At 62.9% G+C, this 55,765-nt stretch carries 58 protein-coding genes and 1 pseudogene (1 of these 59 only partly in view); 25 read left to right on the top strand and 34 right to left on the bottom strand.

The annotated features are described in order from the left end of the window. Positions 1-44: 44 nt before the first annotated feature. Positions 45-839 (bottom strand): outer membrane protein, encoded by a 795-nt coding sequence (locus BLS26_RS34365; protein WP_092517023.1) that lies wholly within the window; start codon positions 837-839, stop codon positions 45-47. 291 nt (positions 840-1,130) lie between these two features. Here BLS26_RS34365 and BLS26_RS34360 point away from each other — a divergent pair, with 291 nt between their 5' ends. From BLS26_RS34360 to BLS26_RS34350, 3 genes are all read left to right on the top strand, one after another. Next, positions 1,131-2,165: a PrsW family glutamic-type intramembrane protease gene (locus BLS26_RS34360; RefSeq protein ID WP_092518961.1), complete on the top strand. Its 1,035-nt coding sequence runs from the start codon at positions 1,131-1,133 to the stop codon at positions 2,163-2,165. 188 nt (positions 2,166-2,353) lie between these two features. Next, positions 2,354-2,938: an HdeD family acid-resistance protein gene (locus BLS26_RS34355; RefSeq protein ID WP_092517021.1), complete on the top strand. Its 585-nt coding sequence runs from the start codon at positions 2,354-2,356 to the stop codon at positions 2,936-2,938. Between the two features lie 241 nt (positions 2,939-3,179). Beyond that, the gene (locus BLS26_RS34350) at positions 3,180-4,265 is read left to right on the top strand and encodes a 3-deoxy-7-phosphoheptulonate synthase (protein ID WP_092517019.1); all 1,086 of its coding nucleotides are present in this window, start codon (positions 3,180-3,182) and stop codon (positions 4,263-4,265) included. A gap of 80 nt (positions 4,266-4,345) precedes the next feature. Here BLS26_RS34350 and BLS26_RS34345 read toward each other — a convergent pair whose 3' ends face one another. The 4 genes from BLS26_RS34345 to epmA are packed head-to-tail and all read right to left on the bottom strand — an operon-like array spanning position 4,346 to position 7,012. Beyond that, on the bottom strand, positions 4,346-4,588 hold the full coding sequence (locus BLS26_RS34345; RefSeq protein ID WP_092517017.1) for a hypothetical protein: 243 nt from the start codon (positions 4,586-4,588) through the stop codon (positions 4,346-4,348). A gap of 55 nt (positions 4,589-4,643) precedes the next feature. Next, a complete protein-coding gene (locus BLS26_RS34340) occupies positions 4,644-4,850 on the bottom strand; it encodes a hypothetical protein (RefSeq protein WP_092517015.1) in 207 nt (68 codons plus the stop codon). 9 nt (positions 4,851-4,859) lie between these two features. Further along, positions 4,860-5,951 carry a lysine-2,3-aminomutase-like protein gene (locus BLS26_RS34335; protein ID WP_092517013.1) on the bottom strand — a complete coding sequence of 364 codons (1,092 nt, stop codon included), beginning with the start codon at positions 5,949-5,951 and terminating at the stop codon, positions 4,860-4,862. Between the two features lie 8 nt (positions 5,952-5,959). Continuing rightward, a complete protein-coding gene (gene epmA / locus BLS26_RS34330; protein ID WP_092518959.1) occupies positions 5,960-7,012 on the bottom strand; it encodes an EF-P lysine aminoacylase EpmA in 1,053 nt (350 codons plus the stop codon). Positions 7,013-7,277: 265 nt separating this feature from the next. On the opposite strand from epmA, the gene BLS26_RS34325 reads away from it, so the two are divergent. From BLS26_RS34325 to BLS26_RS34315, 3 genes are all read left to right on the top strand, one after another. After that, complete coding sequence (locus BLS26_RS34325) at positions 7,278-8,012, top strand: hypothetical protein (protein WP_157676669.1); 735 nt, start codon at positions 7,278-7,280, stop codon at positions 8,010-8,012. A gap of 168 nt (positions 8,013-8,180) precedes the next feature. Next, positions 8,181-8,747, top strand: coding sequence for an elongation factor P (efp, locus tag BLS26_RS34320; protein WP_092517009.1), 567 nt, complete (start codon positions 8,181-8,183; stop codon positions 8,745-8,747). Between the two features lie 39 nt (positions 8,748-8,786). Beyond that, positions 8,787-10,388, top strand: a complete 1,602-nt coding sequence (locus BLS26_RS34315; RefSeq protein ID WP_092517007.1) for a M23 family metallopeptidase — start codon at positions 8,787-8,789, stop codon at positions 10,386-10,388. 92 nt (positions 10,389-10,480) lie between these two features. Here BLS26_RS34315 and BLS26_RS34310 read toward each other — a convergent pair whose 3' ends face one another. Beyond that, positions 10,481-10,960 (bottom strand): carboxymuconolactone decarboxylase family protein, encoded by a 480-nt coding sequence (locus BLS26_RS34310; protein WP_092517005.1) that lies wholly within the window; start codon positions 10,958-10,960, stop codon positions 10,481-10,483. Between the two features lie 50 nt (positions 10,961-11,010). Between BLS26_RS34310 and BLS26_RS34305 the strand changes: the two genes are divergently transcribed. After that, positions 11,011-11,565: a MarR family winged helix-turn-helix transcriptional regulator gene (locus BLS26_RS34305; protein ID WP_092517003.1), complete on the top strand. Its 555-nt coding sequence runs from the start codon at positions 11,011-11,013 to the stop codon at positions 11,563-11,565. A 59-nt stretch (positions 11,566-11,624) separates the two neighbouring features. After that, complete coding sequence (locus BLS26_RS34300; RefSeq protein ID WP_092517001.1) at positions 11,625-12,860, top strand: lytic murein transglycosylase; 1,236 nt, start codon at positions 11,625-11,627, stop codon at positions 12,858-12,860. Between the two features lie 134 nt (positions 12,861-12,994). On the opposite strand, the gene BLS26_RS34295 is transcribed toward BLS26_RS34300, so the two are convergent. Then, a complete protein-coding gene (locus BLS26_RS34295; RefSeq protein ID WP_172804753.1) occupies positions 12,995-13,801 on the bottom strand; it encodes a glucose 1-dehydrogenase in 807 nt (268 codons plus the stop codon). A gap of 38 nt (positions 13,802-13,839) precedes the next feature. After that, complete coding sequence (gene recJ / locus BLS26_RS34290) at positions 13,840-15,681, bottom strand: single-stranded-DNA-specific exonuclease RecJ (RefSeq protein WP_092516985.1); 1,842 nt, start codon at positions 15,679-15,681, stop codon at positions 13,840-13,842. 818 nt (positions 15,682-16,499) lie between these two features. Here recJ and BLS26_RS34285 point away from each other — a divergent pair. From BLS26_RS34285 to BLS26_RS36990, 3 genes are read left to right on the top strand one after another with little or no spacing between them, the layout of a single operon-like run. Next, the gene (locus BLS26_RS34285) at positions 16,500-16,727 is read left to right on the top strand and encodes a hypothetical protein (RefSeq protein ID WP_092516984.1); all 228 of its coding nucleotides are present in this window, start codon (positions 16,500-16,502) and stop codon (positions 16,725-16,727) included. Further along, complete coding sequence (locus BLS26_RS36995) at positions 16,724-16,876, top strand: hypothetical protein (protein ID WP_244541783.1); 153 nt, start codon at positions 16,724-16,726, stop codon at positions 16,874-16,876. The genes BLS26_RS34285 and BLS26_RS36995 overlap by 4 nt, the downstream gene beginning before the upstream one ends. A 14-nt stretch (positions 16,877-16,890) precedes the next feature. Further along, positions 16,891-17,016 (top strand): hypothetical protein, encoded by a 126-nt coding sequence (locus BLS26_RS36990; RefSeq protein WP_371361056.1) that lies wholly within the window; start codon positions 16,891-16,893, stop codon positions 17,014-17,016. Between the two features lie 127 nt (positions 17,017-17,143). Here BLS26_RS36990 and BLS26_RS34275 read toward each other — a convergent pair whose 3' ends face one another. The 4 genes from BLS26_RS34275 to BLS26_RS34260 form a co-directional block, all read right to left on the bottom strand. Further along, positions 17,144-17,539, bottom strand: coding sequence for a glycosyltransferase family 9 protein (locus BLS26_RS34275; RefSeq protein ID WP_092516983.1), 396 nt, complete (start codon positions 17,537-17,539; stop codon positions 17,144-17,146). After that, positions 17,536-17,994 (bottom strand): hypothetical protein, encoded by a 459-nt coding sequence (locus BLS26_RS34270; RefSeq protein WP_092516982.1) that lies wholly within the window; start codon positions 17,992-17,994, stop codon positions 17,536-17,538. Before BLS26_RS34270 ends, BLS26_RS34275 begins: the two co-directional genes overlap by 4 nt. Continuing rightward, entirely contained in the window at positions 17,982-19,121 is a 1,140-nt protein-coding gene (locus tag BLS26_RS34265; RefSeq protein ID WP_157676668.1) for a tetratricopeptide repeat protein, read from the bottom strand. The genes BLS26_RS34270 and BLS26_RS34265 overlap by 13 nt, the downstream gene beginning before the upstream one ends. 777 nt (positions 19,122-19,898) lie before the next feature. After that, positions 19,899-21,776, bottom strand: a complete 1,878-nt coding sequence (locus BLS26_RS34260; protein ID WP_092516979.1) for an autotransporter domain-containing protein — start codon at positions 21,774-21,776, stop codon at positions 19,899-19,901. A gap of 380 nt (positions 21,777-22,156) precedes the next feature. Between BLS26_RS34260 and BLS26_RS34255 the strand changes: the two genes are divergently transcribed. Beyond that, positions 22,157-22,720, top strand: coding sequence for a hemerythrin domain-containing protein (locus BLS26_RS34255; protein WP_092518958.1), 564 nt, complete (start codon positions 22,157-22,159; stop codon positions 22,718-22,720). Between the two features lie 50 nt (positions 22,721-22,770). Here the strand turns inward: BLS26_RS34255 and BLS26_RS34250 are convergent, their stop codons facing one another. The 6 genes from BLS26_RS34250 to BLS26_RS34225 form a co-directional block, all read right to left on the bottom strand. Then, the gene (locus BLS26_RS34250) at positions 22,771-23,490 is read right to left on the bottom strand and encodes a haloacid dehalogenase type II (protein ID WP_092516978.1); all 720 of its coding nucleotides are present in this window, start codon (positions 23,488-23,490) and stop codon (positions 22,771-22,773) included. 120 nt (positions 23,491-23,610) lie between these two features. Beyond that, positions 23,611-24,069 carry a GNAT family N-acetyltransferase gene (locus BLS26_RS34245; RefSeq protein ID WP_244541782.1) on the bottom strand — a complete coding sequence of 153 codons (459 nt, stop codon included), beginning with the start codon at positions 24,067-24,069 and terminating at the stop codon, positions 23,611-23,613. A gap of 13 nt (positions 24,070-24,082) precedes the next feature. Continuing rightward, on the bottom strand, positions 24,083-25,081 hold the full coding sequence (gene glpX / locus BLS26_RS34240) for a class II fructose-bisphosphatase (protein WP_092516977.1): 999 nt from the start codon (positions 25,079-25,081) through the stop codon (positions 24,083-24,085). Positions 25,082-25,164: 83 nt separating this feature from the next. Next, on the bottom strand, positions 25,165-26,484 hold the full coding sequence (locus tag BLS26_RS34235) for a homoserine dehydrogenase (protein ID WP_092516976.1): 1,320 nt from the start codon (positions 26,482-26,484) through the stop codon (positions 25,165-25,167). Between the two features lie 24 nt (positions 26,485-26,508). Further along, positions 26,509-27,729: an LL-diaminopimelate aminotransferase gene (locus BLS26_RS34230; RefSeq protein ID WP_092516960.1), complete on the bottom strand. Its 1,221-nt coding sequence runs from the start codon at positions 27,727-27,729 to the stop codon at positions 26,509-26,511. 198 nt (positions 27,730-27,927) lie between these two features. Next, entirely contained in the window at positions 27,928-28,236 is a 309-nt protein-coding gene (locus BLS26_RS34225) for a hypothetical protein (protein WP_092516958.1), read from the bottom strand. 323 nt (positions 28,237-28,559) lie between these two features. Here BLS26_RS34225 and BLS26_RS34220 point away from each other — a divergent pair, with 323 nt between their 5' ends. Together BLS26_RS34220 and BLS26_RS34215 are read left to right on the top strand one after the other, a co-directional pair. Then, positions 28,560-30,365, top strand: coding sequence for an alpha/beta hydrolase (locus tag BLS26_RS34220; protein ID WP_092516956.1), 1,806 nt, complete (start codon positions 28,560-28,562; stop codon positions 30,363-30,365). 71 nt (positions 30,366-30,436) lie between these two features. After that, positions 30,437-30,835, top strand: coding sequence for an MAPEG family protein (locus tag BLS26_RS34215; protein ID WP_092516953.1), 399 nt, complete (start codon positions 30,437-30,439; stop codon positions 30,833-30,835). 12 nt (positions 30,836-30,847) lie between these two features. On the opposite strand, the gene BLS26_RS34210 is transcribed toward BLS26_RS34215, so the two are convergent. The 5 genes from BLS26_RS34210 to BLS26_RS34190 form a co-directional block, all read right to left on the bottom strand. Next, entirely contained in the window at positions 30,848-31,441 is a 594-nt protein-coding gene (locus BLS26_RS34210; RefSeq protein WP_244541781.1) for a bifunctional 2-polyprenyl-6-hydroxyphenol methylase/3-demethylubiquinol 3-O-methyltransferase UbiG, read from the bottom strand. Positions 31,442-31,453: 12 nt separating this feature from the next. Next, positions 31,454-32,443 carry an N-acetyl-gamma-glutamyl-phosphate reductase gene (argC, locus tag BLS26_RS34205; protein WP_092516951.1) on the bottom strand — a complete coding sequence of 330 codons (990 nt, stop codon included), beginning with the start codon at positions 32,441-32,443 and terminating at the stop codon, positions 31,454-31,456. Beyond that, positions 32,440-33,126, bottom strand: a complete 687-nt coding sequence (locus BLS26_RS34200) for an FMN-binding negative transcriptional regulator (RefSeq protein WP_092516949.1) — start codon at positions 33,124-33,126, stop codon at positions 32,440-32,442. The genes argC and BLS26_RS34200 overlap by 4 nt, the downstream gene beginning before the upstream one ends. A 303-nt stretch (positions 33,127-33,429) precedes the next feature. Next, positions 33,430-34,419, bottom strand: a complete 990-nt coding sequence (locus tag BLS26_RS34195) for an MBL fold metallo-hydrolase (RefSeq protein WP_092516947.1) — start codon at positions 34,417-34,419, stop codon at positions 33,430-33,432. Between the two features lie 163 nt (positions 34,420-34,582). Beyond that, entirely contained in the window at positions 34,583-35,113 is a 531-nt protein-coding gene (locus BLS26_RS34190) for a DedA family protein (RefSeq protein WP_092516945.1), read from the bottom strand. A gap of 248 nt (positions 35,114-35,361) precedes the next feature. Here BLS26_RS34190 and BLS26_RS34185 point away from each other — a divergent pair, with 248 nt between their 5' ends. The 5 genes from BLS26_RS34185 (at position 35,362) to BLS26_RS34165 (ending at position 40,388) form a co-directional block, all read left to right on the top strand. Then, a complete protein-coding gene (locus tag BLS26_RS34185; RefSeq protein WP_092516943.1) occupies positions 35,362-35,739 on the top strand; it encodes a hypothetical protein in 378 nt (125 codons plus the stop codon). A 215-nt stretch (positions 35,740-35,954) separates the two neighbouring features. After that, positions 35,955-38,012: a DNA topoisomerase IV subunit B gene (gene parE / locus BLS26_RS34180; protein WP_092516940.1), complete on the top strand. Its 2,058-nt coding sequence runs from the start codon at positions 35,955-35,957 to the stop codon at positions 38,010-38,012. Positions 38,013-38,267: 255 nt separating this feature from the next. Continuing rightward, a complete protein-coding gene (locus BLS26_RS34175; RefSeq protein ID WP_092516938.1) occupies positions 38,268-39,071 on the top strand; it encodes an outer membrane protein in 804 nt (267 codons plus the stop codon). Positions 39,072-39,368: 297 nt separating this feature from the next. Continuing rightward, a complete protein-coding gene (locus BLS26_RS34170) occupies positions 39,369-39,554 on the top strand; it encodes a hypothetical protein (RefSeq protein WP_092516937.1) in 186 nt (61 codons plus the stop codon). 63 nt (positions 39,555-39,617) lie between these two features. After that, positions 39,618-40,388: an SDR family NAD(P)-dependent oxidoreductase gene (locus BLS26_RS34165; protein WP_092516936.1), complete on the top strand. Its 771-nt coding sequence runs from the start codon at positions 39,618-39,620 to the stop codon at positions 40,386-40,388. Between the two features lie 77 nt (positions 40,389-40,465). Here the strand turns inward: BLS26_RS34165 and BLS26_RS34160 are convergent, their stop codons facing one another. The 3 genes from BLS26_RS34160 to BLS26_RS34150 form a co-directional block, all read right to left on the bottom strand. After that, positions 40,466-41,692, bottom strand: a complete 1,227-nt coding sequence (locus tag BLS26_RS34160; RefSeq protein ID WP_092516935.1) for an FAD-dependent oxidoreductase — start codon at positions 41,690-41,692, stop codon at positions 40,466-40,468. Positions 41,693-41,727: 35 nt separating this feature from the next. Next, a complete protein-coding gene (locus BLS26_RS34155; protein ID WP_092518952.1) occupies positions 41,728-42,153 on the bottom strand; it encodes a hypothetical protein in 426 nt (141 codons plus the stop codon). Between the two features lie 166 nt (positions 42,154-42,319). Further along, positions 42,320-43,093 carry an outer membrane protein gene (locus BLS26_RS34150; protein ID WP_092516934.1) on the bottom strand — a complete coding sequence of 258 codons (774 nt, stop codon included), beginning with the start codon at positions 43,091-43,093 and terminating at the stop codon, positions 42,320-42,322. 72 nt (positions 43,094-43,165) lie between these two features. Here BLS26_RS34150 and BLS26_RS34145 point away from each other — a divergent pair, with 72 nt between their 5' ends. From BLS26_RS34145 to BLS26_RS34130, 4 genes are all read left to right on the top strand, one after another. Next, positions 43,166-43,495: a hypothetical protein gene (locus tag BLS26_RS34145; RefSeq protein WP_157676667.1), complete on the top strand. Its 330-nt coding sequence runs from the start codon at positions 43,166-43,168 to the stop codon at positions 43,493-43,495. Positions 43,496-43,589: 94 nt separating this feature from the next. Next, positions 43,590-43,895 carry a hypothetical protein gene (locus tag BLS26_RS34140; RefSeq protein WP_157676666.1) on the top strand — a complete coding sequence of 102 codons (306 nt, stop codon included), beginning with the start codon at positions 43,590-43,592 and terminating at the stop codon, positions 43,893-43,895. Between the two features lie 83 nt (positions 43,896-43,978). Continuing rightward, a complete protein-coding gene (locus tag BLS26_RS34135; protein ID WP_197681298.1) occupies positions 43,979-44,881 on the top strand; it encodes an SDR family NAD(P)-dependent oxidoreductase in 903 nt (300 codons plus the stop codon). After that, complete coding sequence (locus BLS26_RS34130) at positions 44,872-45,381, top strand: MarR family winged helix-turn-helix transcriptional regulator (protein ID WP_092516929.1); 510 nt, start codon at positions 44,872-44,874, stop codon at positions 45,379-45,381. The genes BLS26_RS34135 and BLS26_RS34130 overlap by 10 nt, the downstream gene beginning before the upstream one ends. Positions 45,382-45,565: 184 nt before the next feature. On the opposite strand, the gene BLS26_RS34125 is transcribed toward BLS26_RS34130, so the two are convergent. Continuing rightward, the gene (locus BLS26_RS34125) at positions 45,566-47,071 is read right to left on the bottom strand and encodes a caspase family protein (protein ID WP_092516928.1); all 1,506 of its coding nucleotides are present in this window, start codon (positions 47,069-47,071) and stop codon (positions 45,566-45,568) included. A gap of 411 nt (positions 47,072-47,482) precedes the next feature. Between BLS26_RS34125 and BLS26_RS34120 the strand changes: the two genes are divergently transcribed. Continuing rightward, positions 47,483-49,135 (top strand): DEAD/DEAH box helicase, encoded by a 1,653-nt coding sequence (locus BLS26_RS34120; RefSeq protein WP_092516927.1) that lies wholly within the window; start codon positions 47,483-47,485, stop codon positions 49,133-49,135. Positions 49,136-49,293: 158 nt separating this feature from the next. Beyond that, complete coding sequence (locus tag BLS26_RS34115; protein WP_092516925.1) at positions 49,294-50,361, top strand: GGDEF domain-containing protein; 1,068 nt, start codon at positions 49,294-49,296, stop codon at positions 50,359-50,361. 162 nt (positions 50,362-50,523) lie between these two features. On the opposite strand, the pseudogene BLS26_RS34110 reads toward BLS26_RS34115, so the two are convergent. From BLS26_RS34110 to sufC, 7 genes and pseudogenes are all read right to left on the bottom strand, one after another. Next, positions 50,524-51,384, bottom strand: a pseudogene (locus BLS26_RS34110) (IS30 family transposase); the annotation flags it as partial. A gap of 156 nt (positions 51,385-51,540) precedes the next feature. Further along, positions 51,541-51,966 (bottom strand): TfoX/Sxy family protein, encoded by a 426-nt coding sequence (locus BLS26_RS34105; RefSeq protein ID WP_092516923.1) that lies wholly within the window; start codon positions 51,964-51,966, stop codon positions 51,541-51,543. Between the two features lie 139 nt (positions 51,967-52,105). Beyond that, positions 52,106-52,510 carry an iron-sulfur cluster assembly accessory protein gene (locus BLS26_RS34100; protein WP_092516921.1) on the bottom strand — a complete coding sequence of 135 codons (405 nt, stop codon included), beginning with the start codon at positions 52,508-52,510 and terminating at the stop codon, positions 52,106-52,108. Between the two features lie 68 nt (positions 52,511-52,578). Next, complete coding sequence (locus BLS26_RS34095) at positions 52,579-52,950, bottom strand: SUF system Fe-S cluster assembly protein (protein ID WP_092516919.1); 372 nt, start codon at positions 52,948-52,950, stop codon at positions 52,579-52,581. After that, positions 52,947-54,194, bottom strand: a complete 1,248-nt coding sequence (locus BLS26_RS34090) for a cysteine desulfurase (protein ID WP_092516917.1) — start codon at positions 54,192-54,194, stop codon at positions 52,947-52,949. Before BLS26_RS34090 ends, BLS26_RS34095 begins: the two co-directional genes overlap by 4 nt. Then, on the bottom strand, positions 54,191-55,516 hold the full coding sequence (gene sufD / locus BLS26_RS34085; RefSeq protein WP_092516915.1) for a Fe-S cluster assembly protein SufD: 1,326 nt from the start codon (positions 55,514-55,516) through the stop codon (positions 54,191-54,193). Before sufD ends, BLS26_RS34090 begins: the two co-directional genes overlap by 4 nt. An 8-nt stretch (positions 55,517-55,524) precedes the next feature. Beyond that, positions 55,525-55,765: the final stretch of a Fe-S cluster assembly ATPase SufC gene (gene sufC / locus BLS26_RS34080; RefSeq protein WP_092516912.1), read on the bottom strand. The gene runs 512 nt beyond the window's last position; only the last 241 of its 753 coding nucleotides appear in the window; the start codon falls outside the window, past its right edge — the gene reads right to left on this strand; the stop codon is at positions 55,525-55,527.

Raw genomic sequence — 55,765 nt, 5'->3', positions numbered from 1 at the left:
GGGGCTTTTAACCTGTCTGGAGAGGACCGCAGGTCCGCTCGATCTCAATACTTCGCGACGACCGGCTGAGCGAAGTTGAACTTGTAGTTCACGCCAACCAGCGCGGTCTGGATGTTCAGGCGGGTCGAGACGACCGAGGGGGAACCCACGGTGCCCGGGCCGTTGGTAAAGCTGATGTCCTTGCGGCCGAAGTCGGCATAGTTGTATTCGCCGAACACCGACCAGCCCCTGGCGAACTGGTATTCGAGGCCGCCACCGACGGTGTAACCTTGGCGATCAGCACTGGCCGATTCCGAGAGGAAGGGGAACGGAAGTGTGCCGCGGACTTCGGTGTAGGTGTTGGTCCAGGCGCCGCCGCCCTTCACGTAACCGAGCAACTGCGGCGTGAACAGGTAGCCCACGCGGCCAGTCACGGTGTAGAGATCGCGGGTACGGGTGGTCGTAAAGGGCGTGCCGAGGGCAGCAGTGCGGGCATCGAGGATGTTGTTGCGGCTGTTGGTGTTGCCGAAGTCGAACATGCCCTGGATACCGACGACCCAGTTGCCAGCGAACTGGTAATCGCAACCGACCTGACCGCCGCCGATGAAGTCGCCCTGGCTGTCGGCCGATCCGAGGTCGAGTGGGGGGGTGAAGATGGTACCATCGACCCGACGGGGCGCATTCTGGTTGATGTTGTGCCATGCACCGCCAACGTTGGCGCCGATGTAGCAACCGGTCCAGGTGTAGATCGCGATCGGGGCCGGCGGCGGCGCCTTGGTGTAGCGGGGAGCCATATCGGCCGCGACGGCCGAACCGGTCATGGCGACCGCAGCGAGCATTCCAAGAGCAAATTTCTTCATCGTAATTTTCCCCATTAGCCAATCGAAGTTGCGAATTCCTTGGACTCGGTTGTAGAGGAATCGGACACACAATGCTGTGGCTTGGCGGACACAGTCGCGCAGAAGATTCAGCGCGGCTGTTCATGCAGCAGATCGCCGCAACCCCTGTATCTGCAGGCGCGGGACGCACTTTACCGCCACCAGACGCGGGCCATTGCGGGACCTCCCGGCGACAAGGAGTCACGACGGATTTTGTTGCAAACCGCTGAATTTGCGGCCATTTTCGGTTCATGCAAGGCAAAGTTCGCTGATATGCTGCTGCTTCAGGCCCTCCCCACCTCGATTGGTGCCGCCGCGATCGCGCCGGCATTGCTGGTGCTATGGCTCGTCATTGCCGCCGACGAGCGTCCCGGGCCGCCGGCGCGGGTGTGGCTGGCTTTCGTGCTCGGGGCTGCCAGCATTTCACTGCTGGGAATCGCGCGCGCGCCGTTTGCAGCGATTCTCGCCGTCCCCGGAAATCCCTGGATGACGCAGGCGCTGCGCTCGGTGTTCGGCGTCGCAGCACCTGAAGAAATCGTGAAAGTGCTCGTGATCGTGGTGGTGTCGGCGGTGGCGCGGCGCCGCACCTTCGCCGATCCGATGGACACCGTGGTCTATGGCGCGGCTGCGGGCCTTGGCTTCGCTGCTTACGAAAACCTCGCTTATCTCGTGCAGCATACCGACATGTGGCGATCGCTGGCCGCCTTGCGCAGCGTGCTGACCGTGCCTTTCCACGGCGCGCTCGGCATCATCGCCGGCGCCTATATCGCGATCGCGCGCGCCGGTACCGCGCTCGGCGCTAACAGGCATCATCGCGACTGGGCGCGCATCTCGAGCTGGAGTCTCGTCCTGTTTGCGCCGGTCGCGCTGCATGCGGCGTTCGATTTTCCGCTGCTGACCCTGCAGCGCAATCCGGACCTCGATTCCTCGACCCGGCTGCTGCTGGGGACGGCCAGCGTCATCATCGGGTTCAGTTCGATCGGCTTTGCGGTGCGGCTGGTGCGCCGCGTCGGCCGGCACCACGCGCCGCGCACCGACATCGCGCGCGAACGGCTGAGCCAATTGCGGCGGATGTGGGCGCTGCTGGTCGCAGGCGGCGGCGCGGGCTTTGCCGGCGTGGCCTTCCTGCTCACTTCGATCCATCACTGGTTCGTCAATCCCGAGCGCAACGTGTCGCTGGTGCTGGTCCCGCTTGGCCTCACCTCGATCCTGATCGGCCTCGCGCTGCTGGTGGCCACGACGGCGATCTACATTTTCGGCCGCAACCGGATCCGGACTACGTCGGAAGGCTTTTCGTCTGCGCCCTGAACTCGGCTCATGCGCTACTTTGCATGGGGTTGTTTTCGAGATTTTGGTTGGCGGCGCGGCGTACCGGCCGTCTCACCGGAATTCTGTGTTGATTTCAATCAAGGAGATCAGCGAACAAATTTCACCCGCAAGCTTCGTGCAGGTTATACTGCGCTTCTGTTCCGCGCGGCAGGCATCGGGAGATTCCAATGACCCTTCCTCAGGATTTTGGCAAAGACGTCGAGAAAATGCAGGCCGCGGTGAGCGCCACGGTGAAGTCGCACTGGAAAGCCTTCCTGTTCGAGGGAATCGTGCTCGCGGTTATCGGCCTCGCCGCCATGATCGTGCCGCCGCTGGCGAGCCTCGCCGTCACCATCTTCCTCGGCTGGATGTTCCTGATCAGCGGCGTCGCCGGATTGTTCGTCACGTTCTGGGCGCGGCAGATGCCGGGCTTCTGGTGGTCGCTGTTTTCGGCAGCGCTCGCCGTGCTCGCCGGCCTGATCCTGATCGCGCGGCCGATGCAGGGCGTGCTCACGCTTACCATCGTCGTCGGCGCCTATTTCCTCGCCGAAGGCGTCACCACCATCATGTACGCGCTGGAACACCGCCGCGAATTGTCCGAGCGCTGGTCCTGGCTGCTGGTGGCCGGACTGATGGACATCCTGATCGCATTCCTGATCATCTCAGGCCTCCCCGGCTCGGCCGAATGGGCCATTGGCCTCCTGGTCGGGATCAACCTCGTGATCGGCGGCGCATCGCTGGTCGGCATGGCGCTGGCCGCGCGCAAAAGCTGAACGTAATCAACCTACGCGGCCCGCCCGACGATTTGGGGATGACAACGTGGCGCGCGTGCCCTATATAGCCCGCATGATCAACCTCGCCGCCAACAGCTATTGGTACTTTAGCTACGACAGCTCGCTGGCGGTGGGAGGATCGCGCTCAATCTGACAAATTGCAGCCCAGAAGTCCGAACAGCCGCCAGACCTGGCGGCTTTTTTATTGCCGGCAGGTCTCCACAAAACAGGAGCCACAGCCGTGTTGAGCACCACCGACGATCTTCGAATTAGCGAACTGAAAGAACTGAGTACGCCGCAAGAGGTGATGCGCGAGATCCCGCGTACCCTGACCGCGACGCGCATTGTGATGGCGGCCCGCAACGCCGTGCACGCCATCCTGAACGGGACCGATGACCGCCTGCTGGTCGTCGTCGGCCCCTGCTCCATCCACGATCCCGCGGCAGCCGTTGACTACGCCGAGCGCCTCGCCACCATGCGCGAAAAGCTCGCCGACCGCCTCGAGATCGTGATGCGCGTCTATTTCGAGAAACCGCGCACGACGGTTGGCTGGAAGGGGCTGATCAACGATCCCGACCTCGATGGCAGCTTCAACATCAACCGCGGCCTGGGCCTCGCCCGCAACTTATTGTCGGCGGTGAACAATCTCGGGCTACCGGCCGGCGCGGAATTCCTCGACATGACGACGCCGCAATACATCGCCGACCTGGTGGCGTGGGCGGCGATCGGGGCGCGAACCACCGAGAGCCAGATCCATCGCGAACTCGCTTCCGGACTGTCCTGCCCGGTCGGTTTCAAGAACGGCACCGACGGCAATGTGCGGATCGCCGCCGAAGCGGTGAAGTCGGCGTCGCATCCGCACCATTTCATGGCGGTGACCAAGGGCGGACGCTCGGCGATTGCGGCAACCACCGGCAATGAGGACTGCCACATCATCCTGCGTGGCGGCCACACGCCGAACTACGACCATGCCAGCGTCGATGCCGCGGCGCTCGAACTTGCACGCGCCGGCGTCGCACCACGGATCATGATCGATACCAGCCATGCCAACAGCAGCAAGAAGCCCGAGAACCAGCCGCTGGTGGTGGCCGATATCGCCAAACAGATCGCCGCTGGCGAGCAGCGCGTCATCGGCGCCATGATCGAGAGCAACCTGGTGGCCGGTCGCCAGGATGTCGTGCCCGGGAAGCCGCTGACCTATGGCCAGAGCATCACCGACGGCTGCATCGATTGGGACACGACGGTGTTAGCGCTGAACCTGCTGGCGGAAGCGGTCGAGACACGGCGGAATGCGTCGTCGCGCAAATCTAGGGAACGTTCGGCGTAATCCTTCACGCCGAACCATCGTGAAGCAGGGCACGGCGTCGCCCACCGTGCCCTGCGCCCGATCGGTCGATGACGAGACGCCTAGCAGCCGCGGCAGATGCTCTTGATCTTCTTGTCGAGGGCGGCGTTTTCCTTGCTCAGCGCGTCGTTCGGATCGTTGAGATTCTTCTCGTTCGGGACGTCGCCGACGCGCGGCTGGCGGTGACCGACCGGCGCCTGGATCGTCGACTTGTCCGAGTTCTTCGGAACCGACGAGGATCCTTGCGCGAACGCGCCCGAACCGGTCAGAACCATCAGCGCTATCGACAGGATTATTTTTCGCATCTTGGTTCTCCCGATTGGTTTCTGCCGTGTTCGTTTCAGTCGTCTTCGCTTCTATCTATCGCGCCGGACCGTCGATCGTTGCGCAGTTATGACGCCCCTGGGCGGCGCAATCCTGGACCTTCCGTATATCGGCCATGGTGCCGAGCAGCCAGACTCCGGCCAGCACCAGTACCGCGAAAAATCCGAGCAGCACGGCGTTCTCCCGCGCGCGATTGCCCTCGGCTTCCGGCGGCTCCCGTTTTTCCTCTTCGCTGTCGGCCATCGCTTCAGGTCACGGCGCCGGAGGATAGAGATGAACGTCGCCGCAATAGTCGACGATACGATACCGCTTTTCCGAAGATAGTTCACCACCTGCGGAATTCTCATGCGACAAATAATTCGGGCCGATCGGCGCCTTGCCATGGCCGCCGGGGATATCGAGCACGTAATCCGGCTGGCACAGGCCGGAGACGCGTCCCCGCAGGCTCCGCATCAGTTCCTGCCCCTGCGCGATCGTGGTCCGCAGATGGGCCGTGCCCGGCGCAAGATCGCCGTGGTGCAGGTAATAGGGCTTGATCCGGCATTCGACGAAGGCCCGCATCAGGGCTTCCAGGACAGCGGCCTCGTCGTTGACGCCGCGCAGCAGCACCGACTGGCTCACCAGCGGAATGCCGGCGTCCGCAAGCCGCGCGCAGGCGGCGCGGGCTTCGGTTGAAAGCTCGCGCGGATGGTTGGCGTGAATTGCGATCCAGGTGGTCGCGCCCTCGACCCGGAGCGCGGCGACCATGTCGCGGTCGATCCGATCAGGTGCGGCCACGGGTACGCGGGTGTGGATGCGGATGATCTTGACGTGATCGATCGCCGCCAGCTCCGTCATGATCTCGGCAAGCCGCCGCGGCGACAGCATCAGGGGATCGCCGCCGGTCAGGATCACCTCCCAGATTTCCGGATGCGTGCGGATATAATCGAGTGCATTGCGATAGGCGGTGTCCGACAGCGCGGTCGCCTTGCCCGGCCCCACCATCTCGCGGCGAAAGCAGAACCGGCAATAGACCGCGCAGACATGCACCAGCTTGAACAGCACCCGGTCGGGATAGCGATGCACGATGCCGGCCACCGGCGAATGCGCGTCGTCGCCGATCGGGTCGGCATTTTCACCGGGCGCGCTCATCAGTTCCAGGGGGCTCGGAATGAATTGACGCGCGATCGGATCATCCGGGTCTTCGCTATCGATCAGGGCGGCGATGTCAGGCGTCACCGCGATCGCGTAGCGCGCCGCGACCCGTTCGAGGTCGGCCAGATCGGCCGCCGGCGCGAGCCCGCGTTCGATCAGTTCGGCGGGTTGCCGCAACGTCGCTGCCAACTTCGGATCGATCCTGTTCATGGTCCTGTTTACGTCTCTCCGGCAGGCGGCGTCCATACCACCTGATCGACCCGCAACGCCCCGCCGGCCAGCATGACCAGGCGGTCGAAACCAAGTGCAACGCCAGAGGCTTCCGGCATCGCGGCGACCGCGTCGAGAAACTCCTCGTCGAGCGGATAGCGCTCGCCGTAGCGCCGCGCTTTCTCGTCCATGGCAGATGCAAAGCGGCGGCGCTGCTCGGCCGCATCGGTCAATTCGCCGAACCCGTTGGCGAGTTCGACGCCGCAGGCATAGACCTCGAAGCGCTCGGCGACGCGCGGATCGGAACTCTTCGCGCGCGCCAGCGCCGCTTCCGGTGCCGGATATTCGAACAGGACCGTCAAACGTCCCTGCCCGAGATGCGGTTCGACATGCTCGACCAAGACCTTGCTGAAAATGTCGGACCAGGTGTCGTCATCGGCAATTCGCACCCGCGCGCCGGCGGCGGCGGCGAGAGCCGCCCGATCACCTTCGCCGTCGGCAATCGTGGCCAGCAGGTCGATCCCGGCAAATTGCTGGAACGCGACCGCGACCGTCAGCAGTTCCGGCTCAGCGAAGGGATCGGCGGTCTTGCCGCGAAATGAAAACTTGCCGATGCCCGTCGCCTGCGCCGCATGCGCGATCACGACGATGGTATCGGCCATGATGGCGTCGTAGCCAGTATTGGCGCGGTACCATTCCAGCATGGTGAACTCAGGCAAATGCAGATCGCCACGCTCGCGGTCGCGGAACACGCGGGCGAATTCGAATATTTTGTTCTCGCCGGCGGCGAGCAATTTCTTCGCCGCGAATTCCGGCGAAGTTCGCAGATAGCGTGTCGCGCGCGAACCATCGCTGCGGATCAGCTCGGTGCGCGGCGCATGCAGATGGGTCTCGTTGCCGGGCGAGACTTGCAGAATGCCGGTCTCGACCTCGGCAAAGCCCTGCTCGTCGAACCAGGCGCGGACAGCCTTGGTGATCGCAGCCCGCGCCATCAGGAACGGCTTTCGATCGGCGTGTCGCGACGTCGACCACCAGGGCGACGGCTGATCGGTCCCCGCCATCAGCAAGCGCTCCTGACAGACCGCTTCAGGTCGCCGATCCATGCGCTGAGGAAACTAGAATATACCATTGATAGTATTTGTCTTTCTACAAGATGGAGCGATTGAGAGAGCCAGGAAATGCCGATCTCCGCTGCGCGCTCGGCCTTATCTGTCGAAAGACCGCAGCATTGTCCATTCCACCGAAACACGCTTTCGATCGATCACGCGATGAACCTCAGGAACCCCTCGCCAGTCCAATGACCGAATTTGGCAACAGGATACGGTCATGGCTGCGAGCTGGTTACTGAGAACGGGATTTGTCGTGCTGTTGGGCCTCGCCGCCGTGGCGCCGGCCAGCGCCGCCAACCCTGGCAGCGAAATGACCAAGCTGACGGATGAGGACGACACATTCACCTCACCCGATGGCCAGGTCATCATCGAACAATATTGGAAGGACAAGGGTGAGTACGACCGCGTCTACGAGTACTGGGCCTTCGACGCCAAGCATGAACATGGCGTGCTGCTGAACCGCGATCAATACACCGATGATGCACGCTATCCCGCCGGATTTCGCTTCAGCCCCAACAGCCAGTGGGTGGTGCGTATGCAGAAGCTCGGCTCCGGCACCCACACGCTGTTCCTGTACCGGCGCAACGGGTCCCGGTTCTCGGAGGCGACGCCGAAGCCGCTCGGCGACATGGTCTGGGACTATTTCTACAGTCAGCCGATTTCCCGCCAGATCCATCGGAAATCTGGGGATCGCGACTCGATCGACCACCCTCAGATCCATCTGGTCAAGGGAGCGGACGACAACTACGCCTCGCAGGGAAGGCATTGGCCGGACAGCCGCTACTTGGTGCTGAGTCTGTCCTTTGACGCGCAGGGTGAAGACCATCCGCTGCCCTGGGTCGAGGACTGGCAGTGCGTGTTCGACACCAAGACCGACAAGTTCTCGATTCCCTCCGATTTGGCCAAGAATAACGCCGAGACGATCGACTACCCCGCCCCCAAGCGGAAGTAAGCACCGGCAAATACGGCTGTTTCCGGCGTAATCCGGGCTGCCCAGAATGCCGGTAAAATGCTGGCATCCACGGCCAAAATCAGTATGTTGCAGCCCGAAACCGCCTCCTTGGCCCCACGGACACCACGTCCGGATTGGGCGGAGGCCAGAAATTCGGGAAAAATCGCTTTGAAAGTCATCGCCAGCTCTATCCGCAAGGGCAACATCATCGAGCAGGACGGCAAGCTGTATGTCGTTCTGACCGCCGAAAACATCCATCCCGGCAAGGGAACCCCGGTCAGCCAGATCGAAATGCGCCGGATCGGCGATGGCGTGAAGATTTCGGAACGCTACAAGACCACCGACCAGGTCGAGAAGGCCACCGTCGAGGATCACAACTTCAACTATCTCTATGAAGACGCCGACGGCTTCCACTTCATGAACAACGAGAACTACGATCAGGTTCAGGTCTCGAAGGACATTGTGGGCTCCGCTGCGCCCTACCTGCAGGAAAACATGACCGTGAAGCTATCGCTGCACGATCTCAATCCGGTTTCCATCACGCTGCCGCAGCGCGCGACGCTGGAAGTTGTGGAGACCGAGCCGGTCACCAAGGGCCAGACCGCCTCCTCCTCCTACAAGCCTGCTATTCTCTCCAACGGCGTCCGCACTAACGTGCCGCCGCATATCGGAACGGGAACGCGAATCGTGGTCATGACCGAGGACGGTTCCTACGTCGAGCGCGCCAAGGACTGAGTCCTCGCAGTTGTAACGGGCGCGCCGGGGGGCGATGCATTGAGCACAAAGGCTGTCCGCTTGCTCACGGGTTGGCTGGCAGCCTTTTGTTTGCTTCTCGCCGGGGCGATCGGCGCGTCCGCCGACGAGTTCAGGACCCCTTCGATCTCGGCCGTGCGCGTCGAATGGCGCGCGGTGCTCGATCAGCTCCACTCCGAGATCAACTCCCAACCGGCGATCGCCTCCACGTTCACGTTCTCCGGCCAGCGGCGGGTGCCGGCCTGGGATCCGCGGGCGGCGCCGGCGCTGGTGCAATTGAACGCCCTTACGTCACAGGTCTTCGCCGGAATCGGGCGCAGCTCGGTGCCGGTGTTGCTGCCGTTCGATACCGCCGGCTATCTCGAGGCGCGCGCAAGCGGCGCCGCGGACAGCCCATCGGTGTCGCGCCACCAGGCCGACTTCCGGCCCGTCGATCTGTTTTACGCCGGCCCAGCCGGCTACGACGCCCAGTTTTCGCTCGAGCCGGGCGCGGGCGAAGGCATGCCACAGAGAACCTTTGCGAAGCCGGTCGAGGTGCAGATCACCGGCTCGATCCTCACCTACGATCTGGCCGATCCCCGGGGCGGCAAGGGCGAACCCGTCAAGGCGCTGGCGGCCCAATTCCCCGACCTGCGCCGCTTCATCCGCGAAGGCTATGTGCGTTACGCCTTTACGAAGTTCGGCGTGCCCTATGTGGTGTCGATCCAGTGTCTCGACTCCACGCCGCGTGCGCGGCGACTAGCCTGCCGCGAAGCCTATCCGGTTGCGGAGCGTTTTCTGAAGGCGCTACGCATTACCGGCGGCCTGCCCTCGCGGCCGCGATGGGATATTTCGTCCGACCTCGCCGAGCGGCCGACGGCGGTTTCGCCCGAGTTCACCTACCGTCCGAGCGGCGACATCATCGCCAGCAGCGGCTCCCGCAAGCAGAGCGGCCATGTCGACTGGACCGCCTATTCGCAGATTCGCTTTCCCGTCGAAAAGGCGCCGGCTTTGGTGCGCTCGCAGTCGTTCGCAAGGCGCGCCAAATCGGAGCAGCCTGCCAGCGGCTATCTGTGGCGAGACAATTTCTGCGAGGCGCGCAGCTTCAACGTCGGACAATGCGCCAGCGGTTTCGGGCACCAGGGCGAGGACATTCGTCCGGGCTCCTGCCTGACGCAGACTGAAGGCGCACCGCCGACTTGCGATCGGAAGCAGCAGGGGGTCGTCGCGGTTCGCGATGGCGTCGTGATCCGCTCACTGAAGCAGCAGGCGGCGACGCTGCAGATCAATACCGCCAAGGAACACATCCGCTTCCGCTATATGCACATGAACCCGTCGAGCATGGACGCCGACGGCGTGGTCAACGGACGTCAGGTCGCCGAGGGCGAGAAGATCGGCGTCGTCTCGAACTACCTCGATCGGCCCAACGGCACCTCGCTGCACCTGCATTTCGACGTGCAGGTGTTCACGCGCGACGGCTGGATCTGGGTCAATCCCTACGTCACGCTGATCTCGGCCTATGAGCGGCTGAACCACGCGCGCGGCCGCGAGATCGGCGTCGAGCCCCAGGCTCCCGCCGCGGTGGCGCACGCGTTGCCGGAGGACGTGGTCCGTCACGACCTGCACGAAGGCGGCGAGAACTGATCCTTCATAGCGTTTTCGAGCGAAGCATGCCCTCGGACCTGATCCGGGGGTGGATACCGGTTCGCGTGAAGAAAACGCGTCAAAAAAAGAGTCTACGATGCCGCCGCGCCGACCGCCTTCGGCCGCGCCGGTGCGGTCCAGCGATAGGCGGCGCCGAACCTGTTCCAGACGTTGATCGAGGCGATCGCGGACGTGAGGTAAGTCAGTTCCTTCTCCGAGAATTCAGCGCCCGCCAGCGCATAGACCTCGTCGCTGACGCCGCCGGGAAGCAAGGTCAGCGCCTCGGTCCAGGCCAGTGCGGCACGTTCGCGTTCCGAGAATTGCGACGCCTCGCGCCACACCACCACCAGGTTGAGCTTGTCCGCGGGCACGCCGAGGCTCTCGCCCTGCAGGATGTGGTACTGCACGCAGAAAGCGCAGCCGTTGATCTGCGAGGCGCGCAGCTTGACCAGTTCGAGCAATTGCTTGTCGATACCGGCTGCTGCCGCGATCTTGCCGAGCGCCAGCACGGCTTCGTAGGCATCCGGGGCCAGCTTCATGAAATCCTTGTATTCCTTGCGGGCGTGTGACATCGGCTCTGCCTCATGTTATCAGTGCTCTGATTTATTATAAGAGCCCTGATATGATCCGCAAGATCACCGCCTCGTCGAAATCCACCGCGCGCGGGCGGCGAAAAACGTCGGCCAAAAATCCGAAAAAATCCCGCACGGCGGCGACCGCGATGACCCGCCCGCCGCCCCCCGGCGAAGGCAAGCGCGGCGAACAGGGCTACCTCGCCTACCTCCTGCGACAGGCCCAGGCCGCGACCCGGCTGACGATGGAACGGTTGCTCGCCGACCTCGGCGTCACCACGCCGCAATTCGTGGTGCTGACCATGCTGAAGGCCTATCCGGGGCTGTCGGGCGCGGATCTCGCGCGCGTGGCGCTGCTGACACCGCAGACCGTCGGCGTCATCATCCGCAACCTCGAACGCGACGGCGCCATCAAGAAGGCCCCGCACCCCGTCCATGGCCGGGTGCTGCAATGGACGCTGACACCGCGCGGAACTTCGCTGCTCGCCAAATGCCGGCGTCATGCAAAGGCCGTCGAGCGGCGGCTCGCGGCAGGGCTCTCGGCCCAGGCGCAGGTCACGGTGCGGCGCTGGCTCGCCAAAATCGCCACAGATCTGGCGCAATAGCTGATCTCTGCGGCGTCTTGGCTTTTGGTGCGCGCCGTCGGCGTCGGTAGACTGAGCACATGAAACAGCCTGATTCTCGGAACTCCCCTTCCCGGCGCACGGTGTTGCAGACCGGCCTTGGCGTGACCGCCCTGCTCGCCACGCCGCTCGCGGGCTTCGCCGCCGCACCGCCCGGCTTCGACGCCTGGCGCGACCATTTTCGTGCGCGTGCGCTCGCCAAGGGCATTTCGGAAGCGACCTGGAACCGGGTGATGGGCCACCTCGAGCCTGACATGTCCGTGTTCAAGCAGATGCAGAAACAGCCGGAGTTTCACGAGGAGATCTGGCAGTACATCAATCGCCGCGTCTCGGACTGGCGCATCATCAACGGCCGCGCGGCCTTGAAAAAAAACGAGGCGCTGTTCGCACGGATCGAACAGGACTTTGGCGTCGAGCGCGGCACGCTGCTGGCGCTGTGGGGCGTCGAATCCGCCTATGGCGATCCGCTGGTGCAGCAGAACCACATGACGCCGGTGTTTCCATCGCTGGCGGCGCTGGCCTGGAAGGAGCCGCGGCGTCGCGCCTATTGGGAAACCGAACTGATCAATGCGCTGAAGATCGTCGACCGCGGCTGGGGAACGCCGGAGCAGATGCGCGGCTCCTGGGCCGGCGCCATGGGGCATACGCAGTGGATGCCCGAAGTCTGGCTCAATGTCGGAATGGATTACGACGGCGACGGCCGCGTCTCGCCATTCGGCAAACCCGACGATGCGCTCGGCTCGAGCGCGCGCTTTCTGGTCAACCGCGGCAAATATCACCGGGGCGAACATTGGGGTTATGAGGTGCGCGCGCCCGGTGCGGCCGCGAGCGGCAGCCGCACCTATGCAGCGTGGGCCAGCGCCGGCGTCACCCGCGCCGACGGCCAACCGTTTGCGCAGCCCAACGCCTCCGCGCAGATGTGGGCGCCGGTCGAAGGCGGGCCAGTATTTCTGCTGGGTCCGAATTTCTACGCCGTGAAGAGCTACAATCCGTCGATGAACTACGCGCTGGCGATCTGCCATCTCGGCGATAGAATCTTGGGCGCGCCACCTTTCATCCAGCCCTTCCCCGGCTCCGAGCGCGCGCTGACCTTGGCCGAGGTGCAGGAAGTGCAGACGCGGTTGACCAAGGCCGGCTTCGACACCGGCGGCACCGACGGTCGCGTCGGCAACGACACCATGCAGGCCGTGAAGGATTACCAGACCAAGATGGGCCTTGAGCCCGCCGACGGCTACGGCGGGCTCAAGGTGCTGGCGCGATTGCGGCAGGGCGGGTGATGCGCTCTCACCGTCATTGCCTGCAACAAACGCAAAGCGTTTGTGCAAGGGAGCGCAGCGACGAAACAATCCAGTCTTTCTTCGTAGCAAGGTGGATTGCTTCGCTTCGCTCGCAATGACGGAAGAGGCGGTCACTATTGCCTAACCACCCCGCCCGCATTCATGCCACCGTCGATCACGAGCTCCGTCCCCGTTACATAGCGCGAGGCGTCGGAGGCCAGGTACAGCACGCCCTGCGCGATTTCGACCGCCTCGCCGGCACGGCCGAGCGGGGTCGCCATTTTGGCGCGCTCCTCGGGATCGATCGGCGCGTTCTGGCCGGCGCCTGTGGCCTCCGTTGGGATCTTGCCCCAGATCGGGGTGTCGATGATCCCGGGATGCACCGAGTTGACGCGGATGCCGTCGCCGAAGGTGGCGCATTCCATCGCGATCGCCTTGGCGAACAGCCGGACGCCGCCCTTGGTCGCGCAATAGCCGGACAGGCTGGCTGCACCGCGCAGGCCGGCCAGCGACGACATCATGATGACAGAGCCCCCGCCGGTCTTGCGCATCGCCGGCAGGCAATGTTTGACCGACAGAAACACGCCGTCGAGATTGATCGCGGTCTGCCGCCGCCAATCTTCCAGCGACATCTGCGTGATCGACGGCACCGATATGCCGATGCCGGCATTGGAGACCAGCACGTCGAGCCGGCCATAACGTTTCATCACTTCGGCCACGACATCAATCCAGCCCTGCTCGCTGGTCACGTCCTGATGCCAAAAGCTGGCTTCGCCGCCGGCCTTCTTGATGCGCGCGACCACTTCAGGTCCGTTCAGATCGTCGACATCGGTCACCGCGACAGATGCGCCTTCGCGCGCCAGCAATTCCGACACCGCGGCACCGATGCCGGATGCCCCGCCCGTCACCAGCGCGACCTTGCCTTGAACCTGTCCTGCCATTTCCACTCCCATGCTTGTTGTTGATCTTGTCCGGGCAACTATCTGATCAGCGCCGGCCCCGGATCCGGCACTGCAACGTCGATCACGCGCATCTGCACCCGTTCCGAGCCCTGGTAGCGGTCGACGGTGAGCGATCCCGCGACATGCAGCGGCTGGCCTCGATTTTGCAGCAGCGCATTTCCCAATTTCTGCCCGATCGAACGAAACGCGATGCCGTTGACGATGGCGCCGTCGCCGGACTTGAACCGCAGGCGCAGATGCGATTGCCCGACTTCATCGGCATAGACCAGTTGATGCGCCGGCAGCGCGATCACCGCCTCCGGATTACCAGCGCCGAACGGCCCAGCCCGATTGAGCGTCGCCGCAAACTCGGTCGTCACCCCGCGCGCGCTGACCGCGCCGTCGATGAACAGCTCGTTCTCATGACGGGAGGCGGCGACGTCGGCGGCCAGCGCGCTTTCCATGAAGGCGCGGAATTCCGCGAGCTTCTCCTTGCGCAGCGTTACGCCGGCGGCCATGGCGTGGCCGCCGCCCTTCATCAGCAATTTCTCTTTCACCGCCTGCCGAACGGCCTTGCCGAGATCGACGCCGGATATCGAGCGGCCCGAACCGGTGCCGATGCCGCCCGGCTCCAGCGCAATCGCAAACGCCGGACGCGAAAACTTCTCCTTCAGCCGCGAGGCCACCAGGCCAACCACGCCCGGGTGCCAGCCCTCGGCCGCCGTCACGATGACCGCGCCCTTGTCTTCGAGCCCGAGCGAAGCCAGCGCCTCGGCTTCCGCCTGCGCTTCGGCGGCCTGCTCGATCAGGCGGCGTTCACCGTTGAGGCGATCGAGCTCGGCGGCGATCCGCGCGGCTTCCGAGATATCGCCTTCCAGCAGCAGCCGTACCCCGAGATCGGCGCGTCCAATGCGCCCGCCGGCATTGATGCGCGGCCCGAGCATGAAGCCGAGATGCCAGGCCTCGGGTGGGCCGTTCAGCCGCGACACGTCCATCAGCGCGGTGTGCCCGACATGGTCGCGGCGGCGCATCGCGATCAGGCCCTTGGCGACGAAGGCGCGGTTGAGACCGGTCAAGGGTGCTACGTCGGCGACGGTGCCGAGGGCTACGTGGTGCAGCATGCCCAGCAGATCCGGCTCCGGCCGCTCCGCGTTCCAGAAGCCGCGGGCGCGCAATTCGCGATTGACCGCCACCAGCGTAATCAAGACGAGACCGACGGCGGCGAGATAGCCGAGGCCGGAGAGATCGTCGGCCCGGTTCGGGTTCACCAGCGCATCGACCTCGGGCAATTCGTCGCCGGTCTGGTGATGATCGATGACGACGACGGACATTCCGAGCTTCTTCGCTTCGGCCAGCGGCTCGAGGCTGGTGGTGCCGCAATCGACGGTCACCAGCAGCGTGGCGCCCTTGGCGCTAAGCGCGCGCACCGCTTCCACATTGGGCCCGTAACCCTCGAAGATACGGTCGGGAATATGAATCAACGGATCGAGCCCGCAATGGCGCAGGTGCCAGGCCAGCAGCGCCGCCGAGGTCGCACCGTCGACATCGTAGTCGCCGAAGATCGCGACCTTCTCATTGCGCGTCGCCGCATCGGCAATGCGCTTGGCTGCCGTCTCCATCTGCGTAATTGTGTAGGGATCGGGCATCAACTTGCGGATGGTCGGATCGAGAAAATCCTCGACCTCGTCGATCCCCACGTCACGGCCGGCCAGCACCCGCGCCAGCATCTCCGGCAACTGGTAGCGTTGCGAGATCGCCAGCGCCCGCGCCGCGCCGCGGGCATCGAGCCGGTCGCGCCACAATTTCCCGGTCGCGGAATGCGACACGCCGAGAAACGCCGGCGGCGCTTCAACGGGAATGGCGGTTACGGGAGGTGTCATGATGCTTTCAGTTCGGGGCCAACCCCAAGTCCTAATCTGCGGTCCTAACTGCGCGTTTCCGATTTCAATGTCAAAGCAGCAGACATGGTTTTTCCACCCGCGGCGCCGATGCGCCCGGGGATTTGAAAGATATTTTGCGTCCTCAGAAATCAGAGGGCGCGGGGAAGACCGGATGCGCGCTGCACCCGAGGTCTCGCAGGCGTGTTGCACAGAATAGGCTGCCCACGAGCATACAGGTTCAGCGGAGAACATCCGGCCTCCCCCACGCAATGGCTTTACGGCTTATACGAAATCGTCCTGGTGACCGGCTTTCTTGCCACCATCATCAGCGCGAAGCGTTAGCCTTTTGCCAACTTGACGCCAGCACCGGGGCGTCGGACCCAAACGATTTCGCCGTACGCAACGGATGCGCTCGTCAGTCGCAGCCTCGCGTCCATCGCATCTCACCGCACGGTCGTGACGATCGCGATCGCCCCTCTTGTTGCCGCGAGACGGGCGGAGTTAAACTCCTGATTTGCCCGACGGCTCAACAGAAATATTTTTATCCGAAGGGCTGGACAGGGTTTTGGTGATTTGCCCGTCGGGCTACTTTGTCGCAGGCGCTGCGTGAAGATTTGTCTTGCACGCGCGACGAAACAGTTTCCCGGCACGCCGCCTTGGCATCTTGTGAACCAAGCGGAACCCATCAACTGTGCCGGTGCAGCGCGATGGGTTTCGCAAAGGGCTCAACCCATCCTGGACGCGGCATCCACAATTAGGACAAATAAAGTTCCCCAGAGATGCTTCCGTGCTGCCTGGGAAAGGTCTATCCTTCAACCATGACCAAACTGCTTGAACAAGCGGTCGACAGCGTGCGCACCCTCCCTCCAGAGGTGCAGGACGAACTCGCGCGTTTGCTTCTACAGGTGGCCGGCGAGGAGCAACCGGTTATCCTGTTAACGCCCGAAGAACGCGCCGACCTTGCCGAAGCGGATGCGGAGATCGCGCGGGGTGAGTTCGCCACGGACGAACAAATGCGCGCAATCCTGGCAAAGCGAATCGTGTGAAGCTGCGTGTCACAAGGCGCGCGGCGACGCAGATTGAAAAGGCACTCGACTACATCGAGGCAGAGTCACCGCAAGGCGCAAACCGCATGCGCGAGCGTATTCAGACGCTGTTCCTTTTGCTGACCCATCTCCTTACGCAGGGCAATTGACTGACCTTCCCGGCGTGCGGCGCCTGGTCGTGAGCCCCTACCCCTATCTGATTTTTTACCGCGTCACCGACCGTGAAGTTATCATTCAGCGCATGCGCCACACGTCACGCCGACCGCGCTCCGGGTCAGGTTCACTGTAGCCAGGTTCACACGGCGGAATAGCCCGTGGTCTTGGAGCTTGGTTGCGCGGATTACGCCGGAACCCTGTCATCGTACAAATTCTTGCCTCGTGTCTCACTTATGGGGTGCAGTCCAGCACTGTCACTCTCACCGCCGTCCGGCAATCCACTCGCTCAAATCAGCCCGCATGCGGTCAAGCACGTCGGCATAGTTGCGGGTTGCAGTTTGCCTGAACAATCGCGCGGTCGGGTACCACGGACTATCGTCGCGGTCGAGCAACCATCGATAGTCCGGAACATAAGGAAGGAGGATCCAAACCGGCTTGCCCAGCGCACCTGCGAGATGCGCGACGCTGGTGTCGACCGAGATTACCAAATCCAATCGCTGGATCAGCGTCGCCGTGTCGGCAAAGCTATCGAGCTCGGGGGCCGCATCAAGGATGTCGCTGCGCTGGCGGAGGATCGCAAGGTCGCTTTCGCGCACGTTCTTCTGGAGGCTAACGAACTGCGCTACGACATCGAACAGCGGCGTCAACGCTTTCAAGGGCACGGACCGGTTGTGATCGTTCGAATGTTCGGGGTTGCCGGACCAGACGATTCCAATCCGCGGCTGGCCCGTTGAACCAAGGCGCGCCTCCCAGTTCCCCCCCCCCGCTGGCCGATCGACAGATAGGGCACGCTTGACGGGATGGTGTCGGGCATGGTGTCGAACGCCAGTGGGAGGCTCGCCAGCGGGCAGTGAAAATCGTGGTCCGGTAACGTCTCGCCCTTGACCACGCACTGCATGATGCCTACGACACCGGACAGCAGCTCCTTGAGGGGCCGATCAATCTCCAGGATCACCCGCGCTCCGCGTTCCGCCAGGAGCGGAATATAACGGCAAAACTGGATCGCATCACCCAGGCCCTGGTCATTGTGCAGGAGCAGCGTTTTGCCGGCGATCGGCTCTGCTCCCAGCCACAGCGGTTGGCTCCATGACCGCCCCCTCAGGTGAAGCAAAGGAGATTTCCAACGCCATTCGGCTTCGACCCAGCCGCTTTGAAATCACCAACGCGCAATCTGTTGATGGCGAGATTCCAGTGCGTGTCGCCATTATCCGGCTCCAAGGCAAGCGCTGTCTGGTAGCTCGGCAAGGCCTCATCGGGTCGCAACAAGTTGTCAAGGCAAACTCCGCGATTGGCGTGGGCATCGGCGAAATTGCGATTAAGCGCGATCGCGCGGTCATAATCCGCCAACGCGTCCTCGGCACGGTTAAGCGCCGTTAACGCGTTACCCCGATTGTTGATGGCTTCGACGAGATCGGGAGCGAGCGCAATGGCACGATCGAGCACAGCGAGAGCCTCATCGAACCGCTTCAACCGTATCAGAGCGAACCCCAGATTGCTGAAGGCGCCGGCGCCCTGGGGCCTCACCTTAATCGCCTTGCGGAGTTGTGCGGCGGCCTCCTCAAATTGGCCCATCTGAAACAGCACGGCACCCAGATTGTTTCGGGCGTCGTAGTTTTTAGCGTCGGCCGCAAGCGCCAAGGTGTAGCTCGCGGCCGCCTCTTTCAGTCGCGCGAGAGTTTGAAAGCACAATCCTTTGCTGAATAGGGTGTCGAATCGGCCCGGCCGGATCGTGTCTGATTGTTCGAACCTCGCGAGCGCCTCGACATAACGCCCCAATTCGATCAGGAGCGCCCCGCTCTTGTCTGCGGCATCAAGATGGCGCGGATCAAGCGAAAGCGCGTGATCGTAGGCGAGCAGCGCTTCTTCGAAGCGTTTCTGCCGACGCTGGAGATCGCCGATCTTGACCCAGACATCGGCGGAATCCGACTTGAGCGTGAGCGCGACTTCATAGCTCTTCAAAGCTTCCGCGAAGCGATCCTGGCGAGCCAAAAAAGTGCCCAGACTGGAAAAATACTCAAGATTGCCGTGATCGATGCGAATCGCACGCGCGACAAAATCAATTGCGATATCGATCCTGTTCGCTTGAGCATGAAGCAGGCCGGCCAGATGTAGAGAATCGGCGTGTTGCGGATCTGACGCCAAGGCCCGCCGAACCCGCTCTTCGGCGACCGCGAACCGCCCGGACTGGAAATGCCGCAGGCCAGCAAGATACAGTGAAGCGGCGGAGTCCTTCGACAAAATTACCAACTTCTCCGTCGGCACAAAGTTCAGTGCGCTTCATTACGTAAGGTCGATTACATCGTCCATGACAACCCGTGCACGAGCGGTAGCTGATTCTTTGCGCGCGAGGAAGCCGTTGCGCGGCAACAGCCGTGCATGCAGGAGTTGCGGTGACGGCGCACCTAATTCTCCGTTTGGCGCTTTCCGTTCTCACCCCTGTTCGAGTTCGAACTCCGCGAGGATTCGCGCAAACGCAAGATCAATTAATTTAGTGCAGTCCAGCACTGTCACCGAAATTCCGTAATTCGCAGTCTCTTGCGCGAGAGCTACTCAGGGCTTCGCTACGGACTTGACGGGTGCGTTCGGAGCCATTCCAGTTGTTACAGGTGGCGAACGCATCATTTCAAGGCTCGTTTTCACAAGGCTCGTTCTCATCAGTGCCCACACCAAGAAGATCGACGCGAACAGGCATATGATGGCGAAGAGACCAGTGTAGCCTGGACCTTGGCGGCGGCTTCCGGGCGCCTTTTCATAAGTGTGCATGATCCTCACTCCATAGAGATTTTGAGGGTCAACATTTCAAGAGCTTTCAGGTTCCGACCGCCATTCATTCGCGCATTGATCCATGTCAATGCTCTAAGAATTGTATAAGCTGCCCGGCTTGCAGGTCCTCAATGAGGATACAGAGGTGCCCCGCGATCGATCTCGACTGTGAATCGTGGGCGTGCGCATCGTCCCCGCTGACATGCAAAAGCCGCCCCCATCGGGAGGCGGCTTTTGGCAAAGAGCGACAGCCTAGAACGAGATCTTCAACCCGCCATTGCCGTAGAAATCGTTGCCGCCCTGGCGCGCGAAGGTCTGCGAGATGTTCGCCGTCAGCGCGACGGTGTTCGACACCGGCGCCACCACACCGGCCGCGACGCGGCCATAGACGTGTTGCGACGTCGAATTCGGCACCGTCCAGTTGTTGACGATCAACGGCGCGGACGTCGCGCCGAACTGGATGATCCGTCCGTTGCCGATGAAATCATCATCCATCGTCAGGTTGACGTAGGGATTGATCATCCGGCCAGAGACCAGAAACGGAAAGCGGAACTGCGCGCCGACGCTGCCGATCAGGGCCTCCGCGGTCTGCTGGCCGACGTTCAGGGCCAGCACCGGATCGCCGTTCTCGGTATAGCCGTTGACCCGTGCCCGGGCGTAGGTCAGGCCGCCGATCGGACCGACCTGCGTTCGGCCGGCGTCGAAGAGATAGCCGACCTTGCCGGCGGCGACGAAGCTGGTTCCGTCGGGGGCCGAGGTGATGGTGTCGACGACGCCCGGCCGGCTGTTGCGATAGTTCTGCCAGCCGACGGTGGCGAGGCCCTGGGCAAAGAAATGCGCGTTGGTCCATGCGCCATAGGCACCGAATTGATAGGCGTTCGCTGCGGTCGTGCCGCCATTGTTGAAGAACCGCGCCCTGGGATTGGAGTAATCGAAGGCCGCGCCGACGAAGGCGTTGTTGTTGATGCGATACTCGGTCCCGATGGTGCCGCCGACGCTGTCGAGGTTGAAGCCGTTGGACGCCACCGTCGCCTGACGGTCGCTGTAGGCGCCGTTGCCCAGCATATAGAACGACCACGGATTGACCGGCGCCAGGATTGGCGCCTTGGTGTAGGGCACCTTGGTGTAGGCGGCGTAGGCGTTCATCGACGACGACACCAGCGACATCTCGCGGAAATTGTCGAGCTTGCCGAACAGCGTGGAGGCGAAGCCCATCGCCGAGTTCATGCCGACGTCACCCTGCGCCGGCAGCGTGAGCGGTGCATTGAGGCGGTTGACGATGTATTCGCCCATGATCGCAAATCCGAGCGACGTCAGATGGACGCCGTCGAAATAGAACAGATACTGGTTCTGCAGCGCGGTATTGCCGATACAGGCCAGCGGACAGGCGCCGACATTGGCGACGCCGTAGCGTGAAGGGTTCGCCTTGATCAGGCTACCGAGCAAGGAGACATTGACCAGTTCGACGCGGACGCCCGAGCGCGCGATGGCGGCCAGCGCCGCCTGCATCTGGGCGTTATAGTTCAGGCTATAGGCGGTGCCGATCGATGCGGCCGGGTTTCCCGTCGCTTCCGGCAATTGGCCGACATCGCCGGTCGTGAAAACGAGCGTGCGCGCACCCACGCCGATAAGCGCATTGATGCCGTTCAGCGCCTGGGTGGCGCTATTCGTGGCGGCCGCCTGAACACCCGCCAGTGTTCCGCCGGTCTGATAATATTGCCGGGCGTCGTTGCCGCCGATGCTGATTTCCACGAGATCGGAGGAGGAAATCTTCTTGCCCGAGGCAACGAAGCCCTGCCACTCCTGGGTGAAGCCGGGAATGCCCGGACCGACGGTGTTGGTGGTGTCGGTCTTGGCGCCGCCGATGGCAAAATTATTCTGCGAGATTCCCAAGAGCGCCGACGTCGTGTCGACGAAATTGGTGCCGCCGCTGAACCGGCCGGTCGGATATTGCGGCGGATTCGGCACGCCCAGGATCTTGAAGAGATTTCCGGTGTCGGCATAGCTGTCGCCGAAGGCCTGGATGGTCGAGAAGACCGTCTGTGCGGCGGCCTCGTTGCCGAGTGGAAAAAGCGTCGCGCCCGCAGCGACCGCAGCGCATAGCAAAGCCGATTTTGTCCCGGTACGCATGTCCCCATCCCCAACTGTTTATTATTGAGGCAATGGTTCCATGCTACCGGGGATGCCGACAAGCGCGATTCGTACAATCTATGCGGGTTTTCGCCAGGTGTGCTTTTACAACACCAGTTTGCATTGCACGCGAATGCACGTGGGCGGATCGGTGCCCTCGCCGCAGCGCACCGGTCTCGGTGCTGCGGAGCAGCAAGCGCGCTGCACTGCGTCCGAAGCGAATCGAGATCGGCACGCGCCAAACGGCAAATTCGGTGCACCGAAATTGCGTAATCCCTCGCACAATATTCCAGCTCAGATTCTTGCTCAGATTTGATCTGCCGCAACATTCGAATACCGCGTCGGGATAATCTGTGGTGGTACACCGTGAAGGCGCCGCCATGATCATTGAGCGCTTGACCCAAGAACACCGCAATATTGAGAGGCTGCTTGCCGTCCTCGAGCACGAACTTGAGGTTTTCGATCGGGGAGATCGCCCCGATTACGAGGTCATTCGCGCAGTCATCAGCTATTTCGAAGTCTACCCGGAAGTATATCACCATCCCCAGGAAGATCTGGTCTTTGCCAAGCTAAGGGAGCGCGATCCGGCTGCGGCTGCCAAGATCGGCGATCTCGCCCGTGAGCATCACAAAGGGGCCGATCGCCTGCGCCGCGTCGCCCAGGCCGTTGGCTACGTGCTCGCGGATGGTGAGGTGCTTCGGCAAGATGTCGATACCATCGTTCGCGATTTCATCACCCACGAGCGGCGCCACATGATGATGGAAGATCAACATTTCTTTCCTGCGGCGCTGAAGGCCCTTAGGCCCGAAGATTGGACGGAGATCGCTGCGGCCGTAACCAGTCACAAGGATCCGCTGTTCAGCGATGTCACCGAAGAGCGGTTCGATGCGCTACGCGCGCATATTTTACAGCTGGAGCAAGAGGCTGAAGCCGAACGAAAGTAGCCGCGTCCTACATTAGCAATGCCTGGTCGTGCCTTGCGTCCAGAGCTGCTTTAGCAACCCATCTGGTCGGCGATGCCGCCAAAGTCCTTGGCGACGACGTCCCAGGCGCCCCTCGCCTCGAAATCGTATTTCTGGTGCGGGCCGTATTCGGTGGGGCGCGGGACGAAGGCGGTCTTGAGGCCAAGTTTTTGCGCGGCCTTGAGGTCGTTGTTGTGGGCGGCCGCCATCATCACCTGCTCCGGCTTCAGGCCGAGCAGCTTCGCCGCGCCGAGATAGGTTTCCGGATCGGGCTTGTAGTGCTCGAACAGTTCGGCCGACATCACGAGGTCCCACGGCAGGCCGGCGAATTTCGCCATGTTGGTCAAGAGCGCGACGTTGCCGTTGGAGAGCGGCGAGATGATGTATTTGGCTTTCAGCCGGGTCAGGCCCGCGACCGTGTCGGGCCACGCGTGCAGCCGATGCCAGCCCATCGTCAGGTGATGCAGGTCGGCTTCCTTCAGGCCAGGAATCGAAAACTGCGCGACCAGTTTTTCCAGCGACTGCCGGTGCAGCGTATCGAGGATCACGTAGCCGCGTTCGGGATGCTTGCGGACCTCGTCCATCGAAGCGGAATAGACCGCCCGCCAGCCGTCGACCAGCGCGGTCCAGTCGGCCTTGATGCCTGAGGTCTCCGACCACTTGGTGAAATCGTTGATCAGGCTGGTGCGCCAGTCGACGCAGGTGCCGAACACATCGAACACCAGCGCCTTCACCCCGGAAATATCAGACATGCTCACTCCCGTTTTTTGTTGTTGATTTTTGTTGTCATTCCGGGATGGTCCGAAGGACCAGACCCGGAATCTCGAGATTCCGGGTTCGATGCTTTCAGCATCGCCCCGGAATGACGGCGGCTAGAAAATCTTCCTGTACTGCATGAAGCCTGAATCGTCGGCGACCTGGTCGTAGAGAATCCTCGCTTGCGCGTTCGTTGTCTGCGTCAGCCAGTGCACGCGGCTGGCGCCGGCCTCCTTGGCCTTCGCATACACGGCTTCAATCAGCGCCCGGCCAAGGCCGAGCCCGCGCGCGGTGTCGCTGACAAATAGATCCTGCAGATAGCAGTAGTTGCCGACCGTCCAGCTCGAGCGGTGAAACAGGTATTGCACGATGCCGGTCAGCTTGCCGTCAACGTAAGCGCCGAGCAGGAACATCGGTTCGTCCGGATCGTGAAACCGCTGCCAGGCGACATCACTGGCGCCAGGCGCCAGCGTCGCCTTGTAGAAAGCAAGATAGCCGTTCCACAGCGGCTCCCATGCCGCCCGCTCGTCCTTGCCTACGGGGCGAATGACGACGTTGGCGGACTTGGCTATCACTTGGCTAATGCTCTCAATCCAGATGGAACTTGTCGAGCTGGCGGTGCTCGGCCTTGATGTAACGGACGGTGCCGGTAACCGAGCGCATCACCACGGTTTCGGTCTCGATCACGTCCTTGCGGAATTTGACGCCCGAGAGCAGCGAGCCCGTGGTGACGCCGGTGGCCGCGAACAGGCAGTCGCCGCGCGCCATGTCCTCGATGCCGTAAATGAACTTCGGATCCTTCACGCCCATCTTGTGGGCGCGCTCGCGCTTCTCTTCACTGTCGAGGATCAGCCGGCACTGCATCTGGCCACCGATGCAGCGCAATGCCGCCGCCGCCAGCACGCCCTCGGGCGCGCCGCCGGTGCCGATATACATGTCGACGCCGGTGTTATCAGGGTCGGCACAGTGAATGACGCCGGCGACGTCACCGTCGGTGATCAGACGCACCGCAGCACCAGTGCTGCGGACGCCGGTGATGATGTCGGCGTGGCGCGGACGGTCGAGCACCAAGACCGTGATCGCGGAAGCGTCGACGCCCTTGGCCTTGGCGAGCCGGCGGACGTTGTCGGCGGGCGACGCGTCGAGCTCGACCACGCCCTTTTTGTAACCGGGACCGACGGCGATCTTCTGCATGTAGACGTCGGGCGCATGCAACAGCGTGCCGCCATCGGCCATCGCCATGGTTGCGATCGCGCCCGGCATGTTCTTGGCGCACAGCGTGGTGCCTTCGAGCGGATCGACCGCGATATCGACCTGCGGGCCGGCGTTGAGGCCGACTTTCTCGCCGATAAACAGCATCGGCGCCTCGTCGCGTTCGCCCTCGCCGATGACGATAGTGCCTTCAATCGGCAGCTTGTTGAGTTCGCGGCGCATCGCGTCGACCGCGGCCTGGTCGGCGGCCTTTTCCTGGCCATGGCCACGCAACCGTGCCGCCGAGACCGCGGCGCGCTCCGTCACGCGCACGATCTCGAGCGTCAGGATGCGCTCGAGCAATAGCTGCGGCGGAACGGAAATATGGGTCGACATCTCAGCAACTCCCTTAGAGCTTTGTGACGGCCCCATCGGGCCGCCATCGATCGTTTGGTTCGCGGGTTCCTTGCAAACGCGCGTTAGTTCTTTTCGATCCGTATCACCTGCGGCCGGCCTGAGATCACCTTGTCGCGCTGCACCGCTTCCAGCGCGCGATGGATCGCGTCCTCGGAGGTGGCGTAGGTAATCAGAATGACCGGCACCGGTGAAGCCTTCTTGGCCGCGTCCGTGGCATCAACGCCCTCGGCATGGCGCTGCACCACCGACTCCAGCGAAATCTTCTCTTTCGCCAGGCGGGTGGCGATCTTGGCAACCGTGCCGGGCAGATCGCGCGCCATCAGGCGGATGTAGTAGCCGCCCTCGTGGCGCTCCATCGGGGCCTTCTTGGTGTCACGCAGGCGATCCACCGGACGTCCGAACGGGTTGGCGCGGATGCCGCGCGCGACGTCGGCGATGTCGGCAACGACGGCGGACGCGGTTGCTGCACCGCCCGCGCCGGGGCCGACCAGCGTGATCGGCGGAATCCCTTCACCGTCGATGGTGACGGCATTGGTGACGCCCATCACCTGCGCGATCGAGGACGATTTCGGCACCATGGTCGGATGCACGCGCTGCTCGATGCCTTTGGGGGTCCGCACCGCCACGCCGAGCAGCTTGACCCGGTAACCGAGTTCATCCGCGGCGCGCAGATCTTCCGGCGCGATCGAGGAGATGCCTTCGACATAGACCGCGCTCTGCGCCACCTTGGTACCGAACGCGAGGCTCGCCAGGATCGCCAGCTTCTGCGCGGTGTCGTGGCCGTCGACGTCGAACGACGGATTGGCCTCGGCATAGCCGAGGCGCTGGGCGTCCTTCAGGCATTCGGCAAACGACAGGCCCTCCTGCTCCATCCGGGTCAGGATGTAATTGCAGGTGCCGTTGAGGATGCCATAGACGCGATTGACGCCGGTTCCCGCAAGTCCTTCGCGAAGGGTCTTGATGACAGGGATGGCCGCACCGACCGCGGCCTCGAAGTTCAGCGCGCCGCCGTGCTTTTCGGCGGCCTTGGCCAGTCGCAGGCCGTGTTTGGCGATCAGCGCCTTGTTGGCTGTCACCACCGACTTGCCGTTCTTCAGCGCAGCTTCGATCGCCGACAGCGCCGGCTCTCCGGAACCGCCCATCAGCTCGACGAAGCAATCGATGCGGGGATCGTTGGCCAGCGCCAGCGGGCTGTTGACCCAGTCGATGCCATCAAGGTCGAGCGTGCGCTTCTTCGCTTTCGACCGCGCGGTGACGGCAACCACGCGGATGCCGCGCCCGCTGCGCGCCGACAGCGTTCTCGCCTGCTCTTCGATAGTGCGGACGACCGCGGCGCCAACGGTGCCGAGCCCCGCAATGCCCACTCTGAGGGGTGCGACCATGACTGAAAGAACCTGCTGAAGGAATTAGCGCCGGTTGGCGAGAGGAACCACGTTGTGCAACGTTTCAATGCCGCTTTCAAGGAAGCGCCGCACGCCGCGCGCCGCCTGGCGGATTCGCTGCTCGTTTTCCACCATGGCGATGCGAACATAGCCCTCGCCGTGCTCGCCGAAGGCCACGCCAGGCGAAACCACGACGCCGGATTTCTCCACCATCAGGGTCGCGAACTGCATGCTGCCGACGCTCTCGAACGCCTTCGGCAGCGGCGCCCAGGCGAACATCGAGGCCTGGGGTGGCGGGATATCCCACCCTGCCCGGCCAAAACTCTCCACCAGTGCGTCGCGGCGCTTGCGATAGGTATCGCGCATTTCCTTGATGCAATCGTCCGGCCCGTTCAGCGCGGCGGTGGCAGCGACCTGGACCGGCGTGAACGCGCCGTAATCGAGATAGGACTTCACCCGCGCTAGCGCAGCGATGATGCGTTCGTTGCCGACGGCAAATCCCATGCGCCAGCCCGCCATCGAAAACGTCTTCGACATCGAGGTGAACTCGACGGTGACGTCGATCGCACCGGGAACTTCCAGCACCGAGGGCGGCGGGTTCTTGTCGTCGAAATAGACTTCCGCATAAGCGAGATCCGACAGGATGAAAATCTCGTGCTTCTTCGCGAACGCCACCAGGTCCTTGTAGAAATCGAGATCGGCGACATAGGCGGTCGGATTGGAGGGATAGCAGACGATCAGCGCGATCGGCTTCGGGATCGAGTGGATGATGGCGCGCTCCACCGCTTCGAAGAACTGCGGTGTCGGTTCCGACGGCACCGAGCGGATCACGCCGCCGGCCATCAGGAAGCCGAAGGCGTGGATCGGATAGCTCGGATTGGGACACAGCACGACATCGCCGGGCGCCGTGATCGCCTGCGCGACGTTGGCAAAGCCTTCCTTGGAACCGAGCGTCGCCACCACCTGGGTTTCGGGATTAAGCTTCACGCCGAACCGCCGCGCGTAATAGGCGGCCTGCGCCTTGCGCAGACCGGTGATGCCGCGCGAGGCCGAGTAGCGGTCGGTCCGCGGCTTGCCGAGCGTTTCCTTCAGCTTTTCGATCACATGGGGCGGCGTCGGCAGGTCCGGGTTGCCCATGCCGAGGTCGATGATGTCGGCGCCGGCGTTCCGCGCGGCCGCCTTGGCCCGGTTGACCTGTTCGAACACATAAGGCGGCAGACGGCGGATACGGTAAAAATCTTCCATGGGACCCTTGCTCCGACAACCGGTCAGACAGAATCGCGGGAACCTTGGCGTTTCGAAGCCGAATTCGGCTCCGTCCAGAAGTCGCGCTTAATCAAGGATTTAGAGCGAATTCATGCGCAAGGTCCAGACCCCGGACCCGCAATGCGGTTGAACTGAGGTTCTTTTTATCACGGGAGCCGGGCAGCGCCAGCGATTAGCTCATTTTGTGCCGGCTTTTGCCGCCGTACCGGTGGAGGCCTGCCGGTCACGCGCCGCCGTCAATTCTGCCTGAATTTTGGCCAGCTCGGCCGGCTTCATCGCCTCCTCCTCGCGATCCGGCGGTAGATCGTGGACGGGAAGGTAGGCGCCGGCTTCTTTCGGACGCTGCGGCGCATCTGTGGGCAGGCCGACGCCGGGCATATCGGCGATCTGGGTCGAGCAGCCGCCGACAGCCAGCGCTGATGCAAACAGCGCCGCCATCGACCACAGCTTCAAGGTCCGAAGCCTTATCGTCCGATCCACCGGCATCCGCCCGGAAGTCCCCTGCTCATCGTCCCGTCGCTTGCAATCTTTGCTCTGCTCACCGCGGACGTTTGCGTCTCACTGGTACGAGCCTTGCAGAGCAAAAGTTGTGCGGTAGTGTCCCAGTCAGCCGCAACCTTCAACCGTTCAAATAATTGTCGTTCGAAACGATTAAAGCCCAAAGAACAAATCCGACCGGTGCGGCTTCAATGTGTCAGAACGGCGAAATCATATCGCAATGCAACAGGATTAACCCCAAGAACCCCTGGACCGTCGCTGCGCCAATCGACGCGGTGACGAACCCGAAATGAAGTTATAGTGTCCCTGACATGACTGACGTTAACACCGAAACCCAGGCTCCGAAAGCGTTCAACGCCGAAGCCTTCGCCATGAACATCGCGAAGGCGATGGAGACCAGCGGCCAGGCGCTTGCGGCCTACCTCAAGCCGCGCGAGAACGGCGACGCAAAGGACAAGCCGCCGAACGAAATCGGTGAGGTCATCAAGACTTTTTCGACGGTCGCCGAATATTGGCTGTCCGATCAGAACCGCGCTTCGGATCTGCAGACCAAGATGGGCAAGGCCTATCTCGATCTCTGGGGTTCGGCGGCGCGCCGCATGGCCGGCGAAGAGACCAAGCCTGCGATCGAGCCGTCGCCGCGCGACAAGCGCTTCAAGGATCCGGAGTGGCGCTCGAACCAGTTCTTCGACTTCGTGCTGCAGCTCTATCTGCTCACCACGCAGTGGGCGCAGGAGCTGGTGAAGAATGCCGAAGGCGTCGATCCCCACACCCGCAAGAAGGCCGAGTTCTACGTGCAGCAGATCACCAACGCGATCGCGCCGTCGAATTTCGTCTTCACCAATCCGGAAGTGCTGCGCGAAACGCTGGCCTCGAACGGCGGCAACCTCGTTCGCGGCATGAAGATGCTGGCGGAGGATATCGAAGCCGGTCACGGCACGCTGCGCATCCGCCAGTCCGATCCGTCGAACCTCGTCGTCGGCGTCAACATGGCGACGACCCCCGGCAAGGTGATCTTCCAGAACGAACTGATGCAGTTGATCCAGTACACCCCGACCACGGAGACCGTGCTGCGCACGCCGCTCCTGATCGTGCCGCCGTGGATCAACAAGTTCTACATTCTCGATCTCAAGCCGGAAAAATCCTACATCAAGTGGTGCGTCGATCAGGGCATCACCGTGTTCGTGATCTCCTGGGTCAACCCGGACAAGGAACTCGGCAAGAAGACCTGGGCCGATTACATGACCCAAGGCCCGCTGACCGCGATGGACGTGATCGAGAAGGTGACGGGCGAACTGAAGGTTCACACCGCCGGCTATTGCGTCGGCGGCACCCTGCTCGCCTCGACGCTGGCATGGCTCGCCGAAAAGCGGCGCCAGCGCGTGACCTCGGCGACGTTCTTTGCGGCCCAGGTCGACTTCACCCATGCCGGCGATCTGCTCGTGTTCGTCGACGAGGGCCAACTCTCGGCGCTGGAACGCGACATGGAGGCGTCCGGCGTGCTCGACGGCGGCAAGATGGCAATGGCCTTCAACATGCTGCGCTCGAACGACCTGATCTGGTCCTATGTCATCAGCAACTACCTGAAGGGACAGACGCCCTCCGCGTTCGACCTGCTGCACTGGAATTCCGACGCGACGCGGATGCCGGCGGCCAACCATTCGTTCTACCTGCGCAACTGCTACCTGGAGAACCGGTTGTCATCCGGCAGCATGGTGCTCGACAACACCTTGCTCGACCTGTCGAAGGTCAAGGTGCCCGTCTACAATCTGGCGACGCGCGAGGATCACATCGCGCCGGCGGATTCGGTGCTCTACGGTTCGCAGTTCTTCGGCGGCCCGGTCAAATATGTGCTGTCCGGATCGGGTCATATCGCGGGCGTCGTCAACCCGCCGGCGGGCGGCAAGTACCAGTACTGGACCAACGACAACATCAAGGACATCAAGCTCGCCGACTGGATCAAGGGCGCCACCGAGCACAAGGGATCGTGGTGGCCGGACTGGCTGCAATGGCTCGACGGGCTCGACGCCGAGCGGGTGCCGGCGCGCGCGGTCGGCTCCGAGGCGATGCCGCCGATCGAGGACGCGCCCGGCAGCTATGTCCGGGTTCGCGCGTAGCGTTCGCTCGCGCGGTTCGGTATAAGCAATCAATCCCGTGCCGGGATTCGAAATCATCCAAGGGGGAACCAATGACGCGTGAATTGTTCTGGCTGACTCTGACCGTGATTTTGACCGGCGTGCTGTGGGTCCCCTACATACTCAATCGCTGCCAGGTGCGCGGCCTCGGCGGCGCCATGGCCAACCCGTCGCGCAACGACAAGCCGCATGCGGAATGGGCCAACCGGCTGATGTTCGCACATGACAATGCGATCGAGAACCTCATCATTTTTGCGCCGCTGGTTTTGATCCTCAACGCGGCCGACTATTCCACCAAATGGACCGTGCTCGCCTGTGCGGTGTATTTCTGGGCCCGCGTCGCGCACTTGATCGTCTATACGCTCGGCCTGCCGGTGTTCCGCACGCTGGCCTTCACCGTCGGCTTCATCGCCCAGGCTGTGCTGGCGCTGGCGATCTTCAAGATCGTCTGAGCAATCCTGCGTTCAGGCGTCCTTCCGGGCGACGACAAACAGCATCGAAGCCTGTTTGTCGTCGAAGCCCCTGACTTCGCCGCTCTCGATATCCAGTGAATTCCACTTCCCTGCCTGCGCGTAAGTGGCACGCAGCCAGTCCGGCGACGGGTAATTGTAGTAGCGATTGAGCGTATCGCGTCCATCGGCGTCGCCTGCCTTGTAGCTGGCGTAGAAATATCCGGTGGGCCTAAGCGCGCGCCAGATCAGCGCCAGGACGTCGGCAAGCTGATCGCGGGGAACGTGCAACAGGCAGGCATTGGCCCAGACCGCGTCGTAGGCCTCGACTTCATTGAGATCCCCGAACAGCAGCGTCTCGACCGGACGGCCGAGACGCTTCGCGGCGATGTCGGCCAATTCCGGTGACCCGTCGGTCGCACGAACGTCGAAACCCCTCGCCAGCATTTCCGCGGTATCGCCGCCGGCACCGCATCCAAGTTCAAGGATGGCCGCACCCGGCGGCAGCGGTTCGAGAAACCGCGCCATCCGCGCGTGGCGCGAGGTGATCTCGCGCTGCGCATAGGCCTCGGCGTTGCGCCGGTAGAATTGGAGCGTGTCTTCGTCCACCGGCCGGCTTCCTCAACTGTCCGCAAGACCCAGCATCAGCCGCATGTTCTGCACCGCAGCACCCGACGCGCCCTTGCCGAGATTGTCGAGCCGCGCCACCAGAACCGCCTGCCGGTGCTTCACGCTGGCGAACACATAGAGCTCGAGCATATTGGTTTCGTTCAGCGCCTCCGGCTCGAGCTTTCCGTTCCTGGTCGCGTCGTCGAGCGGCTTGACGGAGACGTATTTGTTCCCGGCGTAACGCTTCGCCAGCGCCGCCTGCAGCGCAGCGCCGTCAGGCTTGCCCGGCAGCGTGTCGAGATGCAACGGCACCGACACCAGCATGCCCTGCCGGTAGTTGCCGACCGACGGCACGAAGATCGGCCGCCGCGTCAGATGCGAGTAAAGCTGCGTCTCCGGCAGATGCTTGTGCTCAAAACCCAGACCGTAGAGTTCGAAGGAAGGCGCGGTGCCGTCTTCGAAACTGGCGATCATGGTCTTGCCGCCACCGGAATAGCCGCTCACCGCATTGATGGTGATGGGGTAGTCCGCAGGGACAAGACCGGCATCGACCAGCGGCCGCAACAGCGCGATCGCCCCGGTCGGATAGCAGCCGGGATTCGAGACTTTCCGGGCGTTGCGGATCTTGTCGGCCTGGTCGGCTGCGAGTTCCGGAAAGCCGTAAGTCCAGTCGGGCGCAACGCGAAACGCGGTCGAGGCATCCAGCACCTTGGGCGCGGCATTGCCCATGCCGTCGATCAGCTTGACCGTCTCCTTGGCGGCATCGTCCGGCAGGCAGAGGATCACCAGATCCACTTCCGCCATCAGCGCCTTCTTCGCTTCCGGATCCTTGCGCTTGTCGTCGGCAATGCTCGCCACCGTCACGTCATTCTGCGCGCCGAGCCGCTCGGCAATACCGAGACCCGTGGTCCCGGAGCCGCCGTCGACGAATACGACGGGCTTCTTTGCGGCGCCGGTGGTCTGGGCCTGACCTTGCGGCGACTTGGTATCGGTGAGGCTCATTGGGCGTTCCTTTCAGGCGAAATCGTTTGATTGGTTTGAGCGGCGTCTGCGGCGAAAGCCTGCGGACGCAATTCACGCATCAGGCCCGCGATCACATGGGCATCGGCCTCCGGCTGCACGGCCAAGGCTTCGGTCAGCGCGGTGTAGTCGGCGTCCGACTTGTGCTGGTTCAGTTTGAAACTGCCTTCGATGCTATCCACCGTCATCACCATACCCACGATCGCCTTCTTCATCGCCTCCAGACGACCGGCCGTCATCTTCGACGACACCCAGGGCTTCTTCGGCAACAGCCGGTCCTCGAACTTGGCGCTGAGCGTTTCAATCTGCTCGGCGAGTTCATCGTCGGACAAGGTCCGCACCGTGCCGGTCAGATGTACCACCTGATAGAGCCAGGTCGGCACCTGATCCGGCGAGACATACCAGTCGGGTGACACATAGGCGTCGGCGCCGCTGACCGCCAGCAACCAGGACGTGGTCCCGTCGGCCAGCTTTATCAGCGGATTGTGACGGGCGACGTGAAACAACGCGCGCGGCGTGCCGTCATCGGCAAAGGAAAGATAGAACGGCAGCGACGAGGCAATCGGCTTGATGCCATCCCACGCGCAGGCCAGGCCAAAGCCGCGCGTTTGCGCAAACGCAAGGCTTGCGGCGCGATCGGATTTGAACATCGGAGGCGTATACATGTGAAACTCCTGCTTGACGTAGGAGCCACCAGATCAGACCGCGTTTTTTGGAAAGTGAGAAGCCGCGGGACCGGATCCGGCGGCAGAGGCGACTATCTTAAACGCAGACGACCGCCCATACCGCGAGAATGCGGCGGCGGCGAGCGGTCAGAATGGTCGAGGCGTTGATCATGGGCGCGGCTATAAGGCCGCGCCCGGTTTTCGTCAAGGCTGGTTCGCCGTCATTCCGGGGCGATGCGAAGCATCGAACCCGGAATCTCGAGATTCCGGGTTCGCTTCGCGCCCCGGAATGACGCTCTCGCGTCAGATCACCGGGCTCCATTGGGCGGGCACCAGCCGGTAACCGCTGCCTTCCTTGACGATGTTGCCGAGCCCCGGGAACGGGTAGTGGAAGCCCTGAACCCGCATTTTTTCAGCGGCCAGCATGTCGTAGACCTTGCGGCGGGTGGCTTCGGCCATCGCCGCATCCTGGTCGAAGAACGCACGCCAGCCCGGATTGGCAACGAACAGCGCCGGATGATTGGTGACATCGGACTGGATGAAGACCTTGTCGGCGCCGGAAGACAGCACATAGGACGTATGTCCGGGGGTATGACCGGGAGTTTCCATCGCGAGCAATCCCGGCACGACTTCCTTGCCCCACTCGTAAGGCGTGGCCTTCTTTTTCAGCCCTGCTTCGAGAACGCGCCGGGCGTTCTTGAAAACACCCTGCATCCGGCCTTCCGGCGCACGGCTCATCTCGCCGTCGTCCATGAAAAACTTCCATTCCACGGCCGGCACCAACACTTCCGCGTTCGGGAAGGCGAGCTTGCCGTCCGCGGTCAGCAACCCGTTGATATGATCGCCATGGAAATGCGAGATCACCACGGTATCAACCGCCTCGAGCGGTATCCCCGAAGCGATCAGATTGGTCTGGAACTGGCCGTTGGTGCCCTTGCTGGCGGCAAATCCGTCGGGACCCATGCCGGTGTCGAGCACAACCACCTTGCCGCCGGTCTTGATGGCAAGCGGCGTGAACAGGAGCGTCATCTTGTCCTGAGGCAGAAACGCCTTGTCGAGCGCCGCTTTGACATCGTCCAGTTTGGCGTTGGGGATAAAGCTTTCGGCCAGCGGAAATGTCGTCGAGCCGTCGAAAATGGGATTCACCTCGATATCGCCGACCTTGTAGCGATAGAAGCTCGGCGCCTGCTTGTCGGCCATCGGCGCGGCCGCATTGGCTGACATTGCCGGCAACATTGGCGCAGCGGCGATGCCGGCAGCGCCGGCCAGAACGTGACGTCGTGTCAATTCCATGGGGTGTCCTCCCTGTGAGACGATCGATGCTGTCAGCGGCTTTTCCCGCGTTTTTTGATGTCGTCAGCGTCATTTTTAGCAGCGTTTGACCGGTAATGCGATGACGCTGTCTTGTCGGCTAACCCCTGTATCGCAGGCTTATTCCGGCAGAGCGTTTTCGCTCTCAAACCACCCGCCACAGCCATTCGGCAAGTTTTCCGATCACGTCGCCGAACACCAGAAGGGCGGCCGACCAGACCAGCGCAGAGACGAAATTGGCGATCTGGAATTGCCAGTACGACATCTCGAAAATCCCGGCGGCGAGCGGCACCGAGGCGCGCAGCGGCCCGAAAAAACGGCCGATGAAAATCGAGGGCACGCCCCACTTCCGCACAAAGGCTTCGCCGCGCGGCAGGATCTCGGGAAAGCGCGACAGCGGCCACATCTGGGCGACCTGTTCCTTGTATTTAAAGCCGAACCAGTAGGAGACCCAGTCGCCAAGTGCTGCGCCGATGCCGCCGGCGATCCAGACCGGCCAGAAGCTGATGCCGGTCACACCGATCAAGGCGCCGATCGCCACCAGCGCCCCCCAGGCCGGGATCAGCAGCGAGATGAAGGCGAGCGACTCGCCGAACGCCAGCGCCAGCACGATCGGCGCGGCCCAGCCCTGATGGTCGCGCACGAAGTCGGTCAGGGCGCGCGCAAAATCTTCCATTCCTTGAATGCCTTCCCCGCCCCGTATGCCCCGGGTTCACAGCCTAGGACAGGTACGCTAGCCGGTTGCGTGACATCAAGTCACAAAGGCGGACACGGGCCGTGAATACGGTTGATGACGGGGTCGCAGGCACTTCCCGGCAGGGTTCAACTCACCGGCTGCGGCCGTTTCGGCGGGCGCGGCCTTGCCGGACGCGGGCTTGCTCTCCACCGTCGGTTGCGCTTGAATGCCTTTGGGGGAAACAATCGATGCATAAATTGAGAATCGTGGCGCTCGCCGCCGCGCTTGGGGGATGTGCGTCCTCTGCGGCTGATATTACTCCGGCCTATGTCTCACCGGTGGCCTATCAATCATATACCTGCCAGCAGCTGGCAATGGAGGCCCAGTCAATTTCGACCAGAGCCGCCAACTTGTCCGGCGCACAAGACAGTCAGCGCACCAAGGACGGCTTAGCAACGGCGGCGGCTGTCGTGATCTTCTGGCCAGCAGCATTCTTTGTCGGCGGTGACAAGCAAACGGCTGCCGAACTCGCTCAAATGAAGGGCCAGATGGTTGCAGTCGAGCAGGCCTCGATTGCGAAGAAATGTAATATCCAGTTCCAGGGACAGCGTCCGCCGGGCACCTGATAGCTGCCCCTTCAAACACCAGCCTGCGATCCTCGACCGGTAGCTTAGTCGTTTGCACCCTTGGCAAAGGACCTTGCGGGACTGCTGGGCTTCAGCGCTACACCCCGCGGCCGCAGCGAACCGTGGCTGCCCTGCCGTCACTATCTTGGCTCATCCATGGCATAGTCAGGGAAACCGATTCGCTGCGCCATGTCGCGCGCAACACATAAAGAACCATGTCCAAAGCATTGAAATCAAACGCCAAAGCCAAGACTGCCAACGACTTGTTTGGGGCGCCTGACGCCAAGGGCCGCGCGCCCGCGAAGGCCGCCTCCCGCTCGGGTGGCGCCGAAGACGCCTACACCGCCGCCGATATCGAGGTGCTCGAAGGGCTCGAGCCGGTGCGCCGCCGCCCCGGCATGTATATCGGCGGAACCGACGAAAAGGCGCTGCACCATCTGTTCGCCGAAGTCATCGACAACGCCATGGACGAGGCGCTGGCGGGGCATGCGTCCTTCATCGAGGTGCATTTGGGCACCGACGGATTTTTGACGGTCACCGATAACGGCCGCGGCATTCCGGTCGATCCGCACCCGAAATTCCCGAAGAAATCCGCGCTCGAAGTCATCATGTGCACGCTGCATTCCGGCGGCAAGTTCGACTCCAAGGTCTACGAGACCTCGGGCGGCCTGCACGGCGTCGGCGTCTCCGTCGTCAACGCCCTCTCCTCGCGGCTCGAAGTCGAGGTCGCCCGCAGCCAGAAGCTCTACAAGATGAGCTTTGAGCGCGGCCACCCCAAGGGCAAGCTCGAAGACCTCGGCAAGGTCAACAACCGCCGCGGCACCACCATCCGCTTCAAGCCGGATACCGATATCTTCGGCGCCAAGGCGGCGTTCAGGCCGCAGCGTCTGTTCAAGATGACGCGCTCGAAGGCCTATCTGTTCGGCGGCGTCAAAATCCGCTGGCGTTGCGATCCCGAACTGCTGAAAGGCATCGAGGACGTTCCGGCCGAGGATGAGTTTCATTTCCCCGGCGGCCTGAAGGATTATCTCGCCGCCGCCATTCACGCCGACACGCTGGTGCATCCGGATATCTTCTCCGGCAAATCGGGCCGCAACGGCGGGCACGGCGCCTGCGAATGGGCGGTCGCGTGGACCGCCGACGCCGACGGCTTCCTCTCCTCCTACTGCAACACCGTGCCGACGCCTGATGGCGGCACCCACGAATCCGGCATGCGCAGCGCCATGCTGCGCGGCCTCAAAGACCATGCTGAGCGCAACGGCCAGGGCAAGCGCGCTTCCTCCATCACCTCGGAAGACGTGATGGTGGGGGCTGCCGTGATGCTCTCGGTGTTCGTGCGCGAACCGGAGTTTCAGGGCCAGACCAAGGATCGGCTTGCCACCGCGGAGGCCCAGCGCATCGTCGAACAGGCGATCAAGGACCCGTTCGACCACTGGCTGTCGGGCAATCCGCTGCAGGCCAACAAGCTCCTGGATTTCGTCATCGAACGCGCCGACGAACGGCTGCGCCGCCGCGCCGAGAAGGAAACCTCGCGCAAGACTGCGGTGAAGAAGCTGCGCCTGCCCGGCAAGCTTTCGGATTGCACCAACAGTGCAACCGAAGGCTCTGAACTGTTCATCGTCGAGGGTGACTCGGCCGGCGGCAGCGCCAAGCAGGCACGCGACCGCAAGACCCAGGCGATCCTGCCGTTGCGCGGCAAGATCCTCAACGTCGCCTCCGCCACCAGGGACAAGCTCACCGCCAACGCCCAGCTCGCCGATCTGATGCAGGCGCTCGGCTGCGGCACCGGCGCGCAATACCGCGAAGAAGATTTGCGTTACTCGCGCATCATCATCATGACCGACGCCGATGTCGACGGCGCGCACATCGCTTCGCTCCTGATCACGTTCTTCTACCGCCAGACACCGCGGCTGATCGACGAAGGCCATCTCTATCTGGCGGTGCCGCCGCTCTATCGCCTCACCCATGGCAGCAAGACGGTTTACGCCCGCGACGACGCCCACAAGGACGCGCTGCTGAAGAGCGAATTCAACGCCAACGCCAAGGTCGATGTCGGCCGCTTCAAAGGTCTTGGCGAGATGATGCCGGCGCAGCTCAAGGAAACCACCATGGATCCGGCCCGGCGCACCATGCTGCGCGTGGTGCTGCTGGCCGACGACCGCGAAGGCACCGCCGATTCGGTCGAACGGCTGATGGGCACCAAGGCCGAAGCGAGATTCGCCTTCATCTCGGACAAGGCCGAATTCGCCAGCGACGACCTGCTGGACGTCTAGTCCCGCCAAAAACCACCAAGAACCACCAAGAACCGGCTTTTTCACGCCATTTCGCGGATCCGAGGCGGATTGAGCCCGGATTCTGCCCGTTTTTGCGGCTTTTCCCGGCGGTTCGTTTCTGGGCGGGTGTGTTTCCCCCGCAACAGCATTTTGGGTGGAACTGCGTATAGTCGCGCTACTGGGTTTCGGGAATCGGTGCTCGCGCACACTCTGGGGCAGTCGAAGTCGACGCTTCTACACTGAGGGAATTTGAAGATGAAAAAGATTGCGATCGCTTTGACCGCTCTGGCGGCACTCACCGGATCGGCCGTTGCGGCTGACATGGCGCCCCGCGCCTACACCAAGGCTCCGGCGCCGGTCGTGGCGGTTGCCAACTGGACCGGTTGCTACGTTGGCGGCGGCGGCGGCTTCGGCATCTGGAACCAGGACAACACCGGCTTCGACGATAGCGCGGTGATCCGTGGAACGGGTCCTCGCGTTCAGACCACGCAGCGGGCAACGGCGGGTGGCCGCGGCTACTTCGGCACGGTCCAGGGCGGTTGCGACTATCAGTTCGCTCTCGGCGGCTACAACCTGGTTGTCGGCGCGTTCGGCGACTATGATTTCGCCAGCGAGAAGGGCCAGCTCAACCTGCCGGTTTCGACCCTGTTCGGCCAGGAGAAGCTGAGCTCGAAGTGGGCAATCGGCGGCCGTATCGGCTGGCTGGTGACCCCGAACCTGCTGACCTACTTCTCGGGCGGCTATACCGAAGCCAAGTTCGATCGCGTTGACTTCAACATCAACCTGATCCCCGGTTCGGTCAACTTCTTCAACAGCAATACCTACAAGGGTTACTTCATCGGCGCCGGCGACGAATACGCGCTGAACTTCCTGCCCGGCCTGTTCTGGAAGACCGAATACCGCTTCTCGCAATTCGATACCAAGACCAACCCGCTGTTCAACACCACCACCGGCCTGCGGACCGTCAGCTCGTACGACTCCCAGAAGTGGGAACAGAGCGTTCGCAGCGAGCTGGTCTACCGCTTCAACTGGGGTGGCCCGGTCGTCGCCAAGTACTGAGATTTGAAGTACTGAGATTAGCTAAGTCATCAGCTCAAAAGCCCCGGCATCGTCCGGGGCTTTTTTGTGCCTGAAGACAGGCACACTGCCGATGGTTCGGTATCGCCCCGCCCGACCGCAATCCCTTAACGGCGGGTTGATATGGCCTCGCCGACAATTCCGCCCTTGCCGGACTGACAGGCATTGTATTCGATCGACAGTGATCGTTCTCCGGGCCATGGTTTCCCGGGATAGCGGTCAAGCCGCGCGGCACCGTCCGGCACGCCGCGCCCGAAAGCGGCAACAGGGGGAAAGTCCATGGCGAGATCGCTTTCGATCATCGGCTTTGTCGCGCTCGCCATCGGGCTGCTCTGGATCGGTCAGGGCACCGGCACGATTGCCTGGCCGCGCGTGAGCTTCATGATCAACCAGTTGCAATGGGCCGGATATGGCGCGCTGCTTGGCGCCATCGGACTGATCCTGATCTGGCAGGGAAACCGCTGAAGGCAACCGCTGAGCCGCTAAGGCGGCAGCTCCAAGAATAACGGCAAGTAACGGATAACACGCATGAAGGCAGAACTGTTCGACCTCACCGGCAAGGTGGCGATCGTCACCGGCGGCAATGGCGGCATCGGACTTGGCATGGCCAGGGGATTGGCGGCGGCTGGGGCTGCGGTCGCGATCGTCGGCCGCAACGAGGCGAAGTCGGCGGCTGCGGTGGCCGAACTGACGCAAGGCGGCGCCAAGGCGATATCCGTGGTCACCGACGTCACCGACAAGGAGGCGGTCGCAGCCATGACCGCCCGCGTGGCCAGCGAACTCGGCCGCATCGATATTCTCGTCAACAATGCCGGCATCAACATCCGCAAAGCCCCGCATGCGCTCGACATCGCCGAGTGGAACAGCGTGATCCAAACCAACCTCACCAGCGCCTTTCTGTGCTCGCAGGCGGTACACCCGGCGATGAAGGAAGCGGGCGGCGGCAAGATCATCAACATCGGATCCATGATGTCGATCTTCGGCGCCAGTTTTGCGCCGGCCTATGCCGCGAGCAAAGGCGGCATCGTTCAGTTCACGCGCTCCTGCGCGGTGGCCTGGGCTGCCGACAACATCCAGGCCAACGCGGTGCTGCCGGGCTGGATCGACACCGATCTCACCAAGCGCGCCCGCCAGGAGATCGACGGCCTGCACGACCGGGTCTTGGGGCGCACACCGGCGGCGCGCTGGGGCGCGATCGGCGACTTCGCAGGCATCGCGGTGTTTCTCGCTTCCCCCGCCTCCGACTTCGTCACCGGCACCGCCATTCCCGTCGACGGCGGCTACTCGATCATGGGCTGACGGCATAACGTTTTCGAGCGAAGCATGCCCTCGGACTTGATCCGAGGGTGGGCTCCGGTTCGCGTAAAGAAAACGCGTCAAGACCGATCCGGCGCGACCGGCGACTGCACGTGCTCGGGACGAACGCCGAGGCCGACGAAGCGCGCGGTAACGCCCTGCAACCACGGCACCGCGGTGACCAGTCGCATCACGAGCGGAGGCTTGAGCGGCTGGTTGCCCGGTTTCAGCGCCGCATTGACGATGTTGTTCTGCACCACGACCTGCATCCGCTGCGTCAACCGCACCGGAAACGCGCGGCGCCGCTGCACCGCATCGAGTTCATCGACCGACGGACAGCCGGTCTTTAGCTTCGCGGCCAGCAGGTTGGCGGTCGCCACCGCATCCTGAACCGCCAGATTGACGCCGACGCCGCCGATCGGCGACATCGCATGCGCGGCGTCGCCGATGCACAGCAGCCCCGGCAGCGTCCAGCGCTGCAACCGGTTGATCGCCACCGTCAGCAGCTTGACGTCGTCCCAGCTCTTCACGTCAGCCAGTCCGGATTTGAGGATCGGCGCCATCCGCGCGATGTCGTCGAGCAGCGCCGGCAGGCCCCTCGCCTTCACGGCATCGTATTGGCCCTTGGCGATGACGTAGGCGCACTGCCAATAGTCGCCGCGATCGAACGTCACCATCATCTTGCCGGGATCGACGCGGGCAAACGGCCTTTCGTTCTCGTTCTCGTTCTCGCGCTTGCCGGCGCGAAACCACAACACGTCCATCGGCGCACCGATCTCCTCGATCGGAAGCCCTGCGCGCTCGCGCACCAGCGAATGACGCCCGTCGCTGGCAACGGTCAGATCGGCCTCGATGTCGACGATACCTTCCGGCGTCTTCACCTTCACGCCGGCGATGCGATCGCCGTCACGGATCAGGTCGACCGCCTCCGCGCTCATCATCACCTTCAGCGACGCAAACCGCTTGCCGCTCTCGCGCAGAAAATTGAGAAAATCCCACTGCGGCATGAAGGCGATGAAGGGATATTTCACGTCGAGACGGCTGAGATCGGCGAGCCGCACCGACGTGCCGCCGAACATGCCCTCCATCTTCTGCAAGCGCTGGTGCGGCAGTTTCAGGAAACCGTCGATCAGCCCGAGCTCGTCCATCACCTGCAGGGTCGAGGGGTGCACGGTGTCGCCGCGAAAATCGCGGAAGAAATCCGGATGCTTTTCCAGCACCACGACGTCGATGCCGGCGCGTCCGAGCAGATAGCCGAGCATCATGCCGGCCGGCCCGCCACCGACGATGCAGCAACGCACTTTCATGGTTCACCTCGTTCGCACCGCGGCCGCGCTATCGGCTATGCCGGCGCGACCACGATATAGGGAATGCTGCTCACGATGGTGACAAGCTCGACCGCGTTGCACAGCATGCCACCCCAGTGCAGCCGGCGCAGCCGCCGCACCGCATCGGGATCGCCGGCGTCCCTGGCGTCAAGGTCGGCATCCATCCGGCGCAGAAACCAGCGGCGCGCCAGCACCGCGAAAGCCGCGATCACGCCGACGCCGACGGCAGCAACCAGCCGCCCCTCCACCGCGAAGGCGACTGTGCCGATGACGCCGGCAATGGCCAGCAGGACGAAATAGGCATTGAACAGCCCACGCAGCAGCTGGGTGACCGGTGGGATGTCGAGCCTCACCAGCAGAAAAGCCGGCGCCGCCAAGAGGCAATAGCCCATCGGCAGCAACAGGATCACGGTGGCGAACAGGAGGACGGGATCTGGCATCATGCGGTCACCCTTTTTCTTTGGCCGAGGGATTTCCGGTGGAACCTCACAATAATATCCACCGGAGATAGCTTCGGCACTATTAGGCTTTGGTCGGACCGCCAAAGCGCCCCGGCAACAAAAAGCCCCGGCAGACCGGGGCTTTTCAGAGCAGATGCTGCCGTGATCAGTATCGCGAGATCAGCGGCGGATCGAACTTGTAGCTGACGCGGGCGACGATCGACTGGATGTCGCGGGGCTTGGCGTCGAACGTGTACACCAATGGCGCCGCGGCGCCCGCCAGTTGATAGCTCTTGGTCTGGAACGCCGCATAATCATATTCGAGACCGACGATCCAGTTCTGGGTTACGCCGTACTCCCAGCCTGCACCGACCGTATAGCCATTGTGCCACGCGCTCGCAGAACCGGCACCGGTGAACGGCGGGGTCGTGTCGGAGACCGCGAGGCGGTTGTTGACGCCGGCATAGCCACCCTTGGCGTAGATCAAGTTGTTCGCGAAGGCGTAACCGACGCGGCCGGTCACGGTGGCCAACCAGTCGGTCCGCCAGTTGAAGACGTCGTCGCGCGCCGGCCCGAACACGGTGTTGGTCACGGTGCCGCGGTTGTTCATGCCTGATATCGAGCCTTCGAGGCCGAACACATAATTGCTGGCCTGCCAGTTGTAGCCGATCTGGCCCCCGCCGAAGATGCCCGACGAGCGCTGTCCAAAACCCTGCCCCGGCGCGAGGTCGCCAAAGATGGAGTTATTAGCGGTATTGACCCAACTCTGGTTGGTCCAGGAGCCGCCCAACTGGCCGCCGACGTAAAAGCCGCTCCAGTTGTAGTAGGATTCAGCGAAAACCGGCGCCTTGAAGTAGGGCCGCGACAGGTCCGCAGCCGAAGCCGCGCCGGCGCCAAGCGCCGTGAAAGCCAATGCCGTCATCAATCTCGAATTGAACATGTCCTGCTCCCCAAGTTTCCCCTTGAAGAGCAACTTCGCCCGAGTACGTCACCAATCCCTTAGGGAATATGATTGACGAATGACACGTGCGATTTTGGCCGGCGCAACCTCCGTGCCCGCAGTTCCACCGATCGGTTATCTTGCCAGCAAGCCCGTCAGTTGCTCGTCTGCGATGGAACACCTGATGTCATCGATCTGACGAGTGAGCGTGAGCGCGCTGGCTTTCAGGCTTTCCAGCGCCTCGCTTTCCGGGTGTATCCGGTCAAGCTCAGCTATTCTTTCATTGACCGCCGCAAGCCGAAAATAAAGCCGTTCGATTTCAGCACGGTGATCGGCTTCGGATTGCTTCCAAACCGGCTGAGCCCGCATGATCGTCCCCCCTTTTTTGTCACGCCAGCGTGAAAGGCTTTTATGGCGGGAACGGGATCAATCCGCGTCGGATTAGGAACGCTCGCGCGGCTTTTTCGGTCCAACCCGGCGGCGTTGGAGGCGTGACATGAGGATAGTGCGATCTCCGGCGCGAGGCTATCGACGGATTGCCATCTCCATTGCCATGACGGCAGCGACGATCACCGCCAGCCATGCTCAGAGGATTCAAGTACCTCTGATTGATGTGGATTGCTCGGCATATCAGCGGCAAGACGACGGCAAGTGGATCGTGCTTTACGAAAACAAGGTCGTGCTCGGCAGCAATGTCAACAGAACCGTTGTCCCCTCGGACGATCCGCAGACTTTTCAGCTAGTTCGCGGCACGTTCCTCGCCCGTGTCCTCGACGCGACATGCGGTCGATTGAAGAAGTAGCGACTTCCTGGCGCCAAGACATACTGACATGGGGTAATTGCGGGCGCCGGGAAATCTGTAGAGGAGGTCGAAATGGGATTGACTTGTATCAACATGTTGATAACAATAAGGGTATGAATAGAATAGCCTTGATAACTGGTGCAACGCGCAACCTTGGCTTCTCGCTCGCTAAAGGCTTGGCGCAGCGGCTTGAGCCCACCGACACCGTGTATTTGACAGGACGCGACTCAGTTCGCGTCGCTGAATCATTGCATCGGCTGTCGGACGCTAGGGCGGAGGTGCGCGGCGAACTCCTGGACGTTGCCAAGCCCGGCGCAGTCGAACGTTTCGCAGACCTGCTGGCCGAGCGCCATGGCGGCGTCGATATCGTCTTTTCCAATCATTATACGCGAGTACAGCCTGACGACGATCCGCGCGCCGCAATCGATCATTATGTCGAGGCCAACAATTTGGGCACGACGCACGTTCTGCGCAGCTTCGCTCCCTTGCTCCGCGATGGTGGGCGGCTGTTTGTGGTTGCAAGCCGCGCCGGCAGCCTGCGCGCGCTGGCGCCTGTCCTGCATCCGCGGTTCGAAAACCTGCAATCGCTCGACGATGTCGATCGTGCGGTCTGCAGCTGGCGCGATGCGGTGCGCTCCGGCCGCGCGCCAGGTCAGGCGTGGCCGGCCTGGATCAACATTCCGTCCAAGATCGGTCAGGTCGCCGCAGTGCGCGCGGTCGCGGGCCAACGTCGCGCCGACGATTTGCGCCGCGGGATCTTGATCGCATCGATCTCGCCGGGGCTGATCGATACTGGAGCGTCTCGCGCCTGGCTCGATCTGTCCAGCGCTCCCCAACCAGACGAGGTTGCAGGCCCCCTTTTGGACCTCGCGCTCGACTCCTCGCCGCACGAAGCCTTCTATGGCGAACTCGTCCACGTCGGCCGGGAAGAGCCAGGCCCTTTTGGCTCGGTGGTACGCAGCGGGTCGATCGTGCCATGGAAGTGAAGCGCAAAAGCAAATTATCTGGGGAGAAAGCTTCCTCACGCAAACCTGTCGGCCAAAAGCCCCGTCCGCACCCGTCTTCCGAGCAGGAGCGCCTTGGCATGCTGGTGAAGCGCGCCGAGCAGGCAATGGTGCGAACCAAAAGCGCGGTCTTGAAATCTGTTGGGTTGAGCCCATCGCAATATGTCGCGCTGTACGAACTTGATCAGCAGTCGGGAATCACCGCCGCGACGCTGGCGCGTGCCTGTCTGGTTACGCCGCAAGCCATGATGATCCTGCTGAAGTCCATGGAGCAGCAGGGCCTAATCACGCGATCATCGCACCCACGGCACCAAAATGTGCTCGAGCTGCACATGACCGAGGTCGGACGGGAGGCGCTTCAAGTCGCGCGTGAGCGGGTTGATCCGATCGAGCGGCGGGTATTCGGCGTCTTCTCGCCGAAAGATATGGCCGCCTTTCGTGAGTTCCTATCTCGCTTTATTGAGGCGTTCGAGCAGGGGTGACTATCCCGCATAAGGATTGACGCTGGAGGGGATCGCGACAGCCAGAAAGTGGTTGACCTTCGCCCGTCATCGCCCGCGAAAGCGGGTGATGAAGTATTCCGAGGCAGCAGTGGCGGAACCGAAAGGCCGCAGCGTAATTCCCCGCATGCACGCGGGTATGACGACCAACAGCGCTACGCAATGCCTAGCGCCGGAACGTCTTGATCTCCGACAGGCTGCCGTCGCGGTAGGTCAATTCCACCGAGACCGATTTAGTCGACGGCGTCAGCTTCAAATAAGGCAGCGCGTCGTGCGGAATGGAGCTGGGGTCCCTGGGATCGCACGGCGGCATCTTCAGGACCTTGTCGGGCACGGCGCTATCGATGCCGATCCGGGCCTCGCGGATCGCGCAGCGAAACGACATCAGCTGGGTGTAATAGACCAAGAGCCCGTTGAACTCGCGAAACGACAGCCAGCTCGTCGCGGTCAGGTCGAGGATCTTGCGCTGGTCGCGAATGAGGGCAGCTTCCGGATCGAACCTGATCGGGAACGGTCCCTGGGTCTCGCCATTGGTGTCGACGTAGCGCACCTGGATGGTCGCCGCCGGCGCGTCGGCCGGCAGCTCGATCGACGGATTGGGCATTCGCTTGCGGGTGCGCGGATCGAGCGTGTCGATGAAGCCGGTTTCGCGGAAGTCGCCGGCCTCCCCCATCCGCCAGGAAATGCCGAGCGTCGGATCGGCAATCGAGAACACCACGCTCCAGCCGCCGTTGTGGCGCGAGAACGAGGCGATCGGCGCGTTGACGCTGTCGCCCTGCGGCTTGAGCTGCTGCACCGGCGGCAGCGCGGCAAGCTGCTGCGGCGGTGCGGCGGGCTTCACGGCGTCCGCAGCGGCCGCCGGCCCCTTCGACTGCCCGTTGAGAAACACGTCGTCGACCATCTGGTCGAAATAGACCGGGATCTGCTTGTGGTGGACGGTCTCCGCCATCTCGCTGACGAGGCGCCGCGTGCGTTGCGCGACCTGCACCAGGTTCACACCGGGCGCCGTCAACTCCCTGGCAAAGGTCCGCGTGAACACTGAATTGGGATTGCCGTCATCGTTGGAGAGCCGATCGAGCGCGGTCTGCCGGGGACCTGCCGAAAACACCGAGAACACGCCTTCCGGCAATTGCGTCATCGGCGCCAGCCCGCCGCCGCCGGCCACCGCGCGGGTGCCGGAGCGCTCGAACGGATTGTTGCGGCAGGCATCGAACACCAGAATGGCGGTTCGGACTTTTTTATTCTGCAACCGCTCGATGACGCGGTCGGCGAGAACGGAAGCATCACGCACCAGCTCTTCCTGGCCTTCGGTCGCGGCCGGCACGTCGGTCGGCAACAGGAAATTCTGCCCCGCGATCTCAAAGCCGTGCCCGGCATAGAAGAAGAACGCGGTATCGCCCGGGCCGACCGCGCGGTCGAACGCCAGCAACGTTTCGGAAAACGCCTGCCGGTTCTGGTTTTCCGCCACCATCACAGTGAAACCGAGTTGCTTGAGCGTGTCGCCCATGGTGCGGGCGTCGTTGACCGCCTTCTGCAGCTTCGGCACGTTCTTGTAGTCGTTGTTGCCGACCACCAAAGCGACGCGCTTCTCGGCATGCGCGGGTGCAGCCAGCGACAGCAGTGCCGCGACGACGCCGAGCGCTGAAATGAGTCTCGAAAGCCGTGCGGTCATCAAGTTCCCCTGCGCGAATGCTCTTCTGGTCGTGTGGTCTGTCAAACCTGTTCTCAAATCTGTCCTTGGGGACCCGGGTAGACCGCCTCATGCCATAGTCGGCAAGCCCTGTCCCACGGTTCAAGAGCCGCAGGAAGCTTGCAGGCGTTTGACGGCGAAATGACGGTTTGGCGGTTATTTGTGCGAAAACATTAAGCTTTTTCGGCTATATGATCGGTTGCCAGATTGACTTTGGCCATTTCGACCCTATGTTTCGCTTCAACGCGGCCTTGGATCGAAACGCGATTCCCTGGTTTGCCGCTCGTCTGCGTCAGTCAGAGCCCCCAGCTTCCAGAAAGCGCGCCGTTTCGGGGCATAACGCGACAGCCTTTTTACCCTCGATTCCGAACGGCGGTGTCGACTAGAGGCTCAATGTCTTTTTCCCATCTCGGCCTTTCCGATAAGGTCCTCGCCGCGGTTGCGGCCACCGGTTACACCACCCCTACCCCCATTCAGGAACAGGCAATCCCGCACGTTCTGGCCCGCCGCGACGTTCTCGGCATCGCCCAGACCGGCACCGGCAAGACCGCCGCCTTCGTCCTGCCCATGCTCACCATGCTGGAAAAGGGCCGCGCCCGGGCACGCATGCCGCGCACCCTGATCCTGGAGCCGACCCGCGAACTCGCCGCCCAGGTCAAAGAAAACTTCGACAAATACGGTGTCGGCCAGAAACTCAACGTCGCGCTTTTGATCGGCGGCGTCTCGTTCGGCGACCAGGACGTCAAGCTGACCCGCGGCGTCGACGTGCTGATCGCAACCCCGGGCCGGCTGCTCGACCATACCGAGCGCGGCGGCCTGCTGCTCACCGGCGTCGAACTGCTGGTCATCGACGAAGCCGACCGCATGCTGGACATGGGCTTCATTCCCGACATCGAGCGGGTCTGCAAGCTGGTACCGTTCACGCGCCAGACCCTGTTCTTCACCGCGACGATGCCGCCCGAAATCAGCCGCATCTCCGAAGCGTTCCTGCACAATCCCGAACGGATCGAAGTCTCGAAGCCCGCCACCACGGCGGTCGGCGTGTCGCAATTCCAGGTCCCCGGCGGCCGCGAGGCCCACGACAAGCGCGACGTGCTTCGCCGCCTGCTGCGCGACGCCAAGGACCTTCAGAACGCGATCATCTTCTGCAATCGCAAGCGTGAAGTCGCGGTCGTCTACAAATCGCTGCAGAAGCACGGCTTCAGCGTCGGCGCCCTGCATGGCGACATGGACCAGTCGGCCCGCACCGCCGCGCTCGACCAATTCCGCAAGGGTGAAATCCCGTTGCTGGTGGCCTCCGATGTCGCCGCCCGCGGCCTCGACATTCCGATCGTGAGCCACGTGTTCAATTTCGACGTTCCGCATCACGCCGACGATTACGTGCATCGTATCGGCCGCACCGGACGCGCCGGCCGTGCCGGCACCGCGATCTCGATCGTCACTTCGCTCGATACCAAGTCGATCGCCGCGATCGAACGGCTGATCGGGCAACCGATCCCGCGCGCCGAAGGCGACTATTCGGTCAGCACCGAAGCTGCCGGCGACGGCGACCAGCCGCGCGAACACCGCTCCCGCGAGGGTTCGCGGGACGGCTCACGCGGCGGCCGCAAGCCGCGGCGCGGTGGTGAGCGCGAGGCGCGCCACGGTGAGCGCGAACCGCGCCACGCCAAGGGCGCCGAACGCGAGCCGCGACACTCCGAACCGAGAGCTTCCGAACCGAGAGCTTCCGAGCCGAGAACTTCTGAGACAAGACATTCTGAACCGAGGCATTCGGAGCCGAGAGCTGCCGAACAAGGCCATTCAGTGCCCAGGCATTCGGAATCAAAGCATTCGGAACCACGGCACCCCAGGGGCGGCCGTAACCGAAGCCCGCAGCCGCAAGCCGCGACCGAATCGTTCACGCCTCCGGCTCCCGCACCGGCTTCCCGCGTCCCCTCGATCGGTCGCCCCGAACCGCGGCGCGCCCAGCGCGAGGTCGAATCGGAGCCCGCCGATCACTCGCATCTTCCGGCGTTCCTGTTGCGGCCGGTTCGCGCCCGCATCTGAGCCGCGTGTATTGAGCAAATTTAAGGGCAATCCTGGCAGGAAACTGCCAGGGAACCCATGTTTACCCGGTGTTCATTCTCCCCAGCTAACTTGGCAGCGTTAATTTAGTCATTGCTGCACGGCGACGAGCGGCGCTGCTCGATATTGGGGACGGATCAGTGGTCAAGCTGCTGGACGAACACGAACGCACGCTGGCGTTCGCCGAGGTGGCGTTGGGCCAGATCAAGTCCCTCCGGCAAACCGCCGTGCCGCGCAATTACGAAATCTGGTACGTCTATGCGACCGGATACAATGCTCCGCTCAACAAGATCATCAACGAGACACTGGCGCGCAACGGCAGGCTGAGCGAGTCCGATCTCGAACAGATCTACGAAACCTATCTCTCCCACATCAAGACCTCCGACCGCATCGACAAGGTCGGCGCGCGCGTGATCGGCGAAATCGACGACGTGATGACGCTGATCACCGAGGCGCTCGGGATGTCGGCGAGCTATGACGCCAGCTTGACCGGCGCCAGCCAGAAACTGGCGGTTGCGCAGCAGCCGGACCAGGTCAGGGCGGTGGTCGAGCAACTGATGAAATCCACCCGCGAAATGCGCGAGACCAACAAGGCGCTGGAAAACCGGCTGGCGCTGTCGAAGACCGAGATCAGCAATCTGCAGCACAGTCTCGAGGCGATCCGCGCCGAGAGCCTGACCGATCCCTTGACCGGATTGGGCAACCGCAAATATTTCGACCGCTCGATCGACATGGCGGTGCAGACCGCGCTAGCCACCGGCGAGCCGCTGTCGCTCCTGATGTTCGACATCGACCACTTCAAGTCGTTCAACGATTCCTACGGCCACCTCACCGGCGATCAGGTGTTGCGGCTGGTCGGCATGTCATTGAAGCAGACCATCAAGGGCCAGGACATCACCGCCCGCTACGGCGGCGAGGAATTCGCAGTCGTGCTGCCCAACACCGCGCTGCGCCAGGCGCTGACGGTGGCCGACCACATCCGCCGCGCCGTGATGGCAAAGGAATTGAAGAAGAAATCGACAGGCGAAATCCTCGGCCGCGTCACCATCTCGGTCGGCGTATCGATGCTGAAGCCGGGCGACGACACCGATTCCTTGATCGAGCGCGCCGACGCCTGCCTCTATGCCGCCAAGCGCAACGGCCGCAACCGCGTGATCTGCGAAGTCGACCCCGAATACGCCGCCGAGACCCGCAGCCAGGTGGCGTAGGCATCCCTTCCACCGTCGTCCCTGCGAACGCAGGGAGGTGGATTCACACTCGAAGTGCAACACTTGGGCAAAGGACTCGGCAGGGGTCCGGAAGTCAAGGCACTTGCGCGGGGTGTTGTTGTAGACGGCCATGAGCTGGCGGAAGCGGCGGGTTGAGAGGGTTGCCAGATCGGTTTTGCGGGGCATGAAGCGGCGCATCCGTCCGATCGCGTTCTCGATACCGCCCTTTTGCCAGGGCGCGTAGGGATCACAGAAGAAGGTCTCGATCGCCAGGCGGTGCAGCCGATGATGACGCGCGAACTCAGTGCCGTTGTCGAAGGTGACGGTCTGACGAAGTGGTTGCGGCAGACTGCCGAATAGATTGAGCAGATGACGGGCGACGCCGTTGGCAGCTTTGCTGGTCAGCCGGATCGCGAGCAGAAGACGGGACTTGCGCTCGTGCACGGTGAGGATCGCCTGACCGTATTTTGCGAACATCATCAGGTCGGCTTCCCAGTGACCGCAGGTGGTGCGGTCGGCGACCTCGATCGGTCGTTTTGCCACGGGAACACGGCCTTCAATGAAGTTTTGCGATCCGCCGCCCTTCCTGCCCCGGCATCCGCGTTTGCTTTTGCCGCGCGGCAGATAGCGCCGCCAACGATAATCCCTGGTGCGGGCCAGCTGGGCATAGACGAAGCGGTAGATCGTCTCGTAGGAGATCACCTTGCGGCCCTGATCACGCTCGAGCCGACCGGCGATCTGCTCTGGCGACCAACCGCTTGCGAGCCGCTCAATGACGGCTGCTCGCAAGCTCTCATCGCGTTCCAGGCGCGACCCCTTCCAGCGCCGCGCCTGGGTTTGCTGCTGGGCGTAGCTGGGCTTGTATCCCACCCGCGCCCCACCATTGCGCTTCAGTTCCCGAGATATCGTTGATGGCGGGCGATCCAGAGCTGTCGCGATTTGCCGGATCGAGCTGCCATTGGCAGAAAGCCGGGCAATCTCGCATCGATCTTCGAGGGAAAGCTGGCCGTAACTCCGCCCCATGGCAACACCTCCAGCAGGAAGTGTTGCACTTCGTTTGTGAACTCAGGGGACCCATAGCCACCGCCACCATTTGTTGGAAAAAGCCGTCAACCATCCCGCCCGGATCATATCCGCCGCGGCGTATGGGTCCCCCGATGTGCAATTGCACATCTGTGCTCAAGGCCGGGACGACGGCGGTTTTCTTTTGACCGCCTTCTTCTTTTTCGAGGCCGCGGCTTTCTTGACCGCAACCTTCACCGCCTTCCGCACCTTCGGCCGCTTTTTCATCGCCGCGCGCTGCGCTGCCGCCAGCGCCGTCCTCGCCCATACGCTGAGCTCCTCGGAATCGTCGAACAGCCGTGCCGGCAATTCCCAATACGAGTTCACGGTGACCGTCTTGGCTCGCGTCTGGTATTGAAACGGTTTTGAGCCTTCCGCCTCGAATTGCGGAATCGATTGCTCATCGGCGCGGAAATACAGGCCGGCACGCAGCGCCAGCGCGAAGTTGGTACCGTCGGCGGAAATGCCGAAGCCGGAAAACATTTTGCGGATGGTGACCGGGCCGAAATCGGCGAACAGGTCGATCAGGTAATCGCGATCCATGGTGGGCGCTCGTGCCCCGGACGCAGCGCAGCGCGTAGCGGTGCGCTGCTGAGCCGGGGCCTAGGAGTTTCGCCAGCACCTGCGTGGGTCCCGGCTCTGCGCAGCAGCGTAAACGCTGCAGCGCGTCCGGGACAAGAGGCTACAGCTTCGCAGCCGTCAGCTGCACCGACTCGCCGCAACCGCAGGCCGAGACCTGGTTGGGATTGTTAAAGATGAACTGGGCCTGCATCTTGTCGGCCTTGTAGTCCATCTCGGTGCCGAGCAGGAACAGCACCGCCTTGGGATCGACCAGGATCTTGACGCCCTTGTCCTCGACCACCTCGTCGGTGGGCTTCACGTCATGGGCGTATTCGACGGTGTAGGACTGGCCGGCGCAGCCGCCGTTCTTGATGCCGACGCGCAGGCCCACGATCTCGGAATCGGCGCGCTGGGTCAGTTCCGTGATGCGCTGGGCGGCCGCCTCGGTCAGGCGCATGACCTGCGGGCGCGGACGCGGCTTCGGCTTGGATGCGGGCGTGGGTGCAGCGGGTGTCATGTCAGTCATTTGGTCATTCCCGACGGCCAATCAATGCCGGTCTTCCGTAATAGATTAAGCTCCAGGCTTTTAACGCTTCACCACATATTGAGGACGAGGCGGGCCTCGTCGGACATGCGATCCGGCGTCCAGGCCGGGTCCCACACCAGATTGACATTGACGACGCCGACGCCGGGAACGCTGGCGATCGCGTTCTCCACCATGGTCGGCAGCTCGCCGGCCGCCGGACAGTTCGGCGTGGTCAGCGTCATCATGACGTCGACGGCGCGATCGTCCTTGAGGTCGACCTTGTAGATCAGACCGAGCTCGTAGATGTCGGCCGGGATTTCCGGGTCGAACACCGTCTTCAGCGCGGCGACGATCTCGGTCCCCAGCCGTTCGGTCTCCTCCGGCGGCAGCGCCGAGACGGTTTCCATGTTGGCGGTTTTGACTTCGGCTGTGTCACTCATGAGAACAATTCCCGCGCCTTGATCAGCGCCTGTGCCAGATGGTCGACTTCTTCACGGGTATTATACATTGCAAACGACGCCCGGCAGGTGGCTGTGACATTGAACCGCTCTAAAAGCGGCATCACACAATGGGTGCCGGCGCGCACGGCGATGCCCTGCCGGTCGATCACGGTGGCGACGTCGTGGGGATGGGCGCCCTTCATCTCGAACGACACCACCCCGCCCTTGTCGCGCGCGGTACCGATCAGGCGCAACGAGTTGATTTCGCCCAGACGTTCATGGGCGTACCGCGTCAGGTCGTGTTCGTGCGCCGCGATGCGCTCCCGGCCGATCGAATTGACGTAATCGATCGCAGCGCCCAACCCGATCGATTGGACGATCGCGGGCGTGCCGGCCTCGAATTTGTGCGGCGGGTCGCCATAGGTGACCAAATCCTTGGTCACTTCGCGGATCATCTCGCCACCGCCGTTATACGGCCGCATCGCGACCAGGTGGTCATACTTGGCGTAGAGCACGCCGATGCCGGTCGGGCCGTAGAGCTTGTGGCCGGTAAAGACGTAGAAGTCGCAGTCGATATCCTGCACGTCGATCGCCAGATGCACCGCGGCCTGGCTGCCGTCGACCAGCACCGGGATGCCGCGGGCATGCGCGATCCGCACCACTTCCTTCACCGGCACGATGGTGCCGAGCATGTTGGACATCTGGGTGATCGCGACCAGCTTGGTCCGCGGCGTCAGCAGTTTTTCGAACTCGTCGATCAGGAAATTGCCTTCGTCATCGACCGGCGCCCACTTGATCACGGCGCCGTGACGCTCCCTGAGGAAATGCCACGGCACGATGTTGGAGTGGTGCTCCATGATCGAAATGACGATCTCGTCGCCCTCACCGATATTCGGCTCACCCCAGGAGGATGCAACCAGGTTGATCGCCTCGGTCGCGCTGCGGGTGAAAATGATCTCCTCGTTGCGGCCGGCATTGAGAAATTTTGCCACCCGTTCGCGGCCGCCCTCGTAGCCCTCGGTGGCGACGTTGGCGAGGTAATGCAGGCCGCGATGCACGTTGGCGTATTCGCTGGTGTAGGCCTGCATCATGCGATCGAGCACGGCCTTCGGCTTCTGCGCGGAGGCGGCGTTGTCGAGGTAGACCAGCGGCTTGCCGTAGACCTTCAGCGCCAGCGCCGGGAAATCCTTGCGCACCTGCGCCACGTCATACGTGCCGTTCCTGACCGCGGGATGCTGGGTCATGCCCTCGCCTCCAGCCAGCGCTGCGCCGCCGTGATCGCGAGCTCGCGCAAGTCGTCGTTGACGATGGATTCAATCGCCTCGCCGACAAACGCCTGGATCAGCAGCGCCTGGGCTTCCTTCTCGGAAAGCCCGCGGGCGCGCAGGTAAAACAACAGGCTTTCGTCGAGTGCGCCGGTGGTCGCGCCATGGCCGCAGGTGACGTCGTCGGCGAAGATTTCGAGTTCCGGCTTGTTGTCGGCCTCGGCATCGTCGGACAGCAGCAGCGCCCGCGTCATCATCTTGGCGTCGGTCTTCTGCGCATGCGGACGCACGATGATGCGGCCCTGGAACACCGAATGGCCGCTGTCATCAACGACCGCGCGGAAGATTTCACGGCTGGAGCAGTGCGGCACCGCGTGGTCCATGAACAAGGTGGTGTCGGCGTGCTGTTTGCCGTTGAGCAGGTTGACGCCGTTGGTCTCGACCTTCGAGCCCTCACCGGCAAACGCGATGGTCGCCTGGTAACGGCTGACGCCGGCACCCGACGCCATGCCGAAGGTATTGAAGTGCGCATGCGCGCCCAGCGTCAGCAAAGCGGAGGAAATGTTGACGGCCTCGCGGCTGTCCTCGACCAGTCGAACATGATCGAGCCTGGAATTGTCAGAGATCGCCACCACCAGGGAATCATGGGCCTGATAGGCCTTGGCGCCGTCGGCCGCGATATAGCTTTCGACCAGCGTCGCTGCGGCGTCCTTGCCGAGCCGCAGCATCGAGCGCGTGAACATGGCGACAGGTAGAGCACCCGTGGCGATGTGCACGATCTGCAGCGGCTGCGTCAGCACCACGCCATTGGCGATCTCGATCACCACGCCGTCGGTCATCATGGCGCTGTTGAGCGCGACCATCGGATTGGCGCTATCGAGCGAGAACAGTTGCGCCTGCAGCGCGGCATCGCCGGCCTCCAGCACCTCGCGCAGGGTGCGGATGGCAAGGCCCTTTTCCAATCCGACCAGATCGGAAAGCCTCGGCGCGAACACGCCGTCCACCAGCACCAGTCGGCGCGCGCCCCTCACCGCCTGCAGCTTCAAGGCGGCAGCGGCTCGCTTCAGCGCCGCCGCATCCGGCGCAGGCGCCAGCGGCAGCACTTCGCGCATCAGCGCGCGCAAATCCGTGTACTTCCAGTCCTCCATCCGGCGGTTCGGCAGACCGGTGCGCTCATAGGCCTCGAACGCCGCGCGTCGCGCCTCCGCCGCCTTGCCGGCGCCCGGCAGGCGGTCGCTCGCGATCGCAAAGCTGTCGCTGAGCGGGCGTCCGGTCTCATTTTTTGCCACAGCTACGTTCATCGGAATGCTCAGGCCGCGTCTTCGAACTGGGTGTAGCCGGAAGCCTCGAGCTCCAGCGCGAGTTCCTTGCCGCCGCTCTTCACCACCCGCCCCTTCGACATCACGTGCACGAAATCAGGCACGATGTAGTTGAGCAGGCGCTGGTAATGGGTGATCACGACCATCGCGCGATCGGGCGAGCGCAGCGCGTTGACGCCGTCGGCGGCGACACGAAGCGCATCGATGTCGAGGCCGGAATCCATTTCGTCG

It is taken from the genome of Afipia sp. GAS231 (assembly GCF_900103365.1).
Classification (GTDB): Bacteria; Pseudomonadota; Alphaproteobacteria; order Rhizobiales; family Xanthobacteraceae; genus Bradyrhizobium.
Note: the sequence above shows the minus strand (reverse complement) of the source record. Positions and strands in the feature narration are given on the sequence as shown.

Coding starts and splice junctions, on each gene's coding strand:
- BLS26_RS34090 (WP_092516917.1), bottom strand. CDS start 54,194: ATGACCCAGCATCCCGCGGTCAGGAACGGCACGTATGACGTGGCGCAG.
- BLS26_RS34130 (WP_092516929.1), top strand. CDS start 44,872: ATGGAAGTGAAGCGCAAAAGCAAATTATCTGGGGAGAAAGCTTCCTCA.
- BLS26_RS34170 (WP_092516937.1), top strand. CDS start 39,369: ATGGCGAGATCGCTTTCGATCATCGGCTTTGTCGCGCTCGCCATCGGG.
- BLS26_RS34100 (WP_092516921.1), bottom strand. CDS start 52,510: ATGACTGACATGACACCCGCTGCACCCACGCCCGCATCCAAGCCGAAG.
- BLS26_RS34260 (WP_092516979.1), bottom strand. CDS start 21,776: ATGCGTACCGGGACAAAATCGGCTTTGCTATGCGCTGCGGTCGCTGCG.
- parE (WP_092516940.1), top strand. CDS start 35,955: ATGTCCAAAGCATTGAAATCAAACGCCAAAGCCAAGACTGCCAACGAC.
- BLS26_RS34125 (WP_092516928.1), bottom strand. CDS start 47,071: ATGACCGCACGGCTTTCGAGACTCATTTCAGCGCTCGGCGTCGTCGCG.
- BLS26_RS34340 (WP_092517015.1), bottom strand. CDS start 4,850: ATGGCCGACAGCGAAGAGGAAAAACGGGAGCCGCCGGAAGCCGAGGGC.
- BLS26_RS34345 (WP_092517017.1), bottom strand. CDS start 4,588: ATGCGAAAAATAATCCTGTCGATAGCGCTGATGGTTCTGACCGGTTCG.
- BLS26_RS34185 (WP_092516943.1), top strand. CDS start 35,362: ATGCATAAATTGAGAATCGTGGCGCTCGCCGCCGCGCTTGGGGGATGT.
- glpX (WP_092516977.1), bottom strand. CDS start 25,081: ATGTCGACCCATATTTCCGTTCCGCCGCAGCTATTGCTCGAGCGCATC.
- BLS26_RS34225 (WP_092516958.1), bottom strand. CDS start 28,236: ATGCCGGTGGATCGGACGATAAGGCTTCGGACCTTGAAGCTGTGGTCG.
- BLS26_RS34255 (WP_092518958.1), top strand. CDS start 22,157: ATGATCATTGAGCGCTTGACCCAAGAACACCGCAATATTGAGAGGCTG.
- BLS26_RS34230 (WP_092516960.1), bottom strand. CDS start 27,729: ATGGAAGATTTTTACCGTATCCGCCGTCTGCCGCCTTATGTGTTCGAA.
- argC (WP_092516951.1), bottom strand. CDS start 32,443: ATGAGCCTCACCGATACCAAGTCGCCGCAAGGTCAGGCCCAGACCACC.
- BLS26_RS34300 (WP_092517001.1), top strand. CDS start 11,625: ATGAAACAGCCTGATTCTCGGAACTCCCCTTCCCGGCGCACGGTGTTG.
- BLS26_RS34285 (WP_092516984.1), top strand. CDS start 16,500: ATGACCAAACTGCTTGAACAAGCGGTCGACAGCGTGCGCACCCTCCCT.
- BLS26_RS34195 (WP_092516947.1), bottom strand. CDS start 34,419: ATGGAATTGACACGACGTCACGTTCTGGCCGGCGCTGCCGGCATCGCC.
- BLS26_RS34220 (WP_092516956.1), top strand. CDS start 28,560: ATGACTGACGTTAACACCGAAACCCAGGCTCCGAAAGCGTTCAACGCC.
- BLS26_RS34355 (WP_092517021.1), top strand. CDS start 2,354: ATGACCCTTCCTCAGGATTTTGGCAAAGACGTCGAGAAAATGCAGGCC.
- BLS26_RS34160 (WP_092516935.1), bottom strand. CDS start 41,692: ATGAAAGTGCGTTGCTGCATCGTCGGTGGCGGGCCGGCCGGCATGATG.
- BLS26_RS34105 (WP_092516923.1), bottom strand. CDS start 51,966: ATGGATCGCGATTACCTGATCGACCTGTTCGCCGATTTCGGCCCGGTC.
- BLS26_RS34310 (WP_092517005.1), bottom strand. CDS start 10,960: ATGTCACACGCCCGCAAGGAATACAAGGATTTCATGAAGCTGGCCCCG.
- BLS26_RS34235 (WP_092516976.1), bottom strand. CDS start 26,484: ATGGTCGCACCCCTCAGAGTGGGCATTGCGGGGCTCGGCACCGTTGGC.
- BLS26_RS34335 (WP_092517013.1), bottom strand. CDS start 5,951: ATGAACAGGATCGATCCGAAGTTGGCAGCGACGTTGCGGCAACCCGCC.
- BLS26_RS34140 (WP_157676666.1), top strand. CDS start 43,590: ATGAGGATAGTGCGATCTCCGGCGCGAGGCTATCGACGGATTGCCATC.
- BLS26_RS34200 (WP_092516949.1), bottom strand. CDS start 33,126: ATGTATACGCCTCCGATGTTCAAATCCGATCGCGCCGCAAGCCTTGCG.
- BLS26_RS34250 (WP_092516978.1), bottom strand. CDS start 23,490: ATGTCTGATATTTCCGGGGTGAAGGCGCTGGTGTTCGATGTGTTCGGC.
- BLS26_RS34365 (WP_092517023.1), bottom strand. CDS start 839: ATGAAGAAATTTGCTCTTGGAATGCTCGCTGCGGTCGCCATGACCGGT.
- BLS26_RS34190 (WP_092516945.1), bottom strand. CDS start 35,113: ATGGAAGATTTTGCGCGCGCCCTGACCGACTTCGTGCGCGACCATCAG.
- BLS26_RS34155 (WP_092518952.1), bottom strand. CDS start 42,153: ATGCCAGATCCCGTCCTCCTGTTCGCCACCGTGATCCTGTTGCTGCCG.
- epmA (WP_092518959.1), bottom strand. CDS start 7,012: ATGGCGGGGACCGATCAGCCGTCGCCCTGGTGGTCGACGTCGCGACAC.
- BLS26_RS34175 (WP_092516938.1), top strand. CDS start 38,268: ATGAAAAAGATTGCGATCGCTTTGACCGCTCTGGCGGCACTCACCGGA.
- BLS26_RS34295 (WP_172804753.1), bottom strand. CDS start 13,801: ATGGCAGGACAGGTTCAAGGCAAGGTCGCGCTGGTGACGGGCGGGGCA.
- sufD (WP_092516915.1), bottom strand. CDS start 55,516: ATGAACGTAGCTGTGGCAAAAAATGAGACCGGACGCCCGCTCAGCGAC.
- BLS26_RS34305 (WP_092517003.1), top strand. CDS start 11,011: ATGATCCGCAAGATCACCGCCTCGTCGAAATCCACCGCGCGCGGGCGG.
- BLS26_RS34150 (WP_092516934.1), bottom strand. CDS start 43,093: ATGTTCAATTCGAGATTGATGACGGCATTGGCTTTCACGGCGCTTGGC.
- BLS26_RS34325 (WP_157676669.1), top strand. CDS start 7,278: ATGGCTGCGAGCTGGTTACTGAGAACGGGATTTGTCGTGCTGTTGGGC.
- BLS26_RS34215 (WP_092516953.1), top strand. CDS start 30,437: ATGACGCGTGAATTGTTCTGGCTGACTCTGACCGTGATTTTGACCGGC.
- BLS26_RS34165 (WP_092516936.1), top strand. CDS start 39,618: ATGAAGGCAGAACTGTTCGACCTCACCGGCAAGGTGGCGATCGTCACC.
- recJ (WP_092516985.1), bottom strand. CDS start 15,681: ATGACACCTCCCGTAACCGCCATTCCCGTTGAAGCGCCGCCGGCGTTT.
- BLS26_RS34360 (WP_092518961.1), top strand. CDS start 1,131: ATGCTGCTGCTTCAGGCCCTCCCCACCTCGATTGGTGCCGCCGCGATC.
- BLS26_RS34120 (WP_092516927.1), top strand. CDS start 47,483: ATGTCTTTTTCCCATCTCGGCCTTTCCGATAAGGTCCTCGCCGCGGTT.
- BLS26_RS34095 (WP_092516919.1), bottom strand. CDS start 52,950: ATGAGTGACACAGCCGAAGTCAAAACCGCCAACATGGAAACCGTCTCG.